This window comes from Bacillus sp. FSL H8-0545, from assembly GCF_038006105.1.
GTDB classification, from domain to species: domain Bacteria; phylum Bacillota; class Bacilli; order Bacillales; family Bacillaceae_G; genus Bacillus_A; species Bacillus_A cereus_U.
Map to the genome: position 1 here is coordinate 32,501 of NZ_JBBOUO010000001.1, position 55,000 is coordinate 87,500.

Here is a 55,000-nt window from a genome sequence, read left to right on the forward strand (position 1 = left end):
CTGCGAAGCCGTAAGGCGAAGTATAGGGGCTGACACCTGCCCGGTGCTGGAAGGTTAAGGAGAGGGGTTAGCGTAAGCGAAGCTCTGAACTGAAGCCCCAGTAAACGGCGGCCGTAACTATAACGGTCCTAAGGTAGCGAAATTCCTTGTCGGGTAAGTTCCGACCCGCACGAAAGGTGTAACGATTTGGGCACTGTCTCAACCAGAGACTCGGTGAAATTATAGTACCTGTGAAGATGCAGGTTACCCGCGACAGGACGGAAAGACCCCGTGGAGCTTTACTGTAGCCTGATATTGAATTTTGGTACAGTTTGTACAGGATAGGCGGGAGCCATTGAAACCGGAGCGCTAGCTTCGGTGGAGGCGCTGGTGGGATACCGCCCTGACTGTATTGAAATTCTAACCTACGGGTCTTATCGACCCGGGAGACAGTGTCAGGTGGGCAGTTTGACTGGGGCGGTCGCCTCCTAAAGTGTAACGGAGGCGCCCAAAGGTTCCCTCAGAATGGTTGGAAATCATTCGTAGAGTGCAAAGGCATAAGGGAGCTTGACTGCGAGACCTACAAGTCGAGCAGGGACGAAAGTCGGGCTTAGTGATCCGGTGGTTCCGCATGGAAGGGCCATCGCTCAACGGATAAAAGCTACCCCGGGGATAACAGGCTTATCTCCCCCAAGAGTCCACATCGACGGGGAGGTTTGGCACCTCGATGTCGGCTCATCGCATCCTGGGGCTGTAGTCGGTCCCAAGGGTTGGGCTGTTCGCCCATTAAAGCGGTACGCGAGCTGGGTTCAGAACGTCGTGAGACAGTTCGGTCCCTATCCGTCGTGGGCGCAGGAAATTTGAGAGGAGCTGTCCTTAGTACGAGAGGACCGGGATGGACGCACCGCTGGTGTACCAGTTGTTCTGCCAAGGGCATAGCTGGGTAGCTATGTGCGGAAGGGATAAGTGCTGAAAGCATCTAAGCATGAAGCCCCCCTCAAGATGAGATTTCCCATAGCGTAAGCTAGTAAGATCCCTGAAAGATGATCAGGTTGATAGGTTCGAGGTGGAAGCATGGTGACATGTGGAGCTGACGAATACTAATAGATCGAGGACTTAACCATATAATATGAAGCAAATGTTATCTAGTTTTGAAGGAATATACCTTCAATAGTTTGGTGATGATGGCAGAGAGGTCACACCCGTTCCCATACCGAACACGGAAGTTAAGCTCTCTAGCGCCGATGGTAGTTGGGACCTTGTCCCTGTGAGAGTAGGACGTCGCCAAGCAAGATAAAAACACAAGTCTTTTGACTTGTGTTTTTTTGTTTTTAAACAGTACACGAAAGAAGTAAAGGGAATACATAAGTAATACAAACACGTTGCCCAAGAATAAATCATATTATATAAGAAATTGATGTATATTTTCCGGAAATTTGTTAAGGAATAGAGGTATATAATATGTTTACTTAAAAAGGGAGGAAAGATTATGAAATTACCAAGTGAAATTTGCATCGTTTGTGAGACAAAAAGAGGAGAAGGAATATATGTATATAATAATTTAATATGTTATGAGTGCGAAAGAAATCTGGTGAATACTGAAACAAATGACCCGAAGTATATACATTATTTAACACAACTGCGAAAATTAGAAGTATCATATTTTTAAATAGGCATTATGCCTATTATTTTTTTTGCCCTAATATCTGTATAATAGATACAGAATGAATAATAAGGAAGAGATGTATATGAATCAAAATCGTATGCCTTTATATGAGGCGTTAATGGAATTTAAAGAAAGGCGACTACTATCTTTTCATGTTCCGGGTCATAAGAATGGTTTAAACTTCCCTAAGAAAGCTTCAGGGGGGTTTAAGGACATATTATCGATTGATGTAACAGAGTTAACAGGATTAGATGATTTACATAGTCCGTTTGAATGTATAGATGAAGCACAGCAATTATTAGCTGAAGTATATGGCGTGCACAAAAGTTATTTTTTAATTAATGGTTCAACAGTTGGAAATTTAGCAATGATTTTATCTTGCTGCGGCGAACATGATATTGTCCTCGTACAAAGAAATTGTCATAAATCAATCATTAATGGTTTGAAATTAGCAGGGGCGAATCCGGTCTTTTTAAACCCATGGATTGATGAAGTACATAACGTACCAGTAGGTGTTCATGATGACATTATTAAGGAGGCAATTACAAAGTATCCAAATGCAAAAGCACTTATTTTAACACATCCTAATTACTATGGTATGGGAATTGATTTAGAGGCAAGTATTGCTTACGCACATGCACATAAAATTCCTGTTCTAGTAGATGAAGCCCATGGGGCACATTTTTGTATAGGGGACCCCTTCCCGAAGTCAGCATTAGTTTATGGTGCGGATATTGTGGTTCATTCCGCACATAAAACATTACCTGCGATGACAATGGGATCTTATTTACATATAAATAGCCGTTTAGTGAGCGAAGAAAAAGTTTCCGCCTATTTAAGTATGCTACAATCTAGTAGCCCATCGTATCCAATTATGGCTTCTCTTGATATAGCACGTTTTGCAATAGCAGTTATAAAGGAAGAGGGTCATGATGAAATTGTTGAGTTTTTACGCCGATTTAAAGAAGGATTGCGATCTATCCCACAAATAGCCATCTTGCAATATCCATCGCAAGATGAATTAAAGGTTACAGTGCAAACTCGCTGTCAGTTATCGGGGTATGAATTACAGTCTGTATTTGAAAAGGTCGGTATATATACGGAAATGGCAGATCCATATAACGTCCTATTTATATTACCGTTACAAGTAAATGAGGGGTATATGAAAGCTATAGAGATAATTCGAGTAGCTTTGCAGCAATATAAGGTAAAAGACAAGACAGCATCAATTCGTTATACTTATAAAGGGGAAATTTCCCCTTTACCGTATACGTATAAACAATTAGAGAGATACGAAACGAAGTTAGTATCTCCTCTAGAAGAAGCCGTTGGTATGATAGCGGCAGAAATGGTGATTCCGTATCCACCTGGAATTCCATTGATCATGTATGGAGAGAGAATTACTCAAGAACATACAAAGCAAATTACTCATTTAGAGAAAACAGGGGCTCGTTTTCAAGGTAGTACGAAATATATGACCGTGTATGATATAGAAAGTAGGTTTTAGGATGAAGGGATTATTTGTAACAATTGAGGGGCCAGAAGGTTCGGGTAAAACAACATTAATTAAAAGTTTATTACCATATTTTGAGCAAAAGGCACAAAAGGTAATGGCGACCAGGGAACCGGGTGGTATTGCAATTTCTGAAGATATTAGAACAATTTTACATAAACAAGAGTATACGATGATGGAGGCACGTACAGAGGCGCTCTTATATGCTGCTGCACGTAGACAACATTTAGTGGAAAAAGTTATGCCGGCACTTGAGGAAAACTATCTTGTACTATGTGATCGTTTTATAGATAGCTCTTTAGCGTATCAAGGGTATGCAAGAGGCTTAGGTATGGATAAAGTATTTGAAATTAATCGTTTCGCAACGGAAGATTGTATGCCTAGTTTAACAATCTATTTAGATATTGAGCCAGAGGTAGGTTTAGCACGAATTGAAAAAGATGCAGGACGTGAAGTAAATCGACTAGACATGGAAGATATCTCTTTCCATAAACGTGTGCGTGAAGGGTATTTACAAGTTGTAGAGCGTTTTTCTAATCGCATTGTATTAGTAAATGCTGATCAACCAATGAAAAAACTTATAGAAGAAGTTGTTCAGATTATAGAAGATAAATTGTTATAATAGAAGGAAAGAATGAAATAAGTGAGGTATGCAGTATGATAAATACGTGGGAGCAGCTTTCTGCTATACAGCCCATCGGTGTCAAAATGTTGATGAATAGCATTGCAAAAGAGCGTATATCCCACGCTTACTTGTTAGAGGGAGGGAAAGGGACTGGGAAGTTCGCCACAGCAATTCAAATGGCAAAAAGTTTCCTCTGTTCACAAAGAAATGGTGTAGAGCCTTGTCATGTATGTACGAATTGTCGCCGAATTGATTCAGGTAACTACCCAAACTTACATATTGTAAAACCAGATGGATTATCTATTAAAAAACAGCAAATTCACGATTTACAAGAAGAGTTTTCAAAAACAGGATTAGAAGCAAATAAAAAAGTATATATTATTGAGCATGCAGATCGTATGACAGCAAATGCAGCGAATACGCTTTTAAAGTTTTTAGAAGAACCAAGTAGTGATACAACAGCTATTTTACTTACTGAACAAAGTCATCAGATTTTAAATACAATTTTATCTCGTTGTCAAGTTGTTACATTTAGACCGTTGCCTACAAAATCTTTAATTAAGAGATTAGAGGAAGAGGGTATTACAGTTTCTTTATCTACACTTGCTGCGCAGCTTACAAACAGTTTTGAAGAAGCTTTATTAATGTGTAATGATGAATGGTTTGCACAAGCGAGAGCTTTAGTGATAAAATTATGTGAAGCGCTCGAAAAAGATAAGGCCTCTATTTTTTTTGTACAAGAAAAATGGGGGAAGCACTTTGGAGAGAAAGAACAATTACAGCAAGGCTTAGATATGTTACTCCTTATTTATAAGGATTTATTATATGTTCAACTTGGAGAAGAAGATCGTCTTGTTTTTCATGAGCAGAAAGAGATGTTTGAATCCTTTTCTTATGCTCAGAAGCGCATTGTATCAGCTCTCTTTAATATATTAGAGGCAAAAAATAGAATCAACGCTAATGTAAATGCGCAGCTTGTGTTCGAACAGTTAGTGTTGCGGTTGCAGGAGGGATGACCGTTTTGTATGATGTAGTAGGTGTTCGCTTTAAGAAGGCCGGAAAGGTATATTACTTTGATCCAAATCAGTTCGATATCTCAGAAAATGAGTTTGTAATTGTAGAAACGGTAAGAGGTATTGAATACGGAAAAGTAGTTATTACCAAAAAGCAAGTTGATGAAAACGACGTTGTATTACCGCTTAAAAAAGTTATTCGTATTGCAAATGAAAATGATCGTACCATTGTTGAAGAGAATAGGCATGCTGCGAAAGAAGCATATCAAGTTTGTCAACAAAAGGTAGGAGAACATAATCTTGATATGAAGCTTGTAGATGTAGAGTATACGTTCGATCGTAATAAGATTATTTTTTACTTTACTGCGGATGGTCGGATTGATTTCCGGGAACTAGTGAAAGACTTAGCGGCAATTTTTAGGACAAGAATTGAGCTGAGGCAGATAGGTGTTCGTGACGAAGCAAAAATGCTTGGTGGTATTGGTCCATGTGGTCGTATGCTTTGTTGTTCTACTTTCTTAGGAGATTTTGAACCTGTATCCATTAAAATGGCAAAGGATCAAAATTTATCATTAAATCCTGCAAAAATCTCTGGTTTATGTGGTCGCTTAATGTGTTGCTTAAAATATGAGAATGATGAATATGAGGCAGCAAAGGAACAACTTCCTGATTTAGATCAACGTATACAAACACCGCAAGGTACTGGCCGTGTTATCGGATTAAATATTTTAGAAAGATTAATTCAAGTGGAACTAGTAGACAAGGAACGGATAGTAGAATATACGTTAGATGAATTAATTAATAAAGGGGTCGTTTCGAGTCAAACCACAGATTAATGAGGTGGGTGCTTGTGGAGAAAAAGGATATTTTTGCATCGGTTTCTAGTATGGAAGAGCAAATTGGACATTTATACAAACAGTTGGGAGAATTAAAACAACATCTTGCAGAATTATTGGAAGAAAACCAACATATAAAAATGGAAAATGAAAATTTGCGACATCGTTTTGAAGAAGTGCAGAACAAGGAAAAACAAAAAACTCAAAAACGCAAAGAAATGAAGGCGAAGACAGATATTGGTGAAGGCTACGATAACCTAGCGAGACTATATCAAGAAGGTTTTCATATTTGCAATCTACATTATGGAAGTGTACGTAAAGAGGGAGATTGTTTATTCTGTCTGTCATTTTTAAATAAAAAGTGAGATTACCTTTCCAATATAATTGGAAAGGTAATTTTTTATACATGAGGGTAGAATGAAATTTATTTTTACATTAATAGCGGATGAAATAGGGTAGGTTAAGTGTAAGAAAGGGAGCAATATATGAATTTATATGAAGATGAGCGTTTAGATTACTTATTAGCGCAAGATATGAAGATTGTACAAAGTCCATCAGTATTTAATTTTTCTTTGGATGCCGTTTTACTTGCAGATTTTGCTTGGGTGCCAATTCAAAAAGGTAATTTACTTGATTTGTGTACAGGTAACGCAGTTATCCCTCTTTTATTAAGTACAAGGACAAAAGGGAAAATTACAGGTGTAGAAATTCAAGAGCGCTTATATGATATGGGAATAAGAAGCGTTCAATACAATAATTTAGAAGAAAGAATTCATTTAATCCATGGAGATTTGAAAGATATGCCGGAGAAACTTGGACGGCATCAATATGATGTTGTAACATGTAATCCTCCCTATTTTCAAACACCACAAACTTCTGAGAAGAATATCAATGAACATTTAGCGATAGCTCGTCATGAAATTATGTGCACATTAGAGGATGTTGTATATGCAAGTAGCCAGTTAGTGAAACAGGGTGGGAAAGTAGCATTTGTACATCGTCCAGGTCGTTTACTCGACATCGTCACATTAATGCGTAAATACAAAATCGAACCGAAACGTGTGCGATTTGTTTATCCTAAGGCTGGTAAAGAAGCGAATACATTGTTAATTGAAGGAATTAAGGATGGGAATGCAGATTTAAAAATCTTACCACCTCTTTTTGTATATGAAGAAAACAACGAATATACAAAGGAGCTTCGTTCAATTTTATATGGAGAAGAATAAGCATTGTTTTTATGTGGTGGAGTGTTCTGATGGAAGTTATTATGCTGGATATACAAATCATATAGAAAAACGGATTCAGACCCATAATAGTGGAAAAGGTGCTAGATATACCCGCGCTAGGCTTCCAGTTGGTTTAAAATATGTAGAGGATCATGAGGATAAACGAACGGCTATGCAAGCTGAATATCACTTTAAACAGTTAACGAGGAAACAAAAAGAAGAATATATGCAAAAAGGAGAACGCTATGTGGCAGCAAAAAAGCTTTCAGCAAAATGAAAAGGGAGTTTTATATTTAGTACCGACTCCAATTGGAAATTTAGAGGATATGACATTTCGTGCAATCCGAATTTTAAAAGAGGCAGACATTATTGCTGCGGAAGATACAAGGCAAACGAAGAAACTTTGTAATTACTTTGAAATTGAAACACCAGTTATGAGTTATCATGAGCATAATAAAGGAGTAAGTGGACGGAAAATTTTAGATAAGTTAGAAGAAGGTAAGACTGTAGCCATTGTGAGCGATGCTGGTATGCCATGTATTTCAGATCCTGGTTATGATATCGTTGTAGAGGCTGTAGCAGAACAATATCATGTTATTCCGCTTCCTGGGGCAAATGCGGCTCTTACAGCATTAATTGCATCAGGACTTGAGACAAAACATTTTTATTTCTATGGTTTCCTGCAAAGAAATAAAAAGGGACGTAAGCTTGAATTAGAAAAACTACGCTATATTCCAACTACAATGATGTTTTACGAGGCACCGCATCGTTTAGATGACACTTTAATCTCTATGCAAGAAGTATTAGGAAATAGGGAAATCGTATTATGTCGTGAGCTAACGAAAAAATTTGAAGAGTTTATTCGTGGAACAATTGAAGAAGCGATTGAGTGGACGAAGCAAAATGAAGTTCGTGGGGAGTTTTGTATTTTAGTAGCAGGTTCAACAGAAGAACCTACTCAAGAAGAACAATGGTGGGAAGCTATTTCAGTATATAATCATATTGAACATTATATAAATGAAAAAGGTATGAATTCAAAAGAAGCGATTAAAACAGTTGCTAAAGACCGAGATTTGTCGAAACGTGATGTATATCAAATCTATCATGTTGATAAAAAATAAGCTTCTCATAATTGAGAAGCTTATTTTGCTGTTTCGATATAATCTTGAAGTTCGTTTAAGACCTGTTCAGCGCCTTCTTTACTTAAGATAATTTTACCTTCAGCTAAAGATAGGTTACCATCAGATACTTCACCAGTTACTTGGCAAGTCATGTTTGGTTTATATTTCTTTAAGATGATTTTTTCTTCATCCACGTAGATTTCAAGAGCATCCTTTTCTGCAATACCTAAAGTACGGCGTAATTCGATTGGAATTACTACACGACCTAATTCATCAACTTTACGAACGATACCAGTAGATTTCATAATTCTTTTCCTCCTAAATAAATAGTTTATAAGTTTCGAGTCTATTTTTTTGATTCGTCATTTTTCGACAAAATACCCTATGGACATATGATACCAATCATTTACATTTCCGTCAATTCTTAAATTCTATATTTTTAAAAAAGATTTATAGATTTTTATACTTCTTATATATAATAGAATGTGAGTCATTTCTATAATTGTTTCGTATTATTTTTTATAATATTTATACTTTTCAAAAAAATATTGTATATTTTTTTTGAATATGAGTAATAGATGATAAAGATATCGAGCATTAACTCGTTTTTATATGTGAGTTTTTGATATACTGTTTATAAATACATATGAGGTTATTCGGGAGGTCCAAAACGATGAAAGAGGAAAATAAGTCCTTTTATATTACTACCCCAATTTATTATCCAAGTGGAAAGTTACACATTGGACATGCTTATACGACAGTAGCAGGAGATGCGATGGCACGATATAAGCGTATGCAAGGATACAATGTTCATTATTTAACAGGAACTGATGAGCATGGACAGAAGATCCAAAAGAAAGCAGAAGAACTAAATGTTACACCACAAGCATATGTGGATAACATTGTATCAGGGATTAAAGAACTTTGGGAGAAGGTGGATATCTCTTATGATGATTTTATTCGTACAACTGAAGATCGTCATAAAGATGTTGTTGAGAAAATCTTCAAGCAGCTAGTAGATCAAGGTGATATTTATCTTGATGAATATGAAGGTTGGTATTCTGTACAAGATGAAACATTCTATACAGCGCATCAATTAGTAGATCCAATTATGGAAGGTGACAAAGTAGTTGGTGGGAAAAGCCCAGATAGTGGTCACGCTGTAGAACTTGTTCGCGAAGAATCGTATTTCTTTAGAATGGGTAAATATGTAGACCGACTATTAAAGTTCTATGAAGATAACCCTCATTTCATTCAGCCGGAGTCCCGTAAAAATGAAATGATTAATAACTTCATTAAACCAGGATTAGAAGATTTAGCTGTTTCTCGTACTTCATTTGACTGGGGAGTTCGTGTTCCAGGTAACCCAAAACACGTTATTTACGTATGGGTAGATGCGTTGTCTAATTACATTACTGCATTAGGATATGGAACAGAAAATGAAGAGAAGTATAAAAAATTCTGGCCAGCAGATGTCCATTTAGTTGGGAAAGAAATCGTTCGTTTCCATACAATTTATTGGCCAATTATTTTAATGGCTTTAGATTTACCACTTCCGAAGAAAGTCTTTGCTCATGGCTGGATTTTAATGAAGGATGGAAAAATGAGTAAGTCAAAAGGAAACGTAGTAGATCCAGTTACACTAATTGATCGTTACGGATTAGATGCATTGCGTTACTACTTACTTCGCGAAGTTCCATTTGGATCTGATGGAGTATTCACACCAGAAGGATTTGTTGAACGAATCAACTTTGATTTAGCGAATGATTTAGGGAACTTATTAAATCGTACAGTAGCTATGATTGATAAATACTTTAATGGGGAAATCCCTGCATTTAAAGCAAATGTAACTGAGTTCGATGAAACGCTAGTGACATTTGCCAAAGATACATTGAAAAAAGTAGAAGAGGCAATGGAGAATATGGAGTTCTCTGTAGCGTTAAGTTCCATTTGGCAATTAGTTAGCCGTACGAACAAATATATTGATGAAACGCAGCCATGGGTATTAGCGAAGGATGAGAATGATCGTGAAAAACTTGCGTCTGTAATGGCCCACTTAGCTGAGGTACTTCGTCAAACAGGTATTATGCTTATGCCATTCCTAACAGTAGCACCAAGTAAGATGTTTGCTCAACTTGGGCTTACTGAAGAGGCGCATAAATCTTGGGAAAGCCTATCTACAATTGGATGTATTCCAGCTGGAACAAAAGTAGAAAAAGGAAACCCTATTTTCCCTCGTTTGGAAATGGAAGTAGAAGTGGGGTATATTAAAGAACAAATGCAAGGTTCTGCTCCTAAAGTAGAAGAGAAAAAAGCAGAAGAACCAAAGGCAGAAGAAATTACAATTGATGATTTCTTTAAAGTAGAATTACGAGTAGCTGAAGTAATATCTGCTGAACCTGTGAAAAAAGCAGATAAGTTGTTAAAAATTCAGCTTGATTTAGGTACAGAGAAGCGTCAAGTGGTTTCTGGGATTGCTAAATTCTATTCCCCAGAAGAACTAAAAGGTAAAAAGGTTATTTGTGTAACGAATTTAAAACCTGTAAAATTACGTGGTGAATTATCACAAGGTATGATTTTAGCAGGTGAAGAGAATGGCGTATTGTCATTAGCATCAATTGACCAAAATTTACCAAGTGGTACAAAAATCAAGTAATTGAGACAAGAAAAGAGATGTTTCACGTGTAACATTGGTGAAGCGTCTTTTTTCTTTTTACATTCCCTTTTTTTGCATTAAAATTGTAGTATTGTTATCGTTAAGTTAGAAAGAGCGTAGTTTTCTATGAGAGAATTGATTTCAATATAAAAGGAGCTATTTATTATGTTGTTTGATACACATTCACATTTAAATGCAGAGCAATTTGAAGAAGATTTACAAGAAGTTATCGCGAGGATGAAAGAAGCGGGAGTTACCTATACAGTTGTTGTTGGATTTGATGAAGTAACGATAAAGAAAGCAATTGAATTAGCAGAGGCTTATGATTTTATTTACGCTGCAGTTGGATGGCATCCCGTTGATGCAATCGACATGAATGAAGAACATTTAGCTTGGTTAGAAGAATTAGCTGCTCACCCTAAAGTAGTTGCCATTGGAGAAATGGGATTAGATTATCACTGGGATAAGTCTCCAAAAGAAATACAGAAGGAAGTATTCCGTAAACAAATTGCATTAGCAAAAAAGGTGAAATTACCGATTATTATACATAACCGCGATGCAACTCAAGATATTGTTGATATCCTAGAGGAAGAGAATGCAGCTGAAGTAGGAGGCATTATGCATTGCTTTAGCGGTAGTGTAGAAGTAGCGCAGCGATGTGTCGATATGAACTTTTTAATTTCATTAGGTGGGCCAGTAACATTTAAAAATGCCAAGAAACCGAAAGAAGTTGCTATGGAGATTCCGTTAGAAAAATTATTGATAGAGACAGATTGTCCATATTTAACACCACACCCATTTCGAGGGAAACGAAATGAACCGAGTTATGTAAAACTGGTAGCAGAAGAAATTGCGAATTTAAAAGGAATTTCTTATGAGGAAGTAGCACAAACAACAACAAAGAATGCCAAAGCCTTATTTGGTGTTGAATAAAAAAGAATGGGGAGTCCCATTCTTTTTTTGTTTTTTGAGAAGAGAGATAATAGAAATGATAAGAACCCACTATTTACTCATAACATAAGTGTAGAAATATTGCGGATAAATTAAGATAGAGATAGAAGTGTTACAATAAGGGGAGTGAACAAAGATTTTTCTCTTCTACTTTTTAAAATGTAAGATTGGGAAAATAATAATGGAAAAGTCGTCATTTTTTTGTTTTACTAAGTAGAGATGAAACGAGTGTGGAGGCAAGCATGAAAATTAAAGAGATTATCGTTGTAGAAGGTAAAGATGATACAGTTGCGATTAAACGTGCTGTTGATGGAGATACAATCGAAACGAACGGTTCAGCAATCGGTGATCATGTTATTGAGCGAGTGAAATTAGCGCAGCAAAAACGAGGCGTTATTATTTTCACAGATCCAGATTATCCTGGAGAGCGTATTCGAAAGATTATTTCTGACAAGGTTCCTGGATGTAAGCATGCTTTTTTACCGAAGGAAGAAGCACTTGCGAAAAGGAAGAAAGGCGTTGGAATCGAACATGCTTCTAATGAGTCGATTCGCCGTGCTTTAGAGAATATACATGAAGAAATGGAAGCTTACACAAGTGAAATTAGTTGGAGTGACCTAGTCGATGCGGGCTTAGTGGGCGGAGAAATGGCAAAGAGTCGCAGAGAAAGAGTGGGTAAGCTATTAAAGATTGGTTATACAAATGCAAAACAGTTACATAAACGTTTACAAATGTTTCAAGTTTCAAAGGAATCATTTGCAGAAGCTTATAAGCAAGTAATACAGGAGGAAAAAAAATGAAGGATATCGCAACACCAAATCGTACGAAAGACATTGTTGAAAAGTATGGATTTTCATTCAAAAAAAGTTTAGGACAAAATTTTTTAATTGATACAAATGTATTAAATCGTATCGTTGATCACGCAGAAATCGGTTCAGAAAGTGGCGCAATTGAAATTGGACCAGGTATCGGTGCGTTAACAGAGCAATTGGCGAAGCGTGCTAAAAAAGTAGTGGCTTTTGAAATTGATCAGAGATTATTACCAATTTTAGACGAGACGTTAGCTCCATATAGCAACGTTACAGTTATAAATAAAGATGTACTAAAAGCAGATGTACATGAAGTGTTTAGTGAGCAATTTGAAGAAGGGCAAGATGTAATGGTAGTAGCTAACTTACCATACTATATTACAACGCCAATCTTATTTAAATTGCTTGAAGAAAAATTACCGGTTCGCGGTTTTGTTGTTATGATGCAAAAAGAAGTTGGGGATCGTTTAGCTGCTAAACCAGGAACGAAAGAGTATGGTTCTTTATCAATTGCCATTCAGTATTATACAGAGGTAGAAACAGTTATGACTGTACCGCGTACAGTGTTTGTGCCACAACCAAATGTTGATTCTGCGATTATCCGTCTTCTAAAGCGTCCTAAACCAGTTGTAGAAGTGACAGATGAAACTTTCTTCTTTGAAGTAGTACGAGCAAGTTTCGCACAGCGTCGTAAAACTTTAATGAATAACTTATCAAATAATTTAAATGGTTTCCCGAAAGATAAAGAGCTGTTGGATCGAATTTTAACAGAGGTAGGAATTGATCCGAAGCGAAGAGGCGAAACGCTATCTATCGAAGAGTTTGCAACATTAAGTAATGCATTAATTCTTCATAAATTGTCATAAGAATATGAAAGGGACAGTTCAACTTGAACTGTCCCTTTTGTCACCTTTCCTTTCCTAAATTCATACTTTAAAAACAGGTAAGATGGCCTAACGAGTTTGGAGGTAGGAGAATGGCTTTACATGTTGGAGAATTAGTTGAACGATATTCTCATAATAGGGATATTCTTTTTCGTATTATAGAAATAAAAGGCGATATGGCAATATTATTTGGAGAGGAAATTAGACTTGTGGCGGATGCACCACTTGCAGATTTAGTTAGTATAGATCAACGAGAACATAAAAATAGAGTGAAGCGTGAAAAAGAAACGATGGAGCGTACTTACCGGTTGTTTCAGCAAGATTACGTGTTGATGAAACAAAGACATGAACATAATTCAACTGGTGGATATACAAGTGAAGTGAATTATTTTCAAATGCCAGGGCGTGTATTGCATATAGATGGAGATCCTTTATATTTGCGCAAGTGCTTAGATTTATATAATAAAATAGGCGTTCCTGTTCAAGGTATTCATTGTAAGGAAACGGAGATGCATGAAAAGGTAGTAGACTTAATAGATCATTTTCGCCCAGACATTTTAGTTATTACAGGACATGATGCATATACAAAGTCAAAAGGAGTTATGGGAGATTTAGCAGCATATAGACATTCTAGACATTTTGTACAGGCTGTTCGAGAAGTGCGGAAAAAGTATCCATCATTAGATCAACTCGTTATTTTTGCTGGGGCTTGTCAATCACACTTTGAGGCGTTGATTCGAGCAGGTGCTAATTTTGCTAGTTCACCGTCTAGAATTAATATTCATGCTCTAGATCCGGTATATGTAGTTGGCAAAGTTAGTTTCACCTCATTTATGGAAAGAGTCAATGTATGGGACGTTGTGCGTAATACAATTACTGGTGAAAAGGGACTAGGAGGAATTGAAACAAGAGGGATTTTACGAACGGGATTACCCTTTCAACATTATGATGAATGAGCAAGGTACATACGTATCTTGCTTTTTTATGTGGAAATGATTTAAATGAATCTGGATAAAAAGCGACAAGAATGTGCAGACTATACAATGATACTTGTACAATATAGTATTTCTTCTATCTATTCGAACGCATGATGCTTTTATAATGATATTGTCTGTAAATTGCGGTTAATAATTGGGATAGATATATCGTGTTTTAAGTGTTCAATCTAAATTACAGCGAGGTGTAGCAAGGTATATGTCAAAACGTTTAGATGAAATTAAAAGCGAATTAGATCACCATCTTGGACAGCGACTTGTGTTAAAGGCAAATAGCGGAAGAAGAAAAACAGTGGAGCAATCGGGTGTACTTGCAGAAACGTATCGTTCTGTGTTTGTTGTCCAGTTAGATCAGCAAGAAGATGCATTGCAACGTGTATCTTATAGTTATGCAGATGTTTTAACAGAGACAGTAGAGTTAACATTTTACGATGAACCTCATAATGAAGCATTTTATAATTAATGTGTTACTTGTTACATATATTCCCACAAATGAAAAGCTATATTATTTTGCATACTAATTATACCGTAGCAAAATAAGGAGGGACTCTGCATTGAGTAGACGAAGAGGAGTCATGTCAAATCAATTTAAAGAAGAGCTTGCAAAAGAGCTTGGCTTTTATGATGTTGTTCAGAAAGAAGGATGGGGCGGAATTCGTGCGAAAGATGCTGGTAATATGGTGAAACGTGCTATAGAAATTGCAGAACAGCAATTAATGAAGCAAAACCAGTAGTTGTAAGATACTTTCTATGCTGCGGTAGCCGAGGAGAGATTCCTCGGCTTTTTGCACGCTAAAAGGTGCCATCATTTGACATAAGTAGTTTCATTCTGAATGCTTTTCGTTATAATTAGGGAAGTTTCATCGTCTTACTATAAATTTATGGTAAAATAAACGATAAAAGATTGAGTACATAGAGTGGGTGAATAGATTGAAGCTACTAGTGAAAGCACCAGCAAAGATTAATCTGTCGTTAGATGTACTGGGAAAAAGACAAGATGGATATCATGAAGTGAAAATGATTATGACAACAATCGACTTAGCAGATCGTTTAGAGCTAATGGAATTAGCAGAAGACCGTATTGAAATTTTGTCCCATAATCGGTATGTCCCAGACGACCAACGCAACTTAGCTTATCAAGCAGCGAAATTATTAAAAGAGAAGTTTAATGTGAAAAAAGGTGTATCTATTACTATTGAAAAAACGATTCCAGTAGCAGCTGGATTAGCAGGTGGAAGTAGTGATGCAGCAGCGACATTACGCGGCCTTAATAAGTTATGGGATTTAGGGCTTACAATTAAGGAATTAGCAGAGCTTGGCGCAGAAATTGGATCAGATGTATCGTTCTGTGTATATGGCGGAACTGCAATTGCCACTGGAAGAGGAGAAAAAATTGAACATATAAAGACTCCACCTTCTTGTTGGGTTATTTTAGCAAAGCCCCACATCGGTGTATCTACTGCTGATGTGTATGGAAATTTAAAATTAAATCGTGTTACACATCCAAATGTAGATAAAATGGTTGAAGTTATTAATGACGGGGACTATAAAGGAATTTGTGATACTGTTGGCAACATTTTAGAAGATGTGACGTTTGTGATGCATCCTGAGGTTGCACGTATTAAGGCGCAGATGAAACGATTCGGTGCGGATGCCGTATTAATGAGTGGAAGTGGCCCCACTGTATTTGGTCTTGTACACCATGATTCGCGAATGCATCGTATATATAACGGTTTAAAAGGATTTTGCGAACAAGTATATGCAGTTCGTTTATTAGGAGAGCGAGAAACGCTTGAATAAAGACGTATAATACGTTATGATTTGTTTAGAATATTCGTGATTTGAGGTGAGAGTATGAAAATTAGACGAAGTACAAGATTGGTCGATCTGACTTATTACTTGCTACAAAATCCTCGTCAGCTAGTTTCCCTCACTTTTTTTGCTGAAAGGTATCAATCGGCTAAATCTTCCATTAGTGAAGATCTAGTTATTATTAAGCAAACGTTTGAACAACAAGGGGTCGGCACATTGCAAACGATACCAGGAGCAGCAGGAGGAGTGAAATATATTCCCTATATAAGTGAAGAAGAGGCGAATCTGATTATTAATGAGCTTTGTAGCTTATTTGAAAAACCAGACCGTATTTTGCCTGGCGGTTACTTATATATGACGGATCTTTTAAGTAATCCTCGCCAAATTAATGGTGCAGGTCGTTTATTTGCTTCTGTTTTTGCTAGGCAACCAATTGATGCGGTTATGACGGTAGCGACAAAAGGAATTCCGCTTGCTTATGCAGTAGCGAACTACTTAGATGTACCGGTAGTAATTGCGAGAAAAGATAATAAGGTAACAGAAGGACCCACTGTTAGTATTAACTATGTATCAGGTTCCTCTAAGCGAATCCAAACGATGACTTTAGCAAAGCGTAGCCTTCCAGAAGGATCCAATGTTTTAATTATTGATGACTTTATGAAAGCTGGCGGAACCATTCAAGGCATGATGAGCATGCTAGAAGAGTTTAAAGCTAATGTTGTTGGAATTGGCGTATTAGTAGAGTCTACGGATATTGAAGAAAGACTTATTAATAACTTTGTATCATTAATTCGTCTGTCAGAAGTTGATGTGAAAGAAAAAGCGATTCAAGTGGAAAAGGGAAATTATTCACTTGCACCATTTGATAAAGGGCTTGTAGAGGCTGAGTAAAAAGGTAAAGCAGATAGCTTTACCTTTTTTTATTCCTATTTATAAATTACAAAATAGATGGACAAACTGCCTTTGGTACACTATTTTTAAAGAGTAAAAATAAATAATAAAAGGGTGAAAAGTATGAAAGTTGTTCAAACAAGCAAAGCACCACAGGCAATCGGACCATATTCACAAGGGATTATTGTAAATAATATGTTCTATAGTTCAGGACAAATTCCATTAACGGCAAGTGGAGAACTTGTAACAGGAGATGTAACAGTACAAACAGAGCAAGTATTTGAAAATTTACAAGCGGTATTAGCAGAAGCGGGTGCTTCATTTGATACAGTGGTAAAAACAACAGTATTCTTAAAGGATATGGATGATTTTAATGCTGTTAATGAAGTATACGGTTCTTATTTCTCTACTCATAAACCAGCGCGTTCTTGTGTACAAGTAGCAAAATTACCGAAAGATGTTTCTGTTGAAATCGAAGTAATTGCCCTAGTTAAGTAACTCTTTGTAAGCGATAACCTCTACTAATCCTTATATTCAACTAACTTAAAAATTTTTATCTTAAAAATTTTTAAAAAATTAAAGGGAAAATAGAAATTTTGTGGAATTTATACAAATATATCGCTTATTTAGAAAAGGGTGGTGAACACAAGATGGAAGTGACTGACGTAAGATTACGCCGCGTAAACACAGAAGGCCGCATGAGAGCAATTGCCTCTATTACTCTAGACCATGAATTTGTTGTTCATGATATTCGTGTAATTGATGGTAATAATGGATTATTTGTAGCAATGCCAAGTAAACGTACTCCAGATGGAGAATTCCGTGACATTGCACATCCAATTAATTCTAATACACGCTCTAAAATTCAAGATGCGGTTTTAACAGAGTATCATCGTTTAGGCGAGTTAGAAGAGGTTGAGTTTGAAGAAGCAGGCGCTTCGTAAAATTCGAATGAAAAGGGCTTTTGAAAGAAAGTCTTATAATTTTGTAGCAAACTCCTGTAAGCATTTACAGGAGTTTGTTTTTTTTTTGAATAATACACGTTTCTAATTATAAAAATTCATATTTTGAAAAAATAAAGATGAAAAACTTCTAATTTTTTCAAAATCATTTAAAATAGTATAGCTTATTCCTTAAAAAAGATACTAAAGAGTAAAACATCTTATAAGAATTATGGTAAAATTTAATAGTTATAATGTGTTTCTTGAAATATATGATGATTTAGGATAATATCGTTAATGGATAAATAGGTTGCGATGGAGGGTCTATATGTCAAACAGATTTGCAGTGATTCTAGCTGCAGGTAAAGGCACACGTATGAAGTCCAAGCTATACAAAGTGCTGCATCCTGTATGTGGAAAACCAATGGTACAACATGTAGTCAATGAAGTATCTCAATTAGGATTGCAGAAACTTGTAACAGTCGTTGGACATGGTGCTGAAAAGGTACAAGAACAGCTAGGAAACGTAAGTGAGTTTGCATTACAAGCAGAACAACTTGGTACAGCTCATGCTGTCGATCAAGCTGCAAGTGTACTTGCAAATGAAGAAGGAACAACTTTAGTTATTTGTGGTGATACACCTCTAATAACTGCTGAAACGATGGAAGCATTGCTTCAGCAACACGAAGAAGCGGGAGCAATGGCGACGGTACTAACAGCGTACATAGAAGAGCCTGCTGGATATGGCCGTATCGTTCGTAATGAGAATGGTCATGTTGAAAAGATTGTTGAGCATAAGGATGCAAATGAAAAAGAATTAGCTATTAAAGAAATCAATACAGGTACGTATTGTTTTGATAATAAAGCTTTATTTGCTTCACTTTCTAAAGTTTCAAATGATAATGTACAGGGCGAATATTACCTTCCGGACGTTATTGAAATTTTAAAAAATGAGGGTCATATTGTATCAGCTTATCAAACAGAGCACTTCGATGAAACGTTAGGTGTTAACGACAGAGTCGCTCTATCGCAAGCGGAAATTATTATGAAAAATCGTATCAACCGAAAGAACATGGTAAATGGTGTTACAATTATTGATCCAAGTAACACATACATTTCTGCGGATGCAATTATTGGTAGTGATACAGTTCTTCACCCAGGAACGGTTATTGAGGGTAACACTGTAATTGGTTCTGATTGTGAAATTGGACCGCATACAGTAATTCACGATAGTGAAATTGGAGATCGTACGGTAATTCGTCAATCTACTGTACATGACAGCAAACTTGGTACAGAAGTATCGGTTGGTCCATTTGCACATATTCGCCCAGATTCAGTTATTGGAGATGAAGTGCGCGTTGGAAACTTCGTAGAAATCAAAAAAACTGTTTTTGGTAATAGAAGTAAAGCTTCACACTTAAGTTATATCGGGGATGCACAAGTTGGAGAAGACGTGAATCTTGGTTGTGGTTCAATTACGGTGAACTACGACGGCAAGAATAAATTTAAAACTGTAATTGGTAACGGGGTATTTATTGGATGTAATTCAAACCTTGTTGCTCCTGTAACAGTTGAAGATGGTGCTTATGTGGCAGCAGGCTCTACAATAACAGAGAATGTTCCATCAAAAGCATTATCAGTAGCACGTGCACGTCAAGTTAACAAAGAAGACTATGTTGATCAATTGCTGAATAAGAAAAAATCATAATGTGGAGGGTTAATCTAGATGTCGACTCAATATCTAAATTCTAATTTGAAAGTATTCTCTTTAAACTCTAATAAGGAACTTGCTGAGCAAATCGCAAAGCATATTGGAGTAGGACTAGGAAAATGTTCTGTTGATCGTTTTAGTGATGGAGAAGTTCAAATTAACATTGAAGAAAGTATCCGTGGTTGCGATGTATTCATTATTCAATCTACAAGCTTCCCAGTAAACGAACATATCATGGAATTACTTATTATGATTGATGCATTGAAACGTGCATCTGCAAAAACAATTAATATTGTTATTCCTTACTATGGTTATGCGCGTCAAGACCGTAAAGCGCGTTCTCGTGAACCAATTACATCGAAACTTGTAGCAAACTTGCTTGAAACAGCAGGTGCAACTCGTGTAATCACTCTAGATTTACATGCTCCACAAATTCAAGGATTCTTTGATATCCCGATCGACCACTTAATGGGTGTACCGATTCTTTCAGATTACTTTGAAGCAAAAGGCCTTAAAGATATCGTAATCGTATCTCCTGATCACGGTGGTGTAACGCGTGCTAGAAAAATGGCGGATCGCCTAAAAGCGCCAATCGCTATTATTGATAAGCGTCGTCCTCGTCCGAATGTATCGGAGGTAATGAACATTATCGGTAACATTGAAGGCAAAACAGCAATTTTAATTGATGACATCATTGATACAGCTGGTACAATTACATTAGCGGCAAACGCTCTTGTTGAGAACGGTGCTTCTGAAGTATATGCTTGCTGTACACACCCAGTATTATCTGGCCCAGCAATTGAGCGTATTCAAAATTCGAATATTAAAGAGTTAGTTGTAACGAACTCTATTGTATTACCAGAAGAGAAGAAAATTGATAAAGTACATGAACTTTCAGTTGCTCCATTAATCGGAGAAGCAATCATTCGTGTATACGAAGAAGAATCTGTAAGTGTATTATTCAATTAATTGGATAGAATGAGACGTAACCAAGCTTGGTTACGTCTTTTCGTATCGAAAAAAGAAAGTAGTGGTACAAGAATGAAATTAATAGTAGGACTTGGGAACCCAGGTAGAGAATATGAATTAACAAGGCATAATATTGGATTTATGGCGATCGATGAACTTGCAAAGCGTTGGAGTATTTCTTTGAATGAACAAAAGTTTAAAGGAGTATTTGGCGCTGGCTTTGTTAATGGGGAAAAAGTAATCTTACTAAAGCCACTTACATATATGAATTTATCTGGGGAAAGTATCCGTCCGCTCATGGATTATTATAAAATTGATGTTGAGGACTTCATTGTTATGTACGATGATTTAGATATTCCTGTAGGTAAGTTACGCCTTCGCATGAAAGGTAGTGCGGGTGGACATAATGGTGTGAAATCAACAATTTCACATTTAGGAACACAAGAATTTCAACGTATCCGTATGGGAATCGATCGTCCGAAAAATGGGATGAAAGTAGTGGATTACGTATTAGGACGTTTTACATCTGAAGAAATATCTGGCGTTAATCAATCCATTGAAAATGCAGCAGATGCATGTGAGGAATGGTTAAATAAACCTTTTCTCCAAATCATGAATACTTTTAATAGTTAAGCGCACAATCTGGAATATTTTATTTTGTTTTATCCCATACTAGTAGCAATTGGATATTTAGGAGGCTAGTATGGAAGGTTATTATTACTGTAGACATTGCGGAAGTAATGTGGGCTCCATTATCGCAGAAAAAGTATATAGCGACGTTTTGTTTCAACTAACAGAGCAAGAAGTAGTGGATATGATTCATTTTCATGAGAATGGAAATATATATATAAAAACGATTTGTGAATCGTGTCAAGAAACGCTCGCATCTTATCCTGAGTATTATGAATATGAAAAATTTCTGCAATAAAATGTTGTCGCTTTGGCATGTCCAAAGCATTTTTCTGTTTTCTTTTTCCAAAATATTTGCATAAAATATAGTAACTTGCTCTTTATGTTGAGAGGAGTTTTGAAAATGATAGGTTTATTAGAGCAATTTTATAAAAATGAAGAAATACAATCGGTTATTAATGGGCTAGAAGATGGGTTGAAAGAACAACTTGTATCGGGTATGGCAACATCCTCTCGTTCATTATTAATGGCAGCTTTATATAAAAAAACAAAGCAATCACAACTTATTGTGACGCACAATTTATACCAAGCACAAAAAGTACATGAAGATTTAGTGGCGTTACTTGGTGAAAAAGATGTTTGGCTATATCCGGTAAATGAATTGATAGCATCGGAAGTTGGTGTTGCAAGTCCAGAATTGAAGGCGCAGCGTATTGAAGTGTTAAATCGCTTAGCGGCGGGAGAGAATGGGATTATTGTAGCGCCAGTTGCAGGGCTGCGTAGGTTTTTACCAATAAAAGAATTATGGAAGCAAAGGCAAATTGAAATCAATCTAGGGCAAGAGATTGATTTAGATGCGCTCTTGCATACCTTACATCATATTGGCTACGAGCGTAAGTCGATGGTAGAAGCTCCAGGAGAGTTTAGTTTGCGCGGGGGAATATTAGATATTTACCCATTAACTGAAGAATTACCATTTCGTATTGAATTCTTTGATACACAGGTTGATTCTATTCGATTATTTGATGTGGAAGAACAGCGCTCTCAAGATAAAAGGGAAAGTGTTCGGTTTGGTCCGGCAACAGAGTTTTTATTTTCACAGGAAGAATTGAAATCGGGAATTAAGCATCTTGAAGAAGGTTTGACTAAGACGATGCAAAAGCTTTCCGATGATAAATTAAAGACTGCTGTACTTGAGACGGTTAGTCATGAAATTGAAATGTTGAAAAACGGACAAAGTATAGAACAAATGTTTAAATATTTATCTATTTTCTATAAAGAACCTGCTAGTCTGATAGATTATTTACCAGAAAACGGTGTTGTAATTTTAGATGAGATTTCCCGTATTCAAGAAACAGCATCACATCTTGAAACCGAAGAAGCGGAATGGTATATCTCACTTCTTGGCGAAGGAACAATTATTCAGGATTTATCTTTCTCCCACTCATTTGAGGAATTTCTTCATAATAAAAAAAGAAGTTTTGTATATTTAACGTTATTCTTACGCCATATAGCACACACACATCCTCAAAACATTGTGAATGTGACATGTAAAACGATGCAAGATTTCCACGGACAGATGCAGTTGTTAAAAACTGAAATTGATAGATGGAATGAAGGGCATTTTACGACCGTTGTGCTTGGAACAGATGAGGAACGCGTAAAAAAACTACAACATATTTTAAGTGATTATGATATTGATGCAGACATTGTAGAGGCCACAGATGTCTTATTGCCTGGAAGGTTACAAATTGCTGTAGGTGATTTACATGCAGGCTTTGAAATGCCGATGCAAAAGTTTGTTGTCATTACTGAAAAAGAGCTTTTTCATAAAAAGGTTAAAAAATCACAACGTAAGCAAAAGCTATCTAACGCTGAACGTATTAAAAGTTATTCGGAATTAAAAGTTGGAGACCATGTAGTTCATGTAAATCATGGTATAGGTAAATTTTTAGGTATTGAGACATTAGAGATTAATGGTGTTCATAAAGATTATTTAAATATTAAATATCAAGGTAATGATAAGTTGTACGTTCCAATTGAACAAATTGATCAAGTGCAAAAATACGTAGGGTCTGAAGGTAAGGATCCAAAAGTTTATAAATTAGGCGGAAATGATTGGAAGAAGGTCAAAACGAAAGTTGAAAAATCTGTACAAGACATTGCAGATGACCTAATTAAATTATATGCCGAGCGTGAAGCTTCGAAAGGTTATGCATATACACCAGATACGGCAGAACAACAGGAATTTGAATCTTCTTTCCCATATCAAGAGACAGAGGATCAATTACGTTCTATTGAAGAGATTAAGAAAGATATGGAACGCGGACGTCCGATGGATAGGCTTCTTTGTGGCGACGTAGGATATGGAAAGACTGAAGTAGCTATTCGTGCGGCATTTAAAGCAATTATGGATGAAAAACAAGTTGCGATTTTAGTACCGACAACAATCCTTGCACAACAACACTATGAAACAATTCGAGAGCGTTTTCAAGATTACCCGATTAATATAGGGTTACTAAGTAGATTCCGCACACGAAAACAACAAAATGAAACGATTAAAGGTTTAAAAGATGGAACGGTGGATATTGTAATCGGAACGCATCGTATTTTATCTAAAGATGTTACGTATAAAGATTTAGGACTTCTTATTATTGATGAAGAACAAAGATTCGGCGTTACACATAAAGAAAAAATTAAACAATTGAAAGCAAATGTTGACGTGTTAACATTAACGGCAACTCCGATTCCACGTACACTCCATATGTCTATGCTTGGTGTGCGCGATTTATCTGTTATTGAGACACCACCAGAGAATCGTTTCCCAGTACAAACATATGTAGTAGAGTATAATCCAGCGTTAATGCGAGAAGCAATAGAGCGAGAGTTGGCAAGAGGCGGTCAAATTTACTTCCTATATAACCGTGTGGAGGATATTGAAAGAAAAGCAGATGAAATTTCGATGTTAGTTCCAGATGCTCGTGTAACATACGCACATGGGAAAATGAATGAAGGTGAATTAGAGTCTGTTATGCTATCGTTTTTAGAAGGGCAGCATGATGTTCTTGTAAGTACAACAATTATCGAGACGGGTGTAGATATTCCGAATGTAAATACATTAATTGTATTTGATGCAGATCGTATGGGATTATCGCAGTTGTATCAGCTTCGCGGGCGTGTTGGACGTTCTAATCGCGTCGCGTATGCCTACTTTGCATACAAACGTGATAAAGTGTTATCGGAAGTTGCAGAGAGGCGTCTGCAGGCAATTAAAGAGTTTACAGAGCTTGGATCTGGTTTCAAAATTGCGATGAGAGACTTATCAATTCGTGGTGCGGGTAATTTGTTAGGGGCAGAACAACATGGATTTATTGATTCTGTCGGATTTGATCTATATTCTCAAATGTTAAAAGATGCAATTGAGCAACGTAGAGGGACAGATGGAGTTGAAAATACCGTTAATGTTGAAATTGATTTAGAAGTAGACGCATATTTACCGGATGCGTATATTTCAGATAGTAAACAAAAAATTATGATGTATAAACAATTTAGAGGTATTTCTGCAATTGAAGATATTGAAGAGCTGCAGGAAGAGATGATCGACAGATTTGGTGATTATCCACAAGAAGTTGGTTATTTATTACAAATTGCAAACATTAAAGTGTTGGCGATGAAAGAACAAATTGAGTTAATTAAGCAAAATAAGTTTGAAGTAACATTCCTGTTTTCTGAACAAGCGAGCCAAAATATAGATGGTGGAAAATTATTCATGCTAGGAAGTAGTTTTGGTCGTATGATCGGTCTTGGTATGGAGGGGTCACAATTGAAAATTGTGATGAAAACGAATGGATTAGAGACATCGAAATGGTTAACAATTGCTGAAAATTTATTAAAAGGCTTACCAGATGTAAAAAAAGAAGTAATAAATGCCTAATATAAGATAAAAAATACAATTCGACGTGCATAGAAGAACTAATGTGTAAAATACTATGTTTAATAGTTGGTGATTTTTACATGAACAGGTAAATTCACCACTTTGATCATCAGTAGAAAGTGAGGCAGCATAGAATGAAAGCAACTGGAATCGTACGTCGAATTGATGATTTAGGCAGGGTAGTAATCCCAAAGGAAATTCGTAGAACTTTACGTATTCGAGAAGGGGACCCACTAGAAATATTTGTTGATCGCGATGGAGAAGTCATTTTAAAGAAATATTCTCCGATTAGTGAACTAGGTAATTTTGCAAAAGAATATACGGAAGCTTTATATGATAGCTTAGGACATAATGTGCTTGTATGCGATCGTGATTCTATTATCGCAGTAGCAGGCGTATCTAAAAAAGAATACTTAAATAAAAGTGTTGGCGATTTAATTGAGAAGACAATGGAAGAGCGCAAGTCTGTAATTATGACAGATGAAAGTGAAATTTCAATTATTGATGGAGTAACAGAAAAAGTCAGCTCCTATACAATTGGCTCGATTGTTGCGAATGGGGATCCAATTGGAGCTGTTATTATCTTCTCTAAAGAAGCTATTATAAGTGAAGTAGAGCATAAGTCAGTAAATACAGCTGCAAGTTTTTTAGCGAAACAAATGGAGCAGTAGTGAAGTGTAATTTCTATAAGTAGCAATCTTTCCTAATTATGATATTTCTATTTGAGAAATTAACTATTTGGAGATATAAGCATTGAATGAAGGTAGCGCTTTGCTACCTTTTTTCATTGAGTATTTTTGCTGTTGAAAGAAGTCAGTGAATGTAAGGAATATGAAGGAGAGACAGTTTTTCTTTGTGATATAATACGAGGGGTGAGAATAGAAAAAGGAGTTTTCTTGTATGGAAGCGAAGAAGTACCAAGCCTTTTGGCGTGGGGCTATTATATTAACAATCGCAAGTTTTGTTACAAAGGTATTAAGCGCTTTTTACCGTATTCCATATCAAAATATAGCGGGTGATGTTGGTTTTTATATTTACCAACAAATTTATCCATTTTATGGATTTTGTTTAATTTTAGCCACTTATGGGTTTCCCATTATTATTTCAAAAATGGTCGCAGAAAGATTAGAACGAGGAAAACAAAAAGAAGCAGAAGAAATTATTTGTGTATCTTTTTGGTTTTTATTAGGAATTGGATTTATAGGTTTTTTTACATTATTCTTTGGGGCCGAAACAATTGCATCGGCTATGGGCGATATACATTTAGATAAATTATTACGTGTTATTTCGTTTTCATTCCTACTAATGCCATTTTTATCTGTAGCGAGAGGATATTTTCAAGGATTCAATAATATGATGCCGACGGCTGTTTCGCAAGTAATTGAACAAACAATTCGTGTTTCTATTATTGTATTTTTATCACTATTCCTTATTGCTCATGGATTTGATTTATATACAGTTGGTGCGGGTGCTATGCTAGGTTCAATTGCAGGCGGGCTTATTGGGATTATCGTACTTTTACTTTATATGCGTCATGATTTCCATGCTATTTTCTTTAAAAGTTGGAAGAGAATTGGAGGTAAAAAAAGGATTATTCGAATCCTTTTTTGGCAGGGATTAGCGATTTGTGTTAGTAATTTAGTCCTTATTTTTATACAAATGGCGGATTCTATTTCCTTTTATACCTTGCTTATTCGCGCGGGAGAGCAAGTTGAAAATGCAAAGGTACTAAAAGGTGTTTATGATAGAAGTATCCCGCTTATGCAATTAGGTACTGTTGTGACAACTTCTTTCTCATTGTCACTTATTCCTATTATTACAGCGGCGAAAGAAAGAGGAGATCTTTCATTTATTCAAGAAAAGGTAAAATTAGCAATGAAAATAACATTTGTTATTGGATTTGCCGCTGCTATTGGATTAACTTGTATTATTCAACCTACAAATATTATGTTGTTTGAAAATAGTGATGGATCAGATGTGTTATCGATTTTATCTTTATCTATTTTATTTAGTTCATTGTCAATTACAACTGCTTCTATTTTGCAAGGAGTGGGACAAACATTAAAACCAGCAATATTCGTTGTATTTGGAGGTTGTTTGAAGTTAGTTTTAAACTATATATTAATGCCGTATTTTGGTGTAAAGGGAGCTGCAATTGCAACTTTAGTTGCGCTTATTGTAATTGCCTTGCTAAATAGTGTGTTACTTATGCGAGCTGTATCGGAGCCGCTTATTGATAGGCGGAATATGTTAGGTGTAGCTATTAGTGGTATCGGTATGGGGTTTGTATTAATAATCTTTATGCGTATGTTGCGAATGTCCGGATTAGTAATTGATACAGGACATAGAGGAATTGCGACGCTTGAAGCGCTGTTAGGTGTAGCTATCGGTGGATTAGCATATATGTTTTTAATTTTAAAATTATGTGTATTTACAAAAGAAGAATTAGGAACCGTTATGAAACAAGAGAAAAAAGAAGGTTCATTGAAGAAGAGTGGATAGAGGTGACTGGTTGTGAGTGGAATTATTACTATTTTAGGATTAGGTGCTGGTGAGTTAGATCAGTTAACGATGGGTGTATATCGAAAGATAAAAGAATCGGAACATATGTTTGTTAGAACGAAGGAACATCCAGTTATAGAAGAATTGGAGAAAGAAGCTATAAAGTATACGGCCTTTGATAATGTATATGAGGCACATGATACATTTGAAATCGTATATGAAACAATCGCGAATACATTGCTAGAACAGGCTAAAGGCGCAGAAATTATTTATGCTGTTCCAGGTCATCCGCTTGTAGCAGAAAGAACAGTTCAGCTACTTTTGGAAAAAGGAGAAGTAGCAAATATTGAAGTGCGAATTGAAGGTGGACAAAGTTTCCTTGATCCGATGTTTGCAAGTCTAAAAATTGATCCGATTGAAGGGTTCCAATTAATTGATGCTACATCATTTGAAAGAGGACAATTAGAATTACGTCAACATTTAATCTTTTGCCAAGTGTATGATGCGTTCGTTGCTTCAGATGTGAAACTGATGTTAATGGAGATGTTGCCAGATGATTATGAAGTGTATATCGTAACAGCTGCAGGAACTTCATTTGAGCAAGTAAAAAAGGTACCGTTATACATGTTAGATCATGAAACGGAGTTAAATAATTTAACGAGTGTATATGTACCCCCGGTTAAGGAACGTGCGTCTTTGTATCAGCAGTTTGATGTGCTTAGAGCAATTATTGCGGAACTGCGTGGACCGAATGGTTGCCCGTGGGATAAAAAACAAACTCATCAATCTTTAAAGAAATACTTAATTGAAGAAGCATATGAAGTGCTAGAAGCAATTGATGAAGAGGATGATGATCATTTAGTAGAAGAACTGGGTGATATATTATTACAAGTTATGCTTCATGCTCAAATTGGAGAGGATGAAGGTTGGTTCTCTATAGATGATATTATTCGGACTTTAGCTGAGAAAATGGTTCGTCGTCATCCGCATGTGTTTGGGAATACGGATGTAAATAATGCTGATGAAGTGATTGCAAATTGGGAAGAAATTAAAAAACAAGAAAAGGGATTCGTGAAAGAATCTGTTTTAGAGGGTATTCCAAAAAGCTTGCCACAGCTAATGCGTGCTTATGAAATTCAGAAGAAAGCTGGAAAGGTTGGATTTGATTGGGTTGATGTGCAGCCGATGATAGAGAAGGCCTTAGAAGAATGGCAAGAATTCCAACAAGAAGTTGTAAACATGGATGAGAAAAAGATGCTAGGTGAATTTGGTGATTTACTATTTGCATTTGTTAATATAGCTCGTCATTATAAATTAGATCCAGAAGAAGCGTTACGTTCAACTAATGAGAAATTTATGGCTCGCTTTTTATACATGGAAGCAAAAGTAGCTGAAATGAATAAGGAAATGCAAGATTTATCATTAGAACAGTTAGATATTTTATGGGAAGAGGCAAAACAAACAGAGCGTTAATAGGGGGATTTGATATGCGTCTAGATAAATTTTTGAAAGTATCACGTTTAATTAAAAGAAGAACATTAGCAAAAGAAGTGTCTGACCAAGGAAGAATTTCGATTAATGGCCAAGTGGCAAAAGCGAGTTCAGATGTGAAGGTAGAGGATGAATTAACAATTCGTTTCGGGCAAAAAATAGTAACTGTGAAAGTAAATGAATTGAAAGAAACAACTAAAAAAGAAGATGCAGCAAACATGTATAGTCTCGTTCGTGAGGAAAAAGTGAAAGCGGAAGAAGGCTTGTTCTAAAATAGGTTAGCCCCTCATACATTACTATTAGCTAGTATAAAGCTATGGGGGGATTTTCGTGAATAATGGTTACTCACCTATGTCTTCTAATCAACAAAATGTTTCTGTAGAGCATGATATTATCATGCGTGGCAGGCGTGTAATCGATATTACTGGTGTAAAGCAAGTAGAGAGTTTTGATAGCGAAGAGTTTTTACTTGAGACTGTAATGGGTTTTTTAACAATTCGTGGTCAAAATTTGCAAATGAAGAATTTAGATGTAGAAAAGGGTGTTGTATCAATTAAAGGGAAAGTTCATGAAATGCTGTATATTGATGAGAACCAAGGGGAGAAAACTAAAGGCTTCTTTAGTAAGTTGTTTAAATGAGCCTAACAATTCAGTTGTATACAATGCTTTCAATGATTGGAATGGGTGCTTGGATTGGTGCTTCTTTAGATACATACCAACGGTTTTTAAAACGCCAAGAGCGTAAACGTTGGCTTGTATTTATACATGATATACTATTTTGGATTGTCCAAGCATTATTCGTTTTTTATGTATTACTGCGTGTAAATGAAGCCGAACTACGTATATATGTATTTTTGGCGTTACTATGTGGTTTTGCAGCATATCAAAGCTTATTGAAAGCACTATACATGAAGATGTTAAATTTTCTCATCTATATTTTTGTACAAACAACACAATTTTTTGTTCGAATTATACAGCTACTCATGATAAAACCTGTTATTATTATAGCACAGCTATTTATTGCATTTATATTATTCTTATTTCGTATACTGCTTTCAATTGGACATGTGTTATGGAAAATGGTGATTTGGATATTACTTTTCATATGGAAAGTTTTTTTCTCGCCTGTTCGGTTTATTGCTTCGCTCATATGGAAACTTCTCCCTAATCGTGTTAAACTTTTTATAATGAAGCATGTAGGGTTCCTGCAATATGTAGCAAAATTGAAGGGACATATCTTCCAATTATGGGTGCGTATAAAAAAGAAGTTAGGGGGACCTCGGAAATGAGGGAACTGAGACAAAGAACAATCGAAAAACAGAGTCCAAATCCTGTTAAAGAACATATAATACAAACGGATGAGAACAGGAAGCGACTTTATCGCCGTTTAGCGGTTTTTCTTGTCTTTACTTTTACAATTATTGCTAGTATTAGTGTGACGTTTTATCAACAAAACAGTTCCATTAAAGCAAAAGAAGCGAAAGTTAAGGACATGAAAAAAGAACTGGATTCATTAACGAAAAAAGAAAAGAATCTAAAAGATGAAGTTCAAAAGTTGAATGATGAAGAGTACGTTTTAAAGATTGCTAGAAGGGATTATTTCTTCTCCGGAAAAGGGGAGATAATTTTTCCTGTTTCTAAGTAGAGTATGTCTTATTGACACTGTATTTTAGGATTATATATAATAAAGTAAAATTTGACTTTTTAACCACTAAGGAGGAGCATTTTTTTTATGTCAATCGAGGTAGGCAGCAAGTTACAGGGTAAAGTAACAGGTATTACAAATTTTGGGGCTTTTGTGGAGCTGCCAGAAGGCTTAACAGGTCTTGTTCATATTAGTGAAGTTGCTGATAATTATGTGAAAGATATTAACGATCACTTAAAAGTAGGCGACCAAGTAGAAGTAAAAGTTATCAATGTTGAAAAAGATGGCAAAATTGGCCTATCTATTAAGAAAGCGAAAGAACGTGAAAAAACAGAAGGAGATCGTCCACGTGGTGAATACCAACGTGGTGGTGATCAACAACGTTCTGGACGTCCACAACGTAATAATAATCGTTCTTCCAACAGAGATAACCGCGGTGGCGGTAACGAACGAGCTCCAAAAGAAACATTTGAGCAAAAGATGGCACGCTTTTTAAAAGATAGTGAAGATCGTTTAACTTCTTTAAAGCGTAACACAGAATCTAAACGTGGTGGCCGTGGCGCACGTCGCGGATAATAAGTCCGTTTAATTCTTAACATATAGAGAGGTACCCAGAGTGATTACTCGGGTACTTTTTTATGTGAGAGAATATATTTTAAAAAAAGTTTTTGAGATGTGTTGACTTTAAAACGTATCTGATGTAAGATACTAATTGTCCGTTAAATACGACGACATGGCGGTGTAGCTCAGCTGGCTAGAGCGTACGGTTCATACCCGTGAGGTCGGGGGTTCGATCCCCTCCGCCGCTATATTTAATTTAACGGCCCGTTGGTCAAGTGGTTAAGACACCGCCCTTTCACGGCGGTAACACGGGTTCGAATCCCGTACGGGTCATCTAAAAAGATCATGCAAATTTGCATGATCTTTTTTTGTTAAATATAAATTAAGACGTACAATACTTCTACAAAATCACCCTATATTTTCTGAACATTCTTTCAACTTTCTTTAAATAAATTAAATACTATGTATATATGTAGATTTATTTCGAATAAAAAGTCGAACGATTATAAAAGTCAAAACTGTTGTTTTGACAAAAATCCCAATAATCATCTTTTATAATAACAGTAATTAAACTATGCAGGTGGTGTTAAAAATATGCCTAAAGCAGGAAGGAATACTATGAACACAAGTGCATTGGCGATGAATGAAAGTCAGCTTGGAACAATAAAGTGGACGAGTAAGTTGCGAATGAAGTTTGAACAAGTTTTCTTTAGATGGGGATTCATTATTGCTGTTATTGGTTTTCTTTTGGGACGAGCATATATATTAACAAACATTTTGCCGTTTGCATTGCCGTTTTTTGCTGCTGTTTATGTTATGAAGCGAGATAAAATGCCGCTCGCGTTTTTAGCCCTAATGGGGGGGGCACTTTCAGTTTCAATAGACAATTTATTTTTTACTTTTGCATCTATCTTTACCTTCTTTATTTATAATATCTTCTTTAGTCGGTTTACACGTAAAACTGTTGGACTTGTACCATTCCAAGTATTTATCTCCGCATTAACCGCACATTTAGTTGTTGTATATTTTGCACAGCAAACCGTCACCATGTATGATCTGCTCGTCAGTACGATCGAAGCGGGGCTTAGCTTCGTATTAACGATGATATTTTTACAAAGTGTTCCGCTTTTAGTGGAAAGGAAAGGGAAGCAACAAGCGTTAGAAACAGAAGAAATTGTTTGTTTAATTATATTACTAGCATCTGTTTTAACGGGCACAACGGATTGGTTTGTTTATGATGCTTCTATTCAACATATTTTCACTAGATATTTAGTATTAGTATTTGCCTTTATTGCAGGGGCAGCTACAGGGTCCACAGTAGGAGTTGTCACTGGGTTAATATTAAGTTTAGCGAATGTGGCTAGCTTGTCTCAACTTAGTCTCCTTGCCTTTTCAGGATTGCTTGGGGGATTGTTAAAAGAAGGGAAGCGTATAGGAGTTAGTTTAGGTTTATTAATTGGTACAAGCTTAATTACATTATATGTAGACAAGCAAACAAGTATTGTAACAACTTTAATTGAATCTGGTGTAGCAATTGTTTTCTTCTTATTAACACCGAAGCTTGTTATGGATCGTATTGCTAAATTTATGCCAGGTACACAGGAGCATTCACAAGATCAACAACAATATTTAAGAAGAGTGCGCGATGTTACAGCGAACAAAATCAATCAATTTGCTAATGTATTTGCTGCTTTGTCCAATAGCTTTTCTGTATATGGGTATGTGGAGGAGGAAGATAAAGAAACAGAAGCTGATTTATTTTTAAGTACAATTACTGCAAAAACATGTCAAACATGCTTTAAGAAGGATCAATGTTGGGTAGTTAATTTTGATAAAACATACGATTATATGAAACAAATAATGAGTGAAACAGAAGAAGGAACGCTGCAGCATAATCGGAAGTTAGTTCGTGAATGGGACAAGCATTGTGTGAGAGGGAAGAAAGTAACGGATTTAGTAGCGGGTGAATTAGATCACTTCTATGAGGGGCAGAAATTAAGAAAACAAATGAAGGAAAATCGTAGAATTGTAGCGGAGCAATTACTAGGTGTATCAAAAGTGATGGAGGATTTCGCTAAGGAGATACAACGAGAAAGAGAGAACCATCAAGCTCAGGAGGAGCAAATTTTACAAGCGTTTCGTGATTTTGGTGTCGAAGTGGAGCATGTTGATATTTATTGTTTAGATAGAGGAAGTATTGATATTGAAATGTTGATTCCGGCTGCATCTAATGAACATGGGGAATGTGAGAAGTTGGTTGCTCCAATGCTTTCAGATATTTTAAAAGAGAATATCGTCGTTAAGCATGAAGAGAAATCCTCATATCCAAATGGGCACAGTTTAATATCATTTGGTTCAGCGAAGACGTATTCTCTTGATACAGGATTGGCCACAGCTGCAAAAGGTGGTGGGTTTGTTTCAGGTGATTCCTACGCGATGATGGATTTGAGCGTTGGTAAATATGCACTTGCGATTAGTGATGGTATGGGAAATGGACAAAGGGCTCATATGGAGAGTAGGGAAACGGTAAAATTATTACAAAAGATACTTCAATCAGGTATTGATGAAGAAATAGCGATTAAGTCCATCAATTCGATTCTTTCTTTAAGGACGACAGAGGAGATGTATACAACGCTTGACTTGGCTATGGTAGATTTACGGGATGCGAGTGCGAAGTTTTTAAAGATTGGATCGACGCCGAGTTTTGTTAAACGCGGAAATAATATTTTGAAAATTGAGGCGAGTAATTTGCCGATGGGAATCATTGAAGATGTTGAAGTTGATGTGGTTGGTGAGCAATTAAAAACGGGTGATCTTCTTATCATGATGAGTGACGGCATTTTTGAGGGAGCGCAACATGTGGAGAATCACGAATTATGGATAAAACGTAAAATTAAAGAACTACAAACAGAGGATCCACAGGAAATTGCTGATATCATTATGGAAGAAGTAATTCGCTCTTGTGATGGTTATATAAATGATGATATGACTATTGTGGTGGCGAAAGTAAAGAAAAATATGCCGAAGTGGGCTACGATTCCAATAGTAGGAATGCAGGCGCAATAAAATAATCAAAAAACCTAGGTAGATGCCTAGGTTTTTTTGATTAAAAAGGTAATGCGATTATTTTGTTAAATATACAGGAGGGATGTAAGATAAAAATGTGGATTTTGTACATCTTTTTTTTGCACAATGTTTGTAAAAGTTGTACCATTATATACAAGGTAACTAATGTTGTTGTTCTTGTTTAATGAAAGGTGATTGCGAAGTTGAAAGATGCATTTGTTGAAAAAGTAGATGACTTTGTAAAGCAGCATGATGTATTAAAGAAACATTCAACAATTGTTGTAGGGGTTTCTGGTGGTCCTGACTCTTTGGCTCTTTTATATTATTTGTTAGAAAAAAGGGCAGAAAAACAGCTCGAAATTGTAGTAGCACATGTGGACCATATGTTTAGAGGTAATGAATCTTATGAGGATTTACAGTTTGTACAGGGTCTTTGCAAAGAGCTAGGAGTTATTTGTGAAACGCTAAGGATTAATGTGTCGCAATATCAACAGCAATATGGAATGAATGCACAAGTTGCAGCTAGAGAATGCAGATATGCATTTTTGGAAAGAATAATGAAGAAATATGATGCGAGATATGTAGCTCTTGGTCACCATGGAGATGATCAAGTAGAGACGATTTTAATGCGCCTTGTACGAGGGAGTACTCCGAAAGGATACGCAGGAATTGCAGTGAAGCGATCTTTTCATAATGGATATTTAATTAGGCCGTTACTTGGGGTAACTAAGGAAGAAATTGTTGATTACTGTAATAAATTAAAAGTTATTCCGCGTATAGATCCGAGTAATAAAAAAGAAGTATATACAAGGAATCGATTACGTAAATATGTCCTTCCTTATTTGAAAGAAGAAAATCCACAAATGCATGAGAAATTTCAAAAATTTAGCGTGCAGATGCAAGAGGATGAGGCTTATTTGCAGGAATTAGCTTTTGAGAAAATGAATAAAGTAATTACAAAAAAAAGCGATAAACAAATTAGCTTATCAATTCCTGCCTTTGAATCCATGTCTATGCCTTTACAAAGAAGAGGGATTCAACTAATATTAAACTATCTTTATGAATATAAGATTCCATCTTCGCTTTCTTCTATACATATTGACAAGGTGATTGAATTTTTTAAGCGGGCACAACCTTCAGGTTCACTAGATTTTCCAGGTGGTTTGAAAATTGTTCGCACATACGAAGAATGTGGTTTTGGATTTAAACAAGAAATTGTTTCTCCTTTTTCGCAAGATTTATCAGTACCTGGGACAATTATATTGCCGAATGGGGATAAACTTGTAACAGAGGTGAGCGAAGATATACCGAGTAACATGAATGAAACAGTATTTGTTGCTAAGTATAATGATATATCGTATCCACTTCGTATTCGGTCTAGGGAAAATGGAGATCGCATGTCAATGCAAGGTATGGATGGTACAAAAAAGATAAAAGCTGTTTTTATCGAAGCGAAAGTACCAAAAGAAAAAAGAGAAGAATGGCCGATCGTTTGTGACGCAAGTGGAAATATTATTTGGGTACCCTTGTTGAAACGATCTGCATTTGCTACTTCGAAAGAGCTAGCAAAGAAGGGTAAATACATGATTATTCACTACAAAAGCAAGGAGTCTTCCGGGAGGATAATGAAATGATGAATCAAGATATCGAAAAAGTATTAATTTCTGAAGAACAAATACAAGAAAAGGTGCACGAACTAGGTGCAGTTATTGCAGAGGATTACAAAAATACAATACCTCTTGCGATTGGTGTACTAAAGGGCGCAATGCCATTTATGGCAGATTTATTAAAGAGAACAGATACATATCTTGAAATGGATTTTATGGCTGTATCTAGCTACGGTCACTCTACAGTTTCGACAGGCGAAGTAAAAATCTTAAAAGATCTTGATACTTCGGTAGAAGGTCGCGATATTTTAATCGTTGAAGATATTATTGATAGCGGTCTTACACTAAGCTATTTAGTAGACCTGTTTAAATATCGTAAAGCGAAATCTGTAAAAATTGTTACGTTATTAGATAAGCCAACAGGCCGTAAGGTTGATCTGAAAGCAGATTATGTTGGATTTACTGTTCCTCATGAATTTGTTGTAGGATATGGATTAGATTATAAAGAGCAGTACCGTAATCTTCCTTATGTAGGAGTATTAAAACCAAGTGTTTACTCAAATTAATTAAATATAGGCGTTACAATTGTATAGGAAATTTTTTCTATGTTACGATTTACTATAGTGTTTATGCCGTGAGAGGAGGTTAGGAATGAATCGTATCTTCCGTAATACCATCTTTTATTTACTGATATTCTTAGTAGTAATTGGGATCGTAAGCTATTTTAATGGTTCGACGCAAAAAACGACATCAGTTAGCTACGATAAATTCATTACTCAACTTGAAAAAGGTGAAGTGCGTAATGTGCAGCTTCAACCGAAAAATGGTGTGTTTGAGGTAAAGGGACAATTCAAGACTTCTAGCCAAGGAGAACAATTTGTTACTTATGCACCAAATACTGAGGAATTACAAAAGAAAATTAATGATAAAGCGCAAGGGGCTGAAGTTAAGTATCAACCAGCAGAAGAAACAAGTGCTTGGGTAACGTTCTTCACTTCCATCATTCCGTTTGTCATTATCTTCATTTTATTCTTCTTCTTATTAAATCAAGCTCAGGGCGGCGGTAGCCGTGTTATGAACTTCGGGAAAAGTAAGGCGAAGCTATACAATGATGAAAAGAAAAAAATTCGTTTCAGAGATGTTGCTGGAGCGGATGAAGAGAAACAAGAACTTGTTGAGGTAGTTGAATTCTTGAAAGACCCTCGTAAGTTCGCTGAAGTTGGTGCCCGTATTCCGAAGGGTGTTCTATTAGTAGGACCTCCAGGTACAGGTAAAACTTTACTAGCACGTGCTGTTGCAGGTGAAGCAGGCGTTCCGTTCTTCTCTATTAGTGGTTCTGACTTCGTAGAGATGTTCGTCGGTGTCGGTGCATCCCGTGTACGTGATTTATTTGAAAATGCAAAGAAAAATGCTCCTTGTATCATTTTCATTGATGAAATTGATGCAGTAGGACGTCAACGTGGCGCGGGTCTTGGCGGTGGTCATGATGAGCGTGAACAAACGTTGAACCAATTGCTTGTTGAAATGGATGGATTCGGTGCAAACGAAGGTATTATTATCATCGCTGCGACAAACCGTCCTGATATTCTTGATCCAGCGTTATTACGTCCAGGTCGTTTTGACCGTCAAATTACAGTAGATCGTCCAGATGTAAATGGTCGTGAAGCTGTACTTAAAGTACACGCTCGTAATAAACCGCTTGATGAGAATGTCAACTTAAGAGCGATTGCAACTCGTACACCAGGATTCTCTGGTGCCGATCTTGAAAACTTATTAAACGAAGCTGCTTTAGTAGCTGCGCGTCAAGATAAGAAGAAAATTGATATGAGTGACATCGATGAAGCAACGGATCGTGTTATTGCGGGTCCAGCTAAGAAAAGTCGTGTTATCTCTGAAAAAGAACGTAATATTGTTGCATTCCATGAGGCTGGTCATACTGTAATTGGTGTTGTCCTTGATGAAGCAGATATCGTTCATAAAGTAACAATTGTCCCTCGTGGTCAAGCTGGTGGATATGCGGTAATGCTTCCGAAGGAAGATCGTTACTTCATGACAAAACCAGAGTTACTTGATAAAATCACTGGTTTACTGGGTGGTCGAGTAGCCGAGGAGATTGTATTTGGTGAAGCAAGTACAGGTGCTCACAACGACTTCCAACGTGCGACTGGTATTGCAAGACGTATGGTTACAGAATTCGGGATGAGTGATAAGCTTGGACCGATGCAATTTGGTAGCTCACAAGGTGGTCAGGTATTCTTAGGAAGAGACTTCCATTCAGAACAAAACTACAGTGATGCAATCGCGCATGAAATTGATGTGGAAATGCAAGTCATTATTAAAGGCTGTTATGCTCGTGCGAAACAAATTCTTACTGAAAAACGAGATAAGCTTGATATTATCGCGAAAACGTTACTTGAAGTAGAAACATTAGATGCAGAGCAAATTAATCATTTATATGATTATGGCAGATTACCTGAGCGTCCAACATCTTCAGATGATGTGAAAGTAAACATCAATATGAAGAAAGACGATGAAGATACAGAAGATAAGTAAGAGATGAAGGAGTGACAATAGTCGCTCCTTTTTTTGTGGAATGAATTTAAGTGGCAAAAGAATTTAACTGAAACTATTATTAAAAATTGAAATAGAGAGTAATCTTTTTGTACAATGATGAGTATAGAAAAACTGATTATATAAGTATGTGTGATATGATGTTTTTATAAGTTTTATACATACTGCACAAATATAGATTAAATAAGATAAGTGGTGAGAATATGATTTTTGTATTGGATGTAGGGAACACAAATGCGGTACTAGGTGTGTTTGAAGAGGGGAAACTTCGTCAGCATTGGCGCATGGAAACAGATCGTCATAAAACAGAAGATGAGTATGGGATGCTTGTAAAGCAGTTACTTGAGCATGAAGATCTTTCTTTTGAAGATGTGAAAGGTATTATTGTGTCTTCAGTCGTACCGCCAATTATGTTCGCTTTAGAGCGTATGTGTGAAAAGTATTTTAAAATTAAACCGCTTGTAGTGGGGCCTGGGATAAAAACTGGCTTGAATATTAAATATGAAAATCCACGTGAAGTAGGCGCGGACCGAATTGTAAATGCAGTAGCAGGAATCCACTTATATGGAAGTCCGCTTATTATTGTTGATTTTGGTACGGCTACTACATATTGTTATATTAACGAAGAGAAGCATTATATGGGTGGCGTCATTACGCCAGGAATTATGATTTCGGCAGAGGCTTTATATAGCAGAGCAGCAAAGCTTCCTCGTATTGAAATTACAAAACCGAGTAGTGTTATCGGGAAGAATACAGTAAGTGCAATGCAATCAGGTATTCTTTATGGATACGTTGGACAAGTGGAAGGTATTGTTAAGCGTATGAAGGAAGAAGCTAAGCAAGAACCGAAAGTTATTGCAACAGGTGGATTAGCAAAATTAATTTCAGAAGAATCAAATGTAATTGATATTGTAGATCCGTTTTTAACGTTAAAAGGTTTGTATATGTTATATGAACGTAATGCAAATTTACAACATGAGAAGGGTGAATAAATAAGTATGAAAGATTATTTAGTAAAAGCGTTAGCGTTTAATGGAGAGGTTCGTGCTTATAGTGTACGTACAACAAATACAGTAAGTGAGGCGCAAAAACGTCATGATACATGGAGAACAGCTTCAGCGGCACTTGGTCGTTCTTTAACTGCGGGTACAATGATGGGTGCTATGTTAAAAGGCGAGCAGAAGTTAACGATTAAAGTAGAGGGTAACGGCCCGATTGGTCCTATCTTAGTCGATGCTCATGCAAATGGGGATGTACGTGGTTATGTAACGAATCCGCATGTTGATTTTGAAGGAACGGAACAAGGGAAATTACGTGTATATCAAGCGGTAGGTACAGAAGGATTTGTAACGGTAATTAAAGATATCGGTATGCGTGAACCGTTTATCGGTCAATCTCCAATTGTTTCAGGAGAACTAGGGGAAGATTTCACATATTATTTCGCAGTTTCTGAGCAGACACCTTCTTCTGTAGGTGTTGGTGTTCTTGTAAATGGAGATGATAGCGTATTAGCGGCAGGTGGATTCATTCTTCAAATTATGCCGGGTGCGCAGGAAGAAACAATTTCATTTATTGAAGAGCGTCTGCAACAAATCCCGCCGGTATCACAATTAATCGAACAAGGTCTTTCTCCAGAAGAATTACTGTATGAAGTGCTTGGAGAAGATAAAGTGAAAGTGCTAGAAACAATGGATGTTCAATTTAATTGTACATGTTCACGTGAGCGTATTGAAAGTGTGCTAATTAGTTTAGGTAAAGCGGAGTTAGAACAAATTCGTGCAGAAGAAGAAGAGACGGAAGTTCACTGTCACTTCTGTAATGAACGACATAAATTCGCTAAAGAAGATATTACAAGTCTAATTGAGAACCTGTAATAAAGAAGTTTAGGCGGAGAATCAGCCGCCCAAATAGATTGACAAACAGGGAATTTTCTGACAAAATCTAAATATAGATAAAACCAATAAAAATACTCGGTGTTAGGAGTGACAGGAATGCGAGTGGCACAATCAGTTTCAGAATTAATCGGGAAAACGCCGATCGTTAAGTTGAACCGCATCGTAGAATCAGACAGCGCAGATGTATACTTAAAATTAGAATTTATGAATCCGGGGAGCAGTGTTAAAGATCGTATCGCGTTAGCTATGATTGAAGATGCTGAAAATAAAGGATTATTAAAAGAGGGCGATACAATCATTGAGCCGACAAGTGGTAACACAGGTATTGGCTTAGCGATGGTAGCAGCTGCTAAAGGATATAAGGCAATTTTAGTAATGCCAGAAACAATGAGTATTGAGCGTCGTAATTTATTACGCGCTTACGGTGCTGAATTAGTATTGACTCCAGGACCTGAAGGAATGGGCGGAGCAATTCGAAAGGCAACTGAATTAGCAGAAGAACATGGGTACTTTATACCACAACAGTTCCAAAACCAAGCGAATCCAGAAATCCATCGTATAACAACAGGTCCAGAAATTGTTGAACAGATGGGGGATCAATTAGATGCGTTTATCGCAGGTATTGGTACAGGTGGAACAATTACAGGTGCCGGTGAAGTGCTGAAAGAAGCTTATAAAGATATCAAAATTTACGCGGTAGAACCTGCGGATTCACCAGTATTATCTGGTGGAAAGCCAGGACCACATAAGATCCAAGGAATTGGAGCGGGATTTGTTCCGGAGACATTGGATGTAGAGGTATATGATGAAATTATTCAAGTGAAAACGGAGCAAGCGTTCGAATATGCGAGAAGAGTGGCTAGAGAAGAAGGTATTTTAGTTGGTATCTCTTCGGGAGCAGTCGTTTATGCAGCGATAGAAGTTGCGAAGAAATTAGGTAAAGGGAAAAAGGTACTTGTTATTATCCCAAGTAACGGTGAACGTTATTTAAGTACACCACTTTATCAATTTGAGTCATAATTGAATGTGATTTGAAAAGCATCCTTAAAAAAGGATGCTTTTTCTTTTTTGATTGGAAAAAGGAAAAGAGTGAATGACTAGAAAACTTCATGTAAAATAAGAAGTAGTATAATTAATTTATTTTCACTAGCCCTCAAGTATAATCATTCTCTATATAAATAATTTTATGTAGTTTGAGTTGATTGGCTTAAGAGGGTGGGATAACAGAAGACGGGGTGTTGATATGCAACGAAGAAAATCTTTAGCGCTTTCTATTCCATATCAGTTAGATTTCTTTAAGCAATATAAATTTCTTTCTCAGGATAAGCCGCAACATATTTTGTTAGAAAGTGGACGTGGTGGTCGTTATAACATTGTTGGGCTGGATCCAGTAGCGGTAATTCAGGGTAAGAATGAGACGTTACATATAAGTGAAAGTGGTAAGGGAACAATAAAGCGAGGGAATCCACTAGATTTAATGCAAGCGTATATGGAGAAATGGAAAACGGATTATAATCCGGAGTACCCACCTTTTCAAGGTGGGGCAATTGGATACTTTAGTTATGATTGTATCCGTTATATTGAAAAACTTTCTTCTCTTGCGAAGGATGATATTAATATACCTGACATATTCTTTTTGTTATTTGATGACGTGTTTGTGTATGATCAACAGGAGAGAGTATTATGGATTATTACTCATTATGTAGATGAGTGTGAAGAGGCAGAAGAGCGATTAAATGAATGGAAGGGTCTTTGGATGAAAGAAGCACCCAAAGTGACTATGCCGTTTGAATGTCCTGAAAAGAAAAATGAAGCAGTCGCTTTTACGGAAGAGGGCTTTATGAAGGCTGTTGAACGTATTCAAGAATATATCGGAGCGGGTGATGTGTTTCAAGTAAACTTGTCAACAAGACAAGAAAGAACATTACAAACACATCCACTAGAAATATATACAAGTCTTCGTGAAATTAATCCATCTCCATATATGGGTTACTTGGAGTTTGGAGATTTTCAAATTGTTAGTGCTTCGCCTGAATTGCTAATTAAAAAGCAAGGAAAGGAAGTGAGTACAAGGCCAATTGCCGGTACGCGCTCTCGAGGAGCAAGTGAACAAGAGGATGAGGAATTAGCGAAAGAATTAATTGAAAACGAAAAGGAAAGAGCGGAGCATGTAATGCTTGTGGATTTAGAACGAAATGACTTGGGCCGTGTTTGTAAATATGGCACTGTTGAAGTAGATGAATTTATGGTAATTGAAAAATACTCACACGTTATGCATATTGTTTCTAATGTGCGTGGTGAGGTGGAAGCAGATAAAGATGCTTTCGATTTGGTGAAGGCTGTATTTCCTGGTGGGACAATTACCGGTGCCCCGAAAATACGTACGATGGAAATTATTGAAGAATTAGAACCTGTTCGCCGAGGGATTTATACGGGTTCAATTGGTTGGATTGGTTATTCTGGAGATACGGAATTGAATATTGTAATCCGAACACTGCTTGCTAAAGATGGACAAGCGCATGTGCAAGCTGGAGCGGGTATTGTAATTGATTCAAATCCAAAAAATGAATATAAAGAGTCGTTAAAAAAAGCAATCGCTTTATGGCGTGCAAAAGAAAGTAGCGAAGAAACGGTTAGGTGAGAGAAATGATATTAATGATTGATAATTATGATTCTTTTACATTTAATTTAGTGCAGTTTCTTGGGGAACTTGGACAAGAGCTTGTTGTTAAGCGTAATGATGAAGTGACTATTTCGGATATTGAGAATATGAAACCGGATTTTTTAATGATTTCGCCAGGTCCATGTAGCCCTAATGAGGCGGGAATCAGTATGGATGTTATTAAATATTTTGCAGGTAAGCTTCCGATTTTTGGGGTCTGTCTTGGACATCAATCCATTGCACAAGTATTTGGAGGGGATGTTGTCAAGGCAGAGCGTTTGATGCATGGGAAAACATCTTTAATGCATCATGATGGGCAGACGATTTTTTCTGATATTCCAAATCCATTTACCGCGACACGTTATCACTCTCTTATCGTAAAAAAAGAGACGTTACCGAATTGTTTAGAGATAACATCTTGGACTGAAGAAGGTGAAATTATGGCGCTTCGTCATAAAACGTTGCCGATTGAAGGGGTACAATTCCATCCGGAATCTATTATGACTTCTCACGGGAAAGAGTTGCTACAGAATTTCATTCGCAAATATAGCCCAAGTGTGACATCGTGTTAATTTACGTAAATGGCACGTATGTAGAAGCGAGTGAAGCGAAAATTTCTCCGTATGACCACGGTTACCTATATGGGCTTGGGGTTTTTGAGACGTTTCGTATTTATAATGGTCATCCCTTTTTATTGGATGATCATTATGAACGCTTAATGGGTGCGCTCGATATATTGCAAATCAAATGGACAATGACAAAAGATGAAGTGATGCTTATTTTAAAGAATCTACTCGTTAAGAATGGGTTAAAGCATGCATATGTGCGCTTAAATGTATCGGCGGGTATAGATGAAATAGGATTACAAACGGAAGTATATGAAGAACCGTCTGTTATTGTTTTTATAAAACCTTTAGCAGCTCCAGGGAATGTAGTGGAAAAAGAAGGAGTTATGTTAAAGCAAGTGAGAAATACACCAGAGGGTGCATTTCGCTTGAAGTCCCATCATTATTTAAATAATATTTTAGGGAAACGCGAAATTGGAAATGTTGTGAATAAGGAAGGTATTTTTCTTACCGAAACAGGTTATGTTGCAGAGGGTATTGTTTCGAATCTCTTTTTTGTTAAAGGGGATATTTTATATACTCCTTCATTAGAAACAGGGATTTTAAACGGAATCACTCGTGCGTTTATTATAAAGGCTGCTGAAGAGCTAGATATAGAAGTAAAGGAAGGTTTCTTTACAAAAGATGAATTGCTTTCAGCGGATGAAGTGTTCGTAACGAACTCTATTCAAGAGATTGTCCCCCTTTATCGTATAGAGGAGAAAGATTTCCCGGGTAAAGTGGGAGTGGTTACAAAAAGACTTATGGATCTTTATGGAGTGCAGAGAGAGAAATTGTGGAGCAGAAATGAATTGCGAAGAGGAGATGTGTAGTTTGAAGTGGGATTATGATTTGCGCTGCGGCGAATATACATTGAACTTAAATGAAAAGACATTAATTATGGGGATTTTAAATGTAACGCCAGATTCATTTTCTGATGGTGGGAGTTACAACGAAGTAGATGCTGCAGTGCGACATGCGAAAGAAATGAAAAATGAAGGTGCTCATATTATTGATATTGGCGGCGAATCTACTCGACCGGGTTTCGCTAAAGTTTCAGTAGAAGAAGAAATAAAGCGAGTTGTTCCAATGATTCAGGCAGTGTCAAAAGAAGCAAAGCTACCTATTTCTATTGATACGTATAAAGCTGAAGTTGCGAAACAAGCGATTGAAGCTGGTGCTCATATTATTAATGATATTTGGGGAGCGAAGGCTGAACCGAAGATTGCTGAAGTTGCAGCTTATTATGATGTGCCTATTATCTTAATGCATAACCGAGATAATATGAACTACCGCAATTTAATGGCTGATATGATTGCTGATTTGTATGAGAGTATTAAAATTGCTAAAGATGCGGGCGTGCGAGATGAGAATATTATTTTAGACCCAGGTATTGGCTTTGCGAAAACACCTGAGCAAAATTTAGAAGCGATGCGTAATTTAGAGCAGTTAAATGTACTGGGTTACCCAGTACTATTAGGTACTTCAAGAAAGTCCTTTATTGGCCATGTATTAGATTTACCAGTGGAGGAACGTCTTGAAGGAACGGGCGCTACCGTTTGTCTTGGTATTGAAAAGGGCTGTGAGTTTATCCGTGTTCATGATGTGAAAGAAATGGCGCGTATGGCTAAGATGATGGATGCAATGATTGGTAAGGGGGCAAAGTAATTGGATAAAATTTATATCCATGATATGGAGTTTTACGGTTATCATGGTGTATTCCCGGAAGAAAATAAATTGGGTCAGAGATTTAAAGTCGATTTAACGGTGGAGTTGGATTTAAAACGTGCAGGAGAAAGTGACGACTTAGAGCATTCTGTCAATTACGGGGAGCTTTTCGAACTATGTAGAAAAGTTGTTGAAGATAGAACGTATAAGCTTGTAGAAAGTATCGCTGAAAATATCGCTACAGATATATTGAAACAATATGAGGGTATTTCACAATGTACAATTAAGGTAATTAAACCAGATCCGCCGATACCGGGGCATTATCGTGCTGTAGCGGTAGAAATTACGAGAGAACGTCCATGAATAATATAGCGTACATTGCATTAGGTTCGAATATTGGGGAGCGTTATATTTATTTAACTGAAGCAATTCAGTTTTTAAATAAAAACCAGCATATCCAAGTCGATGATGTTTCGTCTGTATATGAAACTGATCCGGTTGGCTATACTGACCAAAATTGCTTTTTAAATTTAGTTATAAAAATTTCTACCAATTTATCACCGCAAGAATTATTGAAAGTAACGCAAAAGGTAGAGAATGACCTAGGAAGAAAAAGGGAAATTAGATGGGGCCCGAGGACCATCGACCTTGACATTTTACTATATAATCAAGAAAATATTGAAGCAGAGAATCTTATTGTTCCGCATCCGCGGATGTTCGAAAGAGCTTTTGTTATCGTTCCGTTGTTAGAGATTAATCAAGATATAAAACAAAACATTTCACGTTCACAAGTAGAAGAAATGAAAAGGCGAGAGGGAGTAACGGTATGGAAGCAGAAAAATGGGGAAGACGCATTCGTGCTTTTCGAAAGCTAAAAGGCTATACGCAAGAAGGTTTTGCGAAAGAATTAGGGGTATCTGTATCGGTTTTAGGTGAAGTTGAGAGGGGCAATAGATCACCTTCCCAAGATTTTGTAGTAGAAGTCGCTAAAACATTAAACGTTTCAATAGACGAATTGATGCCAAAGTGACCGTAAAGGAAGGAGTAAGTCGGGTGTTAAAGATTGCAAATATTGAGATGAAAAATCCAGTTGTACTAGCACCGATGGCGGGAGTGTGTAACTCTGCATTCCGTTTGACAGTAAAAGAATTTGGTGCAGGTCTAGTTTGTGCTGAAATGGTAAGTGATAAGGCAATATTACTTAATAACAAAAGAACATTAGATATGTTATATATCGATGAGAGAGAAAAGCCATTAAGTTTACAAATTTTTGGTGGAGAGAAAGAAACTCTTGTAGATGCTGCGAAATACGTAGATAAATATACGACAGCAGATATTATTGATATTAATATGGGTTGCCCAGTACCGAAAATCACTAAGTGTGATGCGGGAGCAAAGTGGCTTTTAGACCCAAATAAAATATATGAGATGGTAGCGGCAGTTGTAGATGCAGTTGAAAAACCAGTTACAGTTAAAATGCGTATTGGTTGGGATGAAGATCATATTTTTGCAGTTGAAAACGCTAGAGCTGTTGAGAGTGCTGGTGGGCAAGCTGTAGCAGTTCATGGACGTACACGAGTGCAAATGTATGAAGGGAAAGCGGATTGGGATATTATTAAACAAGTAAAGCAATCTGTGAATATCCCGGTTATCGGAAATGGTGATGTAGAAACACCGCAAGATGCAAAGCGTATGCTTGATGAAGTTGGTGTAGATGGAGTTATGATTGGTCGCGCTGCTCTTGGAGACCCGTGGATGATTTATCGTACGGTAAAGTATTTAGAGACAGGTGAATTAATGCCGGAACCAACAGTGCGTGAGAAAATTGATGTATGTATGTTGCATCTAGATCGTCTTATCGATTTAAAGAACGAAAATGTCGCTGTAAGAGAGATGAGAAAGCATGCAGCTTGGTATTTAAAAGGTGTTCGTGGTAATGCAAGTGTGCGCAATGGTATCAATATTTGTAACACACGTGAGGACCTTGCGAATTTATTAGGTGCATTTGTAGAAGAAGTAGAAGCGAAACAACAAACAATTTATGTTGGTTAATAAGGGGACATAGGAGATTGACATTCTTCTATACACTTCCTATAATTACGTGAAAGAAAGAAGAACTGCCAGTTGGTTGCTGGCAGTTTTTCTAGTTGAGTAGAAAATGCTATACTGTATATATTGTAAAATTTAATAGAGCTGGAGTGATATCAATATCATGGATAACATGAACCACGAAGAATTAAACGACCAATTGCTTGTTCGTCGTGAAAAGCTACATAATTTACGTGAGCAAGGAATCGATCCGTTCGGTAAACGATTTGAACGCACAAATTCAACAACGGACTTAGTAAGTCTATATGGAGAATTCTCTAAAGAAGAATTAGAAGAGAAAGAAATCACTGTTTCTATCGCTGGTCGTATTATGACAAAACGCGGTAAAGGAAAAGCGGGATTTGCGCACGTTCAAGATTTACAGGGGCAAGTTCAAATTTATGTTCGTAAAGATACTGTTGGAGATGAAGAGTACGAGTTATTTACGACAGCAGATTTAGGGGACTTAGTAGGTATTGAAGGTAAAGTGTTCAAAACAAACGTTGGAGAACTTTCAGTAAAAGCAACAGGATTTACACTTTTAACGAAATCTCTTCGTCCATTACCGGATAAATATCATGGATTAAAAGATGTTGAACAACGCTACCGTCAACGTTACTTAGACTTAATTACAAGTATGGAAAGCCGTGAAACGTTCGTTACCCGTAGTAAAATCATTCGTGAAATGAGAAGATATTTAGATGACAACGGTTATCTTGAAGTAGAAACGCCTATGATGCACGCGATTGCAGGTGGAGCATCTGCTCGTCCTTTCACTACGCACCATAATGCGTTAGATATGGAATTGTATATGCGTATCGCAATTGAACTTCATTTAAAACGTCTTATTGTGGGCGGATTAGAAAAAGTTTATGAAATCGGCCGTGTATTCCGTAATGAGGGTGTATCAACTCGTCATAACCCTGAGTTTACGATGATTGAATTATATGAAGCGTACGCTGATTATAATGATATTATGAAACTAACAGAAAATATGGTTGCTCATATCGCGAAAAAAGTATTGGGTACAACAACAATCCAATATGGTGATTATGAAATTAATCTAGAACCAGAATGGACACGTCTTCATATGGTAGATGCAATTAAGCAACACTCTGGAGCGGATTTCTGGAATCCAATGAGTGTAGAAGAAGCGCGTGAACTTGCAAAAGAACATAATGTAGAAATTAAGGATACAATGGAAGTTGGTCATATTATTAATGAATTCTTCGAACAAAAAGTAGAAGATAAATTAATTCAACCGACATTTATTTACGGTCATCCGGTAGAGATTTCACCACTTGCGAAAAAGAATGATGAAGATCCACGATTCACAGATCGTTTCGAATTATTCATTGTTGCTCGTGAACATGCGAATGCATTCACTGAGTTAAATGATCCAATCGATCAAAAGGAACGTTTTGAAGCTCAATTAAAAGAGCGTGAGCAAGGTAATGATGAAGCTCATATGATGGATGATGACTATATCGAAGCTCTTGAGTATGGTATGCCTCCTACGGGCGGATTAGGAATCGGTATTGATCGTCTTGTTATGTTATTAACAAACGCACCATCTATTCGTGACGTACTATTATTCCCAGCTATGCGCCATAAACAAGACTAAGCTTTGGAGATTTCTCCAAAGCTTTTTTTATTTCTTTATTTGAGGGGAGAGAAACCTTCTATTAAAAAGAAAGTGAGATTATTGCTCGTTGAATGGATGCCAAATTAAAAAACTATACTTATATAGAAGAAAGGTGCTGTTTTTATGCTTTCTTACTAAGTTGAAAATTTTATTAGAAAAACTATTGCATTTCATTTTTCCACATGATATATTAATAACCGTCGCTGATGCGGAAACGCAGAAAACGACAAAAAAGAAATTGAAAAACTTAGTTGACATCGAAAAATGAAGATGTTAACATAAGGAAGTCGCAAATGAGCGACTAAGTAGTTCTTTGAAAACTGAACGAAACAAACAACGTAAACGTCAATTTTTATTTTTAGATGCTAGACAAACTAACTTTATTGGAGAGTTTGATCCTGGCTCAGGATGAACGCTGGCGGCGTGCCTAATACATGCAAGTCGAGCGAATGGATTAAGAGCTTGCTCTTATGAAGTTAGCGGCGGACGGGTGAGTAACACGTGGGTAACCTACCCATAAGACTGGGATAACTCCGGGAAACCGGGGCTAATACCGGATAATATTTTGAACTGCATAGTTCGAAATTGAAAGGCGGCTTCGGCTGTCACTTATGGATGGACCCGCGTCGCATTAGCTAGTTGGTGAGGTAACGGCTCACCAAGGCAACGATGCGTAGCCGACCTGAGAGGGTGATCGGCCACACTGGGACTGAGACACGGCCCAGACTCCTACGGGAGGCAGCAGTAGGGAATCTTCCGCAATGGACGAAAGTCTGACGGAGCAACGCCGCGTGAGTGATGAAGGCTTTCGGGTCGTAAAACTCTGTTGTTAGGGAAGAACAAGTGCTAGTTGAATAAGCTGGCACCTTGACGGTACCTAACCAGAAAGCCACGGCTAACTACGTGCCAGCAGCCGCGGTAATACGTAGGTGGCAAGCGTTATCCGGAATTATTGGGCGTAAAGCGCGCGCAGGTGGTTTCTTAAGTCTGATGTGAAAGCCCACGGCTCAACCGTGGAGGGTCATTGGAAACTGGGAGACTTGAGTGCAGAAGAGGAAAGTGGAATTCCATGTGTAGCGGTGAAATGCGTAGAGATATGGAGGAACACCAGTGGCGAAGGCGACTTTCTGGTCTGTAACTGACACTGAGGCGCGAAAGCGTGGGGAGCAAACAGGATTAGATACCCTGGTAGTCCACGCCGTAAACGATGAGTGCTAAGTGTTAGAGGGTTTCCGCCCTTTAGTGCTGAAGTTAACGCATTAAGCACTCCGCCTGGGGAGTACGGCCGCAAGGCTGAAACTCAAAGGAATTGACGGGGGCCCGCACAAGCGGTGGAGCATGTGGTTTAATTCGAAGCAACGCGAAGAACCTTACCAGGTCTTGACATCCTCTGAAAACTCTAGAGATAGAGCTTCTCCTTCGGGAGCAGAGTGACAGGTGGTGCATGGTTGTCGTCAGCTCGTGTCGTGAGATGTTGGGTTAAGTCCCGCAACGAGCGCAACCCTTGATCTTAGTTGCCATCATTAAGTTGGGCACTCTAAGGTGACTGCCGGTGACAAACCGGAGGAAGGTGGGGATGACGTCAAATCATCATGCCCCTTATGACCTGGGCTACACACGTGCTACAATGGACGGTACAAAGAGCTGCAAGACCGCGAGGTGGAGCTAATCTCATAAAACCGTTCTCAGTTCGGATTGTAGGCTGCAACTCGCCTACATGAAGCTGGAATCGCTAGTAATCGCGGATCAGCATGCCGCGGTGAATACGTTCCCGGGCCTTGTACACACCGCCCGTCACACCACGAGAGTTTGTAACACCCGAAGTCGGTGGGGTAACCTTTATGGAGCCAGCCGCCTAAGGTGGGACAGATGATTGGGGTGAAGTCGTAACAAGGTAGCCGTATCGGAAGGTGCGGCTGGATCACCTCCTTTCTATGGAGAATTGATGAACGCAGTTCATCAATAAACGTTGACTTGTTTTGTTTCGTTCAGTTTTGAGAGAACTATCTCTCAAGTTTAAATGTATGTTCTTTGAAAACTAGATAACAGTGTAGCTCATATTTTTTTAATTTTAGTTTGGTTAAGTTAGAAAGGGCGCACGGTGGATGCCTTGACACTAGGAGTCGATGAAGGACGGGACTAACGCCGATATGCTTCGGGGAGCTGTAAGTAAGCTTTGATCCGAAGATTTCCGAATGGGGAAACCCACTATACGTAATGGTATGGTATCCTTACCTGAATACATAGGGTATGGAAGACAGACCCAGGGAACTGAAACATCTAAGTACCTGGAGGAAGAGAAAGCAAATGCGATTTCCTGAGTAGCGGCGAGCGAAACGGAATCTAGCCCAAACCAAGAGGCTTGCCTCTTGGGGTTGTAGGACATTCTATACGGAGTTACAAAGGAACGAGGTAGACGAAGCGACCTGGAAAGGTCCGTCACAGAGGGTAACAACCCCGTAGTCGAAACTTCGTTCTCTCTTGAATGTATCCTGAGTACGGCGGAACACGTGAAATTCCGTCGGAATCTGGGAGGACCATCTCCCAAGGCTAAATACTCCCTAGTGATCGATAGTGAACCAGTACCGTGAGGGAAAGGTGAAAAGCACCCCGGAAGGGGAGTGAAAGAGATCCTGAAACCGTGTGCCTACAAATAGTCAGAGCCCGTTAATGGGTGATGGCGTGCCTTTTGTAGAATGAACCGGCGAGTTACGATCCCGTGCGAGGTTAAGTTGAAGAGGCGGAGCCGCAGCGAAAGCGAGTCTGAATAGGGCGTTTAGTACGTGGTCGTAGACCCGAAACCAGGTGATCTACCCATGTCCAGGGTGAAGTTCAGGTAACACTGAATGGAGGCCCGAACCCACGCACGTTGAAAAGTGCGGGGATGAGGTGTGGGTAGCGGAGAAATTCCAATCGAACCTGGAGATAGCTGGTTCTCCCCGAAATAGCTTTAGGGCTAGCCTTAAGTGTAAGAGTCTTGGAGGTAGAGCACTGATTGAACTAGGGGTCCTCATCGGATTACCGAATTCAGTCAAACTCCGAATGCCAATGACTTATCCTTAGGAGTCAGACTGCGAGTGATAAGATCCGTAGTCAAGAGGGAAACAGCCCAGATCGCCAGCTAAGGTCCCAAAGTGTGTATTAAGTGGAAAAGGATGTGGAGTTGCTTAGACAACTAGGATGTTGGCTCAGAAGCAGCCACCATTTAAAGAGTGCGTAATAGCTCACTAGTCGAGTGACTCTGCGCCGAAAATGTACCGGGGCTAAATACACCACCGAAGCTGCGAATTGATACCAATGGTATCAGTGGTAGGGGAGCGTTCTAAGTGCAGTGAAGTCAGACCGGAAGGACTGGTGGAGCGCTTAGAAGTGAGAATGCCGGTATGAGTAGCGAAAGACGGGTGAGAATCCCGTCCACCGAATGCCTAAGGTTTCCTGAGGAAGGCTCGTCCGCTCAGGGTTAGTCAGGACCTAAGCCGAGGCCGACAGGCGTAGGCGATGGACAACAGGTTGATATTCCTGTACCACCTCTTTATCGTTTGAGCAATGGAGGGACGCAGAAGGATAGAAGAAGCGTGCGATTGGTTGTGCACGTCCAAGCAGTTAGGCTGATAAGTAGGCAAATCCGCTTATCGTGAAGGCTGAGCTGTGATGGGGAAGCTCCTTATGGAGCGAAGTCTTTGATTCCCCGCTGCCAAGAAAAGCTTCTAGCGAGATAAAAGGTGCCTGTACCGCAAACCGACACAGGTAGGCGAGGAGAGAATCCTAAGGTGTGCGAGAGAACTCTGGTTAAGGAACTCGGCAAAATGACCCCGTAACTTCGGGAGAAGGGGTGCTTTCTTAACGGAAAGCCGCAGTGAATAGGCCCAAGCGACTGTTTAGCAAAAACACAGGTCTCTGCGAAGCCGTAAGGCGAAGTATAGGGGCTGACACCTGCCCGGTGCTGGAAGGTTAAGGAGAGGGGTTAGCGTAAGCGAAGCTCTGAACTGAAGCCCCAGTAAACGGCGGCCGTAACTATAACGGTCCTAAGGTAGCGAAATTCCTTGTCGGGTAAGTTCCGACCCGCACGAAAGGTGTAACGATTTGGGCACTGTCTCAACCAGAGACTCGGTGAAATTATAGTACCTGTGAAGATGCAGGTTACCCGCGACAGGACGGAAAGACCCCGTGGAGCTTTACTGTAGCCTGATATTGAATTTTGGTACAGTTTGTACAGGATAGGCGGGAGCCATTGAAACCGGAGCGCTAGCTTCGGTGGAGGCGCTGGTGGGATACCGCCCTGACTGTATTGAAATTCTAACCTACGGGTCTTATCGACCCGGGAGACAGTGTCAGGTGGGCAGTTTGACTGGGGCGGTCGCCTCCTAAAGTGTAACGGAGGCGCCCAAAGGTTCCCTCAGAATGGTTGGAAATCATTCGTAGAGTGCAAAGGCATAAGGGAGCTTGACTGCGAGACCTACAAGTCGAGCAGGGACGAAAGTCGGGCTTAGTGATCCGGTGGTTCCGCATGGAAGGGCCATCGCTCAACGGATAAAAGCTACCCCGGGGATAACAGGCTTATCTCCCCCAAGAGTCCACATCGACGGGGAGGTTTGGCACCTCGATGTCGGCTCATCGCATCCTGGGGCTGTAGTCGGTCCCAAGGGTTGGGCTGTTCGCCCATTAAAGCGGTACGCGAGCTGGGTTCAGAACGTCGTGAGACAGTTCGGTCCCTATCCGTCGTGGGCGCAGGAAATTTGAGAGGAGCTGTCCTTAGTACGAGAGGACCGGGATGGACGCACCGCTGGTGTACCAGTTGTTCTGCCAAGGGCATAGCTGGGTAGCTATGTGCGGAAGGGATAAGTGCTGAAAGCATCTAAGCATGAAGCCCCCCTCAAGATGAGATTTCCCATAGCGTAAGCTAGTAAGATCCCTGAAAGATGATCAGGTTGATAGGTTCGAGGTGGAAGCATGGTGACATGTGGAGCTGACGAATACTAATAGATCGAGGACTTAACCATATAATATGAAGCAATGTTATCTAGTTTTGAAAGAATATAAAAAACTTGTTGACTTTCAAAAGTAAATGAGTTATAATAATTCTTGTCTTAAATGAATACAGTCTGGTAATGATGGCAGAGAGGTCACACCCGTTCCCATACCGAACACGGAAGTTAAGCTCTCTAGCGCCGATGGTAGTTGGGACCTTGTCCCTGTGAGAGTAGGACGTTGCCAGGCAATTCGGAGGATTAGCTCAGCTGGGAGAGCACCTGCCTTACAAGCAGGGGGTCGGCGGTTCGATCCCGTCATCCTCCACCATTTAGCCGACTTAGCTCAATTGGTAGAGCAACTGACTTGTAATCAGTAGGTTGGGGGTTCAAGTCCTCTAGTCGGCACCAGTTTTTATTGCAAGAGCCATTAGCTCAGTTGGTAGAGCATCTGACTTTTAATCAGAGGGTCGAAGGTTCGAATCCTTCATGGCTCACCATTTTAATGAAATATGCGGGTGTGGCGGAATTGGCAGACGCACTAGACTTAGGATCTAGCGCCTTTGGCGTGGGGGTTCGACTCCCTTCACCCGCACTTTTAATAAAATAACTCAAACATGTCTTGCGGAAGTAGTTCAGTGGTAGAATACAACCTTGCCAAGGTTGGGGTCGCGGGTTCGAATCCCGTCTTCCGCTCCAATTTTCAGTATGACATGCCGGGGTGGCGGAACAGGCAGACGCACAGGACTTAAAATCCTGCGGTGGGTGACCACCGTGCGGGTTCGACCCCCGCCCTCGGCACCATATGCGCCCGTAGCTCAATTGGATAGAGCGTTTGACTACGGATCAAGAGGTTAGGGGTTCG

General features: G+C 38.1%; 50 protein-coding genes, 9 tRNA genes and 5 rRNA genes (2 of these 64 cut by a window edge). 63 read left to right on the plus strand and 1 reads right to left on the minus strand.

Annotated features, from left to right (window positions below; all coding sequences use genetic code 11):
- The 11 genes from MHI07_RS00165 to rsmI form a co-directional block, all read left to right on the plus strand.
- A 23S ribosomal RNA gene (locus MHI07_RS00165) occupies nucleotides 1–1,103 on the plus strand; it begins 1,819 nt to the left of the window's first position.
- 50 nt (nucleotides 1,104–1,153) lie between these two features.
- Nucleotides 1,154–1,269: ribosomal RNA gene (gene rrf / locus MHI07_RS00170) — 5S ribosomal RNA — on the plus strand.
- 199 nt (nucleotides 1,270–1,468) lie between these two features.
- Nucleotides 1,469–1,648 (plus strand): sigma factor G inhibitor Gin, encoded by a 180-nt coding sequence (locus MHI07_RS00175; protein ID WP_002159645.1) that lies wholly within the window; start codon nucleotides 1,469–1,471, stop codon nucleotides 1,646–1,648.
- A gap of 79 nt (nucleotides 1,649–1,727) precedes the next feature.
- Complete coding sequence (locus tag MHI07_RS00180) at nucleotides 1,728–3,152, plus strand: aminotransferase class I/II-fold pyridoxal phosphate-dependent enzyme (RefSeq protein ID WP_340821394.1); 1,425 nt, start codon at nucleotides 1,728–1,730, stop codon at nucleotides 3,150–3,152.
- A 1-nt stretch (nucleotide 3,153) separates the two neighbouring features.
- Nucleotides 3,154–3,780: a dTMP kinase gene (gene tmk, locus MHI07_RS00185; RefSeq protein ID WP_002107283.1), complete on the plus strand. Its 627-nt coding sequence runs from the start codon at nucleotides 3,154–3,156 to the stop codon at nucleotides 3,778–3,780.
- 35 nt (nucleotides 3,781–3,815) lie between these two features.
- Nucleotides 3,816–4,799 (plus strand): DNA polymerase III subunit delta', encoded by a 984-nt coding sequence (holB, locus tag MHI07_RS00190; protein WP_002159641.1) that lies wholly within the window; start codon nucleotides 3,816–3,818, stop codon nucleotides 4,797–4,799.
- Nucleotides 4,800–4,804: 5 nt separating this feature from the next.
- A complete protein-coding gene (locus MHI07_RS00195; protein ID WP_002144546.1) occupies nucleotides 4,805–5,632 on the plus strand; it encodes a PSP1 domain-containing protein in 828 nt (275 codons plus the stop codon).
- 14 nt (nucleotides 5,633–5,646) lie between these two features.
- Nucleotides 5,647–5,997: a DNA replication initiation control protein YabA gene (yabA, locus tag MHI07_RS00200; RefSeq protein WP_002009639.1), complete on the plus strand. Its 351-nt coding sequence runs from the start codon at nucleotides 5,647–5,649 to the stop codon at nucleotides 5,995–5,997.
- Nucleotides 5,998–6,117: 120 nt separating this feature from the next.
- Complete coding sequence (locus MHI07_RS00205) at nucleotides 6,118–6,858, plus strand: tRNA1(Val) (adenine(37)-N6)-methyltransferase (protein WP_016106811.1); 741 nt, start codon at nucleotides 6,118–6,120, stop codon at nucleotides 6,856–6,858.
- Nucleotides 6,845–7,135, plus strand: coding sequence for a GIY-YIG nuclease family protein (locus MHI07_RS00210; protein WP_002107287.1), 291 nt, complete (start codon nucleotides 6,845–6,847; stop codon nucleotides 7,133–7,135). The genes MHI07_RS00205 and MHI07_RS00210 overlap by 14 nt, the downstream gene beginning before the upstream one ends.
- On the plus strand, nucleotides 7,104–7,979 hold the full coding sequence (gene rsmI / locus MHI07_RS00215; protein ID WP_002159640.1) for a 16S rRNA (cytidine(1402)-2'-O)-methyltransferase: 876 nt from the start codon (nucleotides 7,104–7,106) through the stop codon (nucleotides 7,977–7,979). Before MHI07_RS00210 ends, rsmI begins: the two co-directional genes overlap by 32 nt.
- A 20-nt stretch (nucleotides 7,980–7,999) precedes the next feature.
- On the opposite strand, the gene MHI07_RS00220 is transcribed toward rsmI, so the two are convergent.
- Entirely contained in the window at nucleotides 8,000–8,284 is a 285-nt protein-coding gene (locus MHI07_RS00220; protein WP_002063374.1) for an AbrB/MazE/SpoVT family DNA-binding domain-containing protein, read from the minus strand.
- A 368-nt stretch (nucleotides 8,285–8,652) separates the two neighbouring features.
- On the opposite strand from MHI07_RS00220, the gene metG reads away from it, so the two are divergent.
- The 52 genes from metG to MHI07_RS00480 all read left to right on the plus strand — a co-directional run.
- Complete coding sequence (gene metG / locus MHI07_RS00225) at nucleotides 8,653–10,635, plus strand: methionine--tRNA ligase (protein WP_445661743.1); 1,983 nt, start codon at nucleotides 8,653–8,655, stop codon at nucleotides 10,633–10,635.
- 165 nt (nucleotides 10,636–10,800) lie between these two features.
- Complete coding sequence (locus tag MHI07_RS00230; RefSeq protein ID WP_002159638.1) at nucleotides 10,801–11,568, plus strand: TatD family hydrolase; 768 nt, start codon at nucleotides 10,801–10,803, stop codon at nucleotides 11,566–11,568.
- A gap of 260 nt (nucleotides 11,569–11,828) precedes the next feature.
- Nucleotides 11,829–12,386 (plus strand): ribonuclease M5, encoded by a 558-nt coding sequence (gene rnmV / locus MHI07_RS00235; RefSeq protein WP_002159637.1) that lies wholly within the window; start codon nucleotides 11,829–11,831, stop codon nucleotides 12,384–12,386.
- Nucleotides 12,383–13,261, plus strand: coding sequence for a 16S rRNA (adenine(1518)-N(6)/adenine(1519)-N(6))-dimethyltransferase RsmA (gene rsmA, locus MHI07_RS00240; protein WP_002091590.1), 879 nt, complete (start codon nucleotides 12,383–12,385; stop codon nucleotides 13,259–13,261). Before rnmV ends, rsmA begins: the two co-directional genes overlap by 4 nt.
- A gap of 110 nt (nucleotides 13,262–13,371) precedes the next feature.
- A complete protein-coding gene (yabG, locus tag MHI07_RS00245) occupies nucleotides 13,372–14,235 on the plus strand; it encodes a sporulation peptidase YabG (RefSeq protein ID WP_002107293.1) in 864 nt (287 codons plus the stop codon).
- A gap of 238 nt (nucleotides 14,236–14,473) precedes the next feature.
- Nucleotides 14,474–14,737, plus strand: a complete 264-nt coding sequence (gene veg, locus MHI07_RS00250) for a biofilm formation stimulator Veg (RefSeq protein WP_002107294.1) — start codon at nucleotides 14,474–14,476, stop codon at nucleotides 14,735–14,737.
- 91 nt (nucleotides 14,738–14,828) lie between these two features.
- Nucleotides 14,829–15,008: an acid-soluble spore protein SspF gene (sspF, locus tag MHI07_RS00255; RefSeq protein WP_001985066.1), complete on the plus strand. Its 180-nt coding sequence runs from the start codon at nucleotides 14,829–14,831 to the stop codon at nucleotides 15,006–15,008.
- 196 nt (nucleotides 15,009–15,204) lie between these two features.
- A complete protein-coding gene (gene ispE / locus MHI07_RS00260; protein WP_131232837.1) occupies nucleotides 15,205–16,074 on the plus strand; it encodes a 4-(cytidine 5'-diphospho)-2-C-methyl-D-erythritol kinase in 870 nt (289 codons plus the stop codon).
- Between the two features lie 54 nt (nucleotides 16,075–16,128).
- Nucleotides 16,129–16,977, plus strand: a complete 849-nt coding sequence (gene purR / locus MHI07_RS00265) for a pur operon repressor (RefSeq protein ID WP_002159635.1) — start codon at nucleotides 16,129–16,131, stop codon at nucleotides 16,975–16,977.
- A 123-nt stretch (nucleotides 16,978–17,100) separates the two neighbouring features.
- A complete protein-coding gene (locus tag MHI07_RS00270; protein ID WP_000869819.1) occupies nucleotides 17,101–17,475 on the plus strand; it encodes a RidA family protein in 375 nt (124 codons plus the stop codon).
- A gap of 152 nt (nucleotides 17,476–17,627) precedes the next feature.
- Nucleotides 17,628–17,921 (plus strand): septation regulator SpoVG, encoded by a 294-nt coding sequence (spoVG, locus tag MHI07_RS00275; protein WP_000454042.1) that lies wholly within the window; start codon nucleotides 17,628–17,630, stop codon nucleotides 17,919–17,921.
- Between the two features lie 325 nt (nucleotides 17,922–18,246).
- A complete protein-coding gene (glmU, locus tag MHI07_RS00280; protein WP_340821404.1) occupies nucleotides 18,247–19,626 on the plus strand; it encodes a bifunctional UDP-N-acetylglucosamine diphosphorylase/glucosamine-1-phosphate N-acetyltransferase GlmU in 1,380 nt (459 codons plus the stop codon).
- 18 nt (nucleotides 19,627–19,644) lie between these two features.
- The gene (locus MHI07_RS00285; RefSeq protein WP_002091580.1) at nucleotides 19,645–20,598 is read left to right on the plus strand and encodes a ribose-phosphate diphosphokinase; all 954 of its coding nucleotides are present in this window, start codon (nucleotides 19,645–19,647) and stop codon (nucleotides 20,596–20,598) included.
- Nucleotides 20,599–20,670: 72 nt separating this feature from the next.
- Nucleotides 20,671–21,231, plus strand: coding sequence for an aminoacyl-tRNA hydrolase (pth, locus tag MHI07_RS00290; RefSeq protein ID WP_002144538.1), 561 nt, complete (start codon nucleotides 20,671–20,673; stop codon nucleotides 21,229–21,231).
- 70 nt (nucleotides 21,232–21,301) lie between these two features.
- Entirely contained in the window at nucleotides 21,302–21,526 is a 225-nt protein-coding gene (locus MHI07_RS00295) for an anti-sigma-F factor Fin family protein (protein WP_002091576.1), read from the plus strand.
- 105 nt (nucleotides 21,527–21,631) lie between these two features.
- Nucleotides 21,632–25,162 (plus strand): transcription-repair coupling factor, encoded by a 3,531-nt coding sequence (gene mfd, locus MHI07_RS00300; protein WP_078181057.1) that lies wholly within the window; start codon nucleotides 21,632–21,634, stop codon nucleotides 25,160–25,162.
- A gap of 134 nt (nucleotides 25,163–25,296) precedes the next feature.
- A complete protein-coding gene (gene spoVT / locus MHI07_RS00305) occupies nucleotides 25,297–25,833 on the plus strand; it encodes a stage V sporulation protein T (protein ID WP_340821408.1) in 537 nt (178 codons plus the stop codon).
- A gap of 229 nt (nucleotides 25,834–26,062) precedes the next feature.
- Nucleotides 26,063–27,664, plus strand: coding sequence for a putative polysaccharide biosynthesis protein (locus tag MHI07_RS00310; RefSeq protein WP_340821410.1), 1,602 nt, complete (start codon nucleotides 26,063–26,065; stop codon nucleotides 27,662–27,664).
- 12 nt (nucleotides 27,665–27,676) lie between these two features.
- Nucleotides 27,677–29,137, plus strand: coding sequence for a nucleoside triphosphate pyrophosphohydrolase (mazG, locus tag MHI07_RS00315; RefSeq protein ID WP_002159632.1), 1,461 nt, complete (start codon nucleotides 27,677–27,679; stop codon nucleotides 29,135–29,137).
- A gap of 14 nt (nucleotides 29,138–29,151) precedes the next feature.
- Nucleotides 29,152–29,427, plus strand: a complete 276-nt coding sequence (locus MHI07_RS00320; RefSeq protein ID WP_002009677.1) for an RNA-binding S4 domain-containing protein — start codon at nucleotides 29,152–29,154, stop codon at nucleotides 29,425–29,427.
- Nucleotides 29,428–29,485: 58 nt separating this feature from the next.
- The gene (gene yabP / locus MHI07_RS00325) at nucleotides 29,486–29,794 is read left to right on the plus strand and encodes a sporulation protein YabP (RefSeq protein ID WP_001059101.1); all 309 of its coding nucleotides are present in this window, start codon (nucleotides 29,486–29,488) and stop codon (nucleotides 29,792–29,794) included.
- On the plus strand, nucleotides 29,791–30,444 hold the full coding sequence (gene yabQ, locus MHI07_RS00330) for a spore cortex biosynthesis protein YabQ (protein WP_002091573.1): 654 nt from the start codon (nucleotides 29,791–29,793) through the stop codon (nucleotides 30,442–30,444). Before yabP ends, yabQ begins: the two co-directional genes overlap by 4 nt.
- Nucleotides 30,441–30,800 carry a cell division protein DivIC gene (gene divIC, locus MHI07_RS00335; RefSeq protein WP_002113268.1) on the plus strand — a complete coding sequence of 120 codons (360 nt, stop codon included), beginning with the start codon at nucleotides 30,441–30,443 and terminating at the stop codon, nucleotides 30,798–30,800. The genes yabQ and divIC overlap by 4 nt, the downstream gene beginning before the upstream one ends.
- 87 nt (nucleotides 30,801–30,887) lie before the next feature.
- Complete coding sequence (locus tag MHI07_RS00340; RefSeq protein ID WP_002063394.1) at nucleotides 30,888–31,376, plus strand: S1 domain-containing RNA-binding protein; 489 nt, start codon at nucleotides 30,888–30,890, stop codon at nucleotides 31,374–31,376.
- Nucleotides 31,377–31,535: 159 nt separating this feature from the next.
- A tRNA-Met gene (locus MHI07_RS00345) sits at nucleotides 31,536–31,609 on the plus strand.
- 13 nt (nucleotides 31,610–31,622) lie between these two features.
- Nucleotides 31,623–31,694 (plus strand) — tRNA-Glu (locus MHI07_RS00350).
- Between the two features lie 261 nt (nucleotides 31,695–31,955).
- Nucleotides 31,956–34,427 carry a stage II sporulation protein E gene (gene spoIIE, locus MHI07_RS00355; RefSeq protein ID WP_002159630.1) on the plus strand — a complete coding sequence of 824 codons (2,472 nt, stop codon included), beginning with the start codon at nucleotides 31,956–31,958 and terminating at the stop codon, nucleotides 34,425–34,427.
- A 203-nt stretch (nucleotides 34,428–34,630) separates the two neighbouring features.
- Nucleotides 34,631–36,061: a tRNA lysidine(34) synthetase TilS gene (gene tilS / locus MHI07_RS00360; RefSeq protein WP_002107305.1), complete on the plus strand. Its 1,431-nt coding sequence runs from the start codon at nucleotides 34,631–34,633 to the stop codon at nucleotides 36,059–36,061.
- Complete coding sequence (hpt, locus tag MHI07_RS00365; protein ID WP_002107307.1) at nucleotides 36,058–36,600, plus strand: hypoxanthine phosphoribosyltransferase; 543 nt, start codon at nucleotides 36,058–36,060, stop codon at nucleotides 36,598–36,600. The genes tilS and hpt overlap by 4 nt, the downstream gene beginning before the upstream one ends.
- Nucleotides 36,601–36,685: 85 nt before the next feature.
- Nucleotides 36,686–38,587, plus strand: a complete 1,902-nt coding sequence (ftsH, locus tag MHI07_RS00370; protein WP_002159629.1) for an ATP-dependent zinc metalloprotease FtsH — start codon at nucleotides 36,686–36,688, stop codon at nucleotides 38,585–38,587.
- A gap of 221 nt (nucleotides 38,588–38,808) precedes the next feature.
- Nucleotides 38,809–39,597, plus strand: coding sequence for a type III pantothenate kinase (locus MHI07_RS00375; RefSeq protein WP_002159628.1), 789 nt, complete (start codon nucleotides 38,809–38,811; stop codon nucleotides 39,595–39,597).
- A gap of 6 nt (nucleotides 39,598–39,603) precedes the next feature.
- Nucleotides 39,604–40,479 carry a redox-regulated molecular chaperone HslO gene (gene hslO, locus MHI07_RS00380; RefSeq protein WP_002091564.1) on the plus strand — a complete coding sequence of 292 codons (876 nt, stop codon included), beginning with the start codon at nucleotides 39,604–39,606 and terminating at the stop codon, nucleotides 40,477–40,479.
- Nucleotides 40,480–40,596: 117 nt separating this feature from the next.
- Nucleotides 40,597–41,520 (plus strand): cysteine synthase A, encoded by a 924-nt coding sequence (cysK, locus tag MHI07_RS00385; RefSeq protein WP_340821419.1) that lies wholly within the window; start codon nucleotides 40,597–40,599, stop codon nucleotides 41,518–41,520.
- Nucleotides 41,521–41,743: 223 nt separating this feature from the next.
- Nucleotides 41,744–43,141, plus strand: a complete 1,398-nt coding sequence (gene pabB / locus MHI07_RS00390; protein ID WP_340821421.1) for an aminodeoxychorismate synthase, component I — start codon at nucleotides 41,744–41,746, stop codon at nucleotides 43,139–43,141.
- Between the two features lie 5 nt (nucleotides 43,142–43,146).
- Entirely contained in the window at nucleotides 43,147–43,734 is a 588-nt protein-coding gene (gene pabA, locus MHI07_RS00395; protein WP_340826857.1) for an aminodeoxychorismate/anthranilate synthase component II, read from the plus strand.
- Nucleotides 43,728–44,600: an aminodeoxychorismate lyase gene (gene pabC / locus MHI07_RS00400; protein WP_215580348.1), complete on the plus strand. Its 873-nt coding sequence runs from the start codon at nucleotides 43,728–43,730 to the stop codon at nucleotides 44,598–44,600. The genes pabA and pabC overlap by 7 nt, the downstream gene beginning before the upstream one ends.
- Entirely contained in the window at nucleotides 44,575–45,435 is an 861-nt protein-coding gene (gene folP / locus MHI07_RS00405) for a dihydropteroate synthase (protein ID WP_002107320.1), read from the plus strand. Before pabC ends, folP begins: the two co-directional genes overlap by 26 nt.
- Nucleotides 45,436–45,798, plus strand: coding sequence for a dihydroneopterin aldolase (gene folB / locus MHI07_RS00410; RefSeq protein WP_002159624.1), 363 nt, complete (start codon nucleotides 45,436–45,438; stop codon nucleotides 45,796–45,798).
- Nucleotides 45,795–46,310 carry a 2-amino-4-hydroxy-6-hydroxymethyldihydropteridine diphosphokinase gene (gene folK, locus MHI07_RS00415; RefSeq protein ID WP_002144510.1) on the plus strand — a complete coding sequence of 172 codons (516 nt, stop codon included), beginning with the start codon at nucleotides 45,795–45,797 and terminating at the stop codon, nucleotides 46,308–46,310. Before folB ends, folK begins: the two co-directional genes overlap by 4 nt.
- Nucleotides 46,262–46,465, plus strand: coding sequence for a helix-turn-helix domain-containing protein (locus MHI07_RS00420; RefSeq protein ID WP_002009706.1), 204 nt, complete (start codon nucleotides 46,262–46,264; stop codon nucleotides 46,463–46,465). The genes folK and MHI07_RS00420 overlap by 49 nt, the downstream gene beginning before the upstream one ends.
- A gap of 23 nt (nucleotides 46,466–46,488) precedes the next feature.
- Nucleotides 46,489–47,487: a tRNA dihydrouridine synthase DusB gene (dusB, locus tag MHI07_RS00425; RefSeq protein ID WP_340821426.1), complete on the plus strand. Its 999-nt coding sequence runs from the start codon at nucleotides 46,489–46,491 to the stop codon at nucleotides 47,485–47,487.
- A 160-nt stretch (nucleotides 47,488–47,647) separates the two neighbouring features.
- A complete protein-coding gene (lysS, locus tag MHI07_RS00430) occupies nucleotides 47,648–49,147 on the plus strand; it encodes a lysine--tRNA ligase (RefSeq protein WP_002159620.1) in 1,500 nt (499 codons plus the stop codon).
- 401 nt (nucleotides 49,148–49,548) lie between these two features.
- A 16S ribosomal RNA gene (locus MHI07_RS00435) occupies nucleotides 49,549–51,100 on the plus strand.
- Nucleotides 51,101–51,246: 146 nt separating this feature from the next.
- A 23S ribosomal RNA gene (locus MHI07_RS00440) occupies nucleotides 51,247–54,168 on the plus strand.
- Between the two features lie 101 nt (nucleotides 54,169–54,269).
- Nucleotides 54,270–54,385: ribosomal RNA gene (gene rrf, locus MHI07_RS00445) — 5S ribosomal RNA — on the plus strand.
- Together the 16S, 23S and 5S rRNA genes with 7 tRNA genes alongside form the textbook arrangement of a ribosomal RNA operon.
- Before the next feature lie 5 nt (nucleotides 54,386–54,390).
- Nucleotides 54,391–54,466, plus strand: a tRNA-Val gene (locus tag MHI07_RS00450).
- A gap of 4 nt (nucleotides 54,467–54,470) precedes the next feature.
- Nucleotides 54,471–54,546, plus strand: a tRNA-Thr gene (locus MHI07_RS00455).
- A gap of 13 nt (nucleotides 54,547–54,559) precedes the next feature.
- Nucleotides 54,560–54,635: transfer RNA gene (locus tag MHI07_RS00460), tRNA-Lys, on the plus strand.
- 14 nt (nucleotides 54,636–54,649) lie between these two features.
- Nucleotides 54,650–54,730, plus strand: a tRNA-Leu gene (locus MHI07_RS00465).
- 29 nt (nucleotides 54,731–54,759) lie between these two features.
- A tRNA-Gly gene (locus MHI07_RS00470) sits at nucleotides 54,760–54,834 on the plus strand.
- A 16-nt stretch (nucleotides 54,835–54,850) separates the two neighbouring features.
- Nucleotides 54,851–54,939: transfer RNA gene (locus MHI07_RS00475), tRNA-Leu, on the plus strand.
- A gap of 3 nt (nucleotides 54,940–54,942) precedes the next feature.
- Nucleotides 54,943–55,000: transfer RNA gene (locus tag MHI07_RS00480), tRNA-Arg, on the plus strand (it continues 16 nt past the right edge of the window).

Excerpts from the sequence above, each read along its gene's own strand:
- folP (WP_002107320.1), top strand. The coding sequence starts at position 44,575 with ATGAATTGCGAAGAGGAGATGTGTAGTTTGAAGTGGGATTATGATTTG.
- lysS (WP_002159620.1), top strand. The coding sequence starts at position 47,648 with ATGGATAACATGAACCACGAAGAATTAAACGACCAATTGCTTGTTCGT.
- purR (WP_002159635.1), top strand. The coding sequence starts at position 16,129 with ATGAAAATTAGACGAAGTACAAGATTGGTCGATCTGACTTATTACTTG.
- rnmV (WP_002159637.1), top strand. The coding sequence starts at position 11,829 with ATGAAAATTAAAGAGATTATCGTTGTAGAAGGTAAAGATGATACAGTT.
- MHI07_RS00210 (WP_002107287.1), top strand. The coding sequence starts at position 6,845 with ATGGAGAAGAATAAGCATTGTTTTTATGTGGTGGAGTGTTCTGATGGA.
- MHI07_RS00295 (WP_002091576.1), top strand. The coding sequence starts at position 21,302 with ATGGAAGGTTATTATTACTGTAGACATTGCGGAAGTAATGTGGGCTCC.
- MHI07_RS00220 (WP_002063374.1), bottom strand. The coding sequence starts at position 8,284 with ATGAAATCTACTGGTATCGTTCGTAAAGTTGATGAATTAGGTCGTGTA.
- folK (WP_002144510.1), top strand. The coding sequence starts at position 45,795 with ATGAATAATATAGCGTACATTGCATTAGGTTCGAATATTGGGGAGCGT.
- MHI07_RS00285 (WP_002091580.1), top strand. The coding sequence starts at position 19,645 with ATGTCGACTCAATATCTAAATTCTAATTTGAAAGTATTCTCTTTAAAC.
- tmk (WP_002107283.1), top strand. The coding sequence starts at position 3,154 with ATGAAGGGATTATTTGTAACAATTGAGGGGCCAGAAGGTTCGGGTAAA.
- rsmA (WP_002091590.1), top strand. The coding sequence starts at position 12,383 with ATGAAGGATATCGCAACACCAAATCGTACGAAAGACATTGTTGAAAAG.
- glmU (WP_340821404.1), top strand. The coding sequence starts at position 18,247 with ATGTCAAACAGATTTGCAGTGATTCTAGCTGCAGGTAAAGGCACACGT.
- holB (WP_002159641.1), top strand. The coding sequence starts at position 3,816 with ATGATAAATACGTGGGAGCAGCTTTCTGCTATACAGCCCATCGGTGTC.
- MHI07_RS00270 (WP_000869819.1), top strand. The coding sequence starts at position 17,101 with ATGAAAGTTGTTCAAACAAGCAAAGCACCACAGGCAATCGGACCATAT.
- veg (WP_002107294.1), top strand. The coding sequence starts at position 14,474 with ATGTCAAAACGTTTAGATGAAATTAAAAGCGAATTAGATCACCATCTT.
- spoVG (WP_000454042.1), top strand. The coding sequence starts at position 17,628 with ATGGAAGTGACTGACGTAAGATTACGCCGCGTAAACACAGAAGGCCGC.
- spoVT (WP_340821408.1), top strand. The coding sequence starts at position 25,297 with ATGAAAGCAACTGGAATCGTACGTCGAATTGATGATTTAGGCAGGGTA.
- metG (WP_445661743.1), top strand. The coding sequence starts at position 8,653 with ATGAAAGAGGAAAATAAGTCCTTTTATATTACTACCCCAATTTATTAT.
- MHI07_RS00320 (WP_002009677.1), top strand. The coding sequence starts at position 29,152 with ATGCGTCTAGATAAATTTTTGAAAGTATCACGTTTAATTAAAAGAAGA.
- spoIIE (WP_002159630.1), top strand. The coding sequence starts at position 31,956 with ATGCCTAAAGCAGGAAGGAATACTATGAACACAAGTGCATTGGCGATG.
- pabB (WP_340821421.1), top strand. The coding sequence starts at position 41,744 with ATGCAACGAAGAAAATCTTTAGCGCTTTCTATTCCATATCAGTTAGAT.
- MHI07_RS00420 (WP_002009706.1), top strand. The coding sequence starts at position 46,262 with ATGGAAGCAGAAAAATGGGGAAGACGCATTCGTGCTTTTCGAAAGCTA.
- pabA (WP_340826857.1), top strand. The coding sequence starts at position 43,147 with ATGATATTAATGATTGATAATTATGATTCTTTTACATTTAATTTAGTG.
- mfd (WP_078181057.1), top strand. The coding sequence starts at position 21,632 with ATGATAGGTTTATTAGAGCAATTTTATAAAAATGAAGAAATACAATCG.
- MHI07_RS00205 (WP_016106811.1), top strand. The coding sequence starts at position 6,118 with ATGAATTTATATGAAGATGAGCGTTTAGATTACTTATTAGCGCAAGAT.
- hpt (WP_002107307.1), top strand. The coding sequence starts at position 36,058 with ATGATGAATCAAGATATCGAAAAAGTATTAATTTCTGAAGAACAAATA.
- MHI07_RS00180 (WP_340821394.1), top strand. The coding sequence starts at position 1,728 with ATGAATCAAAATCGTATGCCTTTATATGAGGCGTTAATGGAATTTAAA.
- MHI07_RS00230 (WP_002159638.1), top strand. The coding sequence starts at position 10,801 with ATGTTGTTTGATACACATTCACATTTAAATGCAGAGCAATTTGAAGAA.
- ftsH (WP_002159629.1), top strand. The coding sequence starts at position 36,686 with ATGAATCGTATCTTCCGTAATACCATCTTTTATTTACTGATATTCTTA.
- MHI07_RS00375 (WP_002159628.1), top strand. The coding sequence starts at position 38,809 with ATGATTTTTGTATTGGATGTAGGGAACACAAATGCGGTACTAGGTGTG.
- cysK (WP_340821419.1), top strand. The coding sequence starts at position 40,597 with ATGCGAGTGGCACAATCAGTTTCAGAATTAATCGGGAAAACGCCGATC.
- MHI07_RS00310 (WP_340821410.1), top strand. The coding sequence starts at position 26,063 with ATGGAAGCGAAGAAGTACCAAGCCTTTTGGCGTGGGGCTATTATATTA.
- yabG (WP_002107293.1), top strand. The coding sequence starts at position 13,372 with ATGGCTTTACATGTTGGAGAATTAGTTGAACGATATTCTCATAATAGG.
- rsmI (WP_002159640.1), top strand. The coding sequence starts at position 7,104 with ATGTGGCAGCAAAAAAGCTTTCAGCAAAATGAAAAGGGAGTTTTATAT.
- pth (WP_002144538.1), top strand. The coding sequence starts at position 20,671 with ATGAAATTAATAGTAGGACTTGGGAACCCAGGTAGAGAATATGAATTA.
- MHI07_RS00340 (WP_002063394.1), top strand. The coding sequence starts at position 30,888 with ATGTCAATCGAGGTAGGCAGCAAGTTACAGGGTAAAGTAACAGGTATT.
- divIC (WP_002113268.1), top strand. The coding sequence starts at position 30,441 with ATGAGGGAACTGAGACAAAGAACAATCGAAAAACAGAGTCCAAATCCT.
- MHI07_RS00175 (WP_002159645.1), top strand. The coding sequence starts at position 1,469 with ATGAAATTACCAAGTGAAATTTGCATCGTTTGTGAGACAAAAAGAGGA.
- yabQ (WP_002091573.1), top strand. The coding sequence starts at position 29,791 with ATGAGCCTAACAATTCAGTTGTATACAATGCTTTCAATGATTGGAATG.
- hslO (WP_002091564.1), top strand. The coding sequence starts at position 39,604 with ATGAAAGATTATTTAGTAAAAGCGTTAGCGTTTAATGGAGAGGTTCGT.